We start from the raw sequence: 57,671 nt of genomic DNA, 5'->3' as shown, positions 1-57,671 counted from the left end.
CAGATGTAGATAAGCTCTTTGATTTTATAGAAAAAAATAAGATTCCAAGTGTTATCGACGCTGACGGTTTTTACTATTTAAAAAAACATGGACTTGATACAGACCTTGTCATCACCCCTCATCCCAAGGAAGCCGCATATCTTTTGAATTGTGATATTGATTATGTTATAAACAATAGAAAAGAAGCCGCACTAAAGCTCGCCCAAAAATACAAGGCCGTCTGCCTCTTAAAAGGTAATGGGACCTTGATTGCAGACGAGAAAAATAATATAATAATAAATACAAGCGGATCAAATGCTCTTGCAACTGCGGGCTCAGGTGATGTCCTTACGGGCATTATAGGAGGATTCTTAGCCCAGGGCATGGGCGTATGGAATTCAGCAGTGGCTGGCGCTTACTTCCATGGACTTGCTGCAGATATTTTTTCTGCCAAATATTCCAAACGGTCTATGAAGTCAGGCGATTTATCCGCTATGTTAAAATATGTTTTTAAGGGAGAAGACAATGCTTAAATACAGAAAATATATACTAGCAGCTACCATGACTCTGGCGGCTTATATGTTAGTTTGCGTAATTTTTAAAAAACCAGTAGATTCACTTTTGGCAGGTGGCCTTGCAGCTATGGTTGTCCTTGTATTATCATGGTTGGATTTAAGGACCATCAGAAGAGAATTCGATCTGATGCGCCAAGCAGTTGCAGAATATGTTGCAGACAAGGATGTTGACAAATTTATAAGAACAAATAAAAACTTAATCGAAAACTCAAATGACGATAGTGTAAAGTCCATGGTGAAATTAAATCTTGCCGGCGCCTATGCTGATAAAAAAGATTTTAAACTTGCAAAAGAAACCTTAGATGATATTGATTTAAAAGATTTTGGCAAAAGAAATTATGAAAATGCTGCTCTCAATAAAATTATTATTTATTATATGATTGATGAATTTGAAGCTGGGGACAGACTTTTTGACCAAGCCTTACAAAGCGATAAGGTGAAGAGAGACAATCCTTTATTTAAAATTACAGAAGTTATTAGGAAGCACAGGGGAAGTGAAGAGGGCTTAAGGATGCTCAGCGATTTGAACATGCAAGAGGGCATTGAACCCTATAGAAATATAATCACCACTGCAAAGATGATAGTGAAGAAGGGATAGTTATGTGCGGATTTGTTGGAATTATTAATAATAAAAATTTAGATAATATAGAGGCTATGACCAAGGCTATAGGTCATCGAGGGCCAGATGCTGTAAATTATGATCACGCTATAAATTATGCATTGGGCTTTTGTCGTCTGTCAATAATTGACTTAAATGCACGCAGCAACCAACCCATGATTGATGAAAGCCGAGGCATAAGCCTTGTTTTTAATGGGGAAATTTATAATTATAAAATTTTAAGAGACCAATTAAAAAATAAGGGCCACGAATTTTCAACCGAATCTGACACAGAGGTAGTATTGAGGTCCTATGAAGAGTGGGGAGAGGACTTTGTAAACCACCTGCGCGGCATGTTTGCCATTGCAATAATAGACGGAAACAAGCTGGTACTTGCTCGCGACCATTTTGGTATGAAGCCCTTATATTATGGATACGCCGATGATGGGGCCCTGGTCTTTGGATCAGAGCTCAAAGGTTTAGTCGCTTATAAAAATATGGCTAGAGAAATAAATGCTAGTGAGCTATTTTCTTACTTAGAGCTCCAACACATGGCTGGCGACAATACCATGATAAAAAACATCAAGAGACTACCACATGGGTCCATAGGAATTGTAAATAATTTTAATGAGAGCAAAGAAATAAAAATTAAAAAATATTTTTCCTTTAACTTAACTGACGAGATCAATGAATTAGATGAGGCCGTTGCTTTAATCCAAGAAGCAGTAAGGGAATCTGTGGACCTCCACAAAAACGCCGACGTTCCTCTGGGCACATTTTTATCAGGGGGCATTGACTCCTCATATATAACGGCCCTTACCATGCCTGAGTATACTTTTAGTGTGGGCTTTAAGTCAGCTGACAACAAATTTGACGAGAGCGTCCATGCCAGAGAACTTTCAGAAATTCTTGGCATCAAAAATCGGACGGAGATAATTGATCCATCAGAGGTTTTAAATAAGCTGGACGATATTATTTATTACTTGGACGAGCCTCAGGCAAATTTATCAAGCATTCCACTTTATTTTTTATCCAAGCTTGCTCGTGAAGAAGTAACTGTCGTCTTATCAGGCGAGGGAGCAGACGAGCTCTTTGGCGGTTACGATGGATATAGGACTGCAGATAGTCTAAGCAAATATATGAAGCTGCCAAGGGCCCTCCGTAAGTTTAACGGCGGACTTGCAAATATTATTCCTAACCAAAGCATCAAACACAAATTAAAAAAAGGTGCTATGGATGAAAATGAAATCTTTATTGGTGAAGCCAATATTGCAGATGGGGATCAGGTAAAGGAAATTATTGCAAAGGCATATAAAAATGGATATCCTGCCAGCCAAGAGACCAAAAAATACTTTAATGGGTCCAGCAAAATTAAATCTAAACAGCTGGTTGACCTAAATGTCTTTATGCAAAAGGATATTATTTTAAAAGGCGACAGGATGAGCATGGCCAACAGCCTGGAGGTTCGCATGCCGTTTTTAGATCTAGGAGTTTATGATGTTGCCAGCAAGCTCACAGATGATTTAAAATTGCAAGCAGGCCTGACCAAGTACGCCCTCAGGATGGCGGCCAAGGAAAACCTACCTGAGGAATGGTACAACAGGCCAAAGAAAGGTTTCCCAGTTCCATTTAGGTACTGGCTACAGGAAGACAATTTTTATAATAAATTTAAAGAAGTATTTACCAGCCCAGAGACCGCAGAGTTTTTCAAAAGAGACCAGTTAATGCAACTCCTCGATGATCACAAGGAGGGCAGGGCTCGCAATCACAGAAGGCTCTACTCGGTTTATGTATTTATGGTTTGGTGCGAAAGGATGGGATTATGAAGAGACAAGATGTAAAAAAAGAACTCACTTGGGATTTGACCGACTTGGCCAAAGACTATGCAGAATTTGAAAGTAAAAACAAATCGGCTATAGAACTTTCAAAAAAACTTAAGGACCTAAAAGGCACAATCAAAACTACTAACGACATCAACAAGGTCACAGAAATTTTAAACGAGATGTATGAGTTCTTGAACCATACAAATCACTATGCAAACTTGACTTATTCTGTTGACAGTTCCGATGAGGAAGCCTTTAAGCTAGTTACGGAAATGAACAAGGTTAACAAAGAAGTTAGAGAAAATACAATTTTCTTGGAAGATGAGCTCATGAATTTAGACGAAAAAATTTTATCAGAAGCCATGAACAAATCTCCAGACGCCTTTGTATATTTAAGGGAAGTCATAAAGAAAAAATCAAGAAAACTTCCTTTTGAAGTTGAAAATGCTCTATCAAAATTTTCAGACACCTGGGCGGCTCCATACGAAATTTCTGAAATAACCAAGAACAACGACATCAGGTTCCCTGACTTTGAAGTAAATGGAAAAACTTATCCCATGACCTTTGGTTTTTTTGAAGAAAGATACGAGGCAAATTCAGATACAAATTTAAGAAGAGAGGCTCATAGAGTCTTTTATGAAGAGATGAGAAAATATCAATCAACTTTGGCGACCGTTTACAATTCCCAATTAAAAATGGAAAAGGCTTTCAGTGAAATCAAGGGTTTTGATTCTGTTTTTGATTACCTCTTGGATATGCAAGATATTTCCAGGGAAAGTTATGAACACCACGTCGATACAATTAAAAACGAATTGCCAAAGGTCATGAGAAAGTATGCCAAGAAAATCAAAGAAAAATATAAGTTGGATAAAATGACCTATGCAGATTTAAAAGCTCCACTCATGCCAGAATTTGAAAAACATATTACTATTGAAGCTAGCAAGGACTATTTGAGTGATGGTTTAAAAATCCTTGGCGACGATTATGTAGCTGATACTTTAAAATATATAGACAACAGGTGGATTGACTTTGCAGAAAACGAAGGCAAGACCACAGGAGCCTTCTGCGCATCAGTCCATAATGTTCACTCATACGTTCTCATTAGCTGGACAGGCAAGATGGAAGACGTCTTTGTCCTGGCCCACGAACTTGGCCACGCAGGCCACGGCAGATATACTATGAGAAATAATGCCTATCTAAACACAGAATCATCAATGTATGTGTCCGAGTGTCCATCGACTATGAATGAAATGATTATGAGTAATTACCTAATCAAAAATGCAAATGACGACGAGACCAAGAACTGGGTTCACACACAAATGATCGAAAGAACTTACTATCACAACTTCGTAACGCACGGAATCGAAGCAGTATTTCAAAGAGAAGTCTTGAGACTAATCGATAAGGGTGAATCTGTTAACGACAAAATTTTAAACAGAATTTTTAGAAATGTCCTTGAAGAATTCTGGGGCGATGAAGTTGAAATAATCGATGGCGCTGAACTCACATGGACCAGACAGCCACACTATTATATGGGCCTTTATCCATTCACTTATCAAGCTGGACTTTCAATTGCCACCAATGTTTTCAAAGAGCTCATGGCTGGCAATGAAAATATTTTAAAACCATACAAGGAAGTCTTGGCAAGTGGCGGGCATTATTTACCAAAAGAATGGGCAGGCAAACTTGGCGTAGACATTGAAGGCGACTTTATAAAAACAACAATAGATTTTATTGGAGAAATTGTTGACAAGATTAATTAACACTTGACTTAATTAAAGAGATGTGTTATCTTATAGTTAGAGTTATTTATCTGTTTAAAGTATATTAATTACGGGTAGAAAACTAATGTATGAATTTTAGTTATATAGGAGGTAGAACTTTGAAAACAGACGTACAAATTGCTCAAGAAGCAAAAATGAAAAACATTACAGAAATTGCAAGTGGCTTGGGAATTAGCCAAGAAGATTTGATTCAATACGGCCACTACAAGGCAAAAATTGAACCACAGGTATATGAAAACTTAAAAGATAAAAAAGATGGTAAACTAATCCTAGTTACAGCTATCAACCCAACACCAGCTGGTGAAGGTAAGACAACTGTAAATATCGGTTTATCAATGGGCTTAAACAAGATTGGTAAAAAAGCAATCTCAGCTCTCAGAGAACCATCACTTGGACCTAGCTTTGGTGTTAAGGGCGGTGCAGCTGGCGGCGGATACGCTCAAGTTGTTCCAATGGAAGACATCAACCTCCACTTCACAGGAGACTTCCACGCAATAACATCAGCCAACAACCTAATCGCAGCCCTCTTGGATAACCACATCCACCAAGGCAACGAACAAGAAATCGACGTCAGAAGAATAACATGGAAGAGAGTTGTCGACATGAACGACAGAGCTCTTAGAAATATTGTTGTAGGCCTAGGCGGAGTTTCAAACGGCTACCCAAGACAAGACGGATTTGATATCACAGTTGCCAGTGAAATCATGGCTATCCTATGTCTATCAACAAGCCTTGAAGACTTCAAAGCAAGAGTATCAAAAGTAGTTATCGCTTACAGAAGAGACAAGAGCCCAGTATTTTTAAAAGATATTGGCGGTGAAGGTGCAGTAACCCTTCTAATGAAGGACGCTATTTTACCAAATCTTGTACAAACTCTAGAAAACACACCAGCTATGTTACACGGTGGACCATTTGCAAATATTGCCCACGGATGTAACTCAGTCCTTGCAACCAAATACTCATTAAAACTTGCTGATTACACAGTAACAGAAGCAGGATTCGGTGCAGACCTTGGAGCTGAAAAATTCTTTGACATCAAGTGCGTATACGGTGACTTACACCCAGACGCAGTTGTAATCGTTGCTACAATCCGTGCTCTTAAACACCACGGTGGAGCTACAAAAGAAGAATACGGCCTAGAAAATCTAGAAGCTCTAGAAAAAGGATTTGCTAACCTAGAAAAACACATCGAAAACGTTAAGAAATTCGGTGTACCTTCAGTAGTTGCTATCAACAAATTCCCAACAGACACAGAAGCTGAAATCAAACTCCTCACAGAATTAACTGAAAAAGCTGGCTCAACATGCATCCTAACAGATGTATTTGCTAAGGGCGGCGACGGAGCTATTGATCTAGCAAAAGAAGTTGTCAGAATTTGTGACGAAGAAGAAAGCCACTTCAAACCACTATACAGCTTAGATATGTCAATCAAAGAAAAGATTGAAACAGTTGCCAAAGAAATTTACGGAGCAGAATCAGTCAACTTCACAAAGGCTGCATTAAACTCAATCAAACAAATTGAAGCAAACGGCATGGATAAAGTTCCAGTATGTATGGCAAAGACTCAATATTCCTTGTCTGACGACAAAAATCTATTTGGCAGACCAGAGGGATTTGAAATAACAATTAGAGAAGTCAGAATCTCTAACGGTGCAGGATTCGTTGTAGCCTTAACAGGTGATATCATGACAATGCCTGGACTACCAAAGGTTCCTGCAGCAAACAATATCGACATTTTACCAGACGGACAAATTGTCGGATTATTCTAAGGAGGAAATTATGGATTATAACTCAAGACTAAAAAGCGAACAAACAGATAGCTTTTTCGAAGCAATTTTAAAGCTCGAAACAATTGAAGAATGCTACAGATTTTTTGAAGACATCTGCACAATCAAAGAAATTCAAGCAATTTCACAACGTCTAGAAGTAGCAAAACAACTTCGCGAAAATAAGACCTACAATGAAATTGAAGCTGAAACTGGTGCATCAACAGCAACCATCAGTAGAATTAATCGTGCATTAAACTACGGAGCAGACGGCTATAACTTAATCTTTAAAAAATTAGGATTATTCGAGGACTAAGCTATGGCCAATGAATCCCAGGAGATGTATCTAAAGACCATTCTTTTGCTACATCTAAGAAACAAATCAGCCAGAAGTGTTGATGTTGCGAATGAATTGGGATATTCGAAAGCAAGTGTATCACGAGCAGTTGGTATATTAAAAGACGAAGATTATATCACAATTGAACAAGGAGGCACCCTGACATTTACAGATGAGGGCAGAAAAAAAGCTCTGGAAGTCTACGATAAATATATTTTTATTAAAGATGCTCTGATGATGATCGGTGTTGACGAAGAAACGGCTCATGAAGACGCTTGTAAGCTTGAGCATGTTTTGAGTGATAAATCGATTAAGAAAATAAAAGACTTAGTAATGAACAAAAGACGCTAGCGATAGCGTCTTTTTTCTTGGGCAAATATATTAGAGGAAACGATTGATATCAATATCTTGATGACAATTCCCGACTAATAAATCTTATAAAGATAATTTACTTAGAGCAGAAATTATCAACTAACAATACAAATTATCTCACTCATAAAACTTGAAAAAGAAAAAGTCTTGAGTTATAATATATGTAGACCTACAAGGTGCGTTATGTTTTTTAATTCAACCGACAAATTGTTTTAGGGAAACCTTATGTGTGCGTTTGGACAATATGCCTCTTCGTGTGGACATTGGATATTCGCACCAATTACCCACCTGTTCATGGCGGGTGTGAATTACAAGACGGACGGCCTATGTGGGCCACCCCATTGGGGTGTTTTTTTTATTGGGAATAATTTTTTTCAAGGGCAAAGTAATGTTTTATTTTGTCCTTTTTTTTAAAATAAAAAAACACAATTCCTTGCATACTCAAGTAATTGTAACCAAATTGTATTGTACAAAATCCGAACTATATGATATAATGTAAGAGTTGAAAAGGGATTTTTATAATAATTTATATAATTTTTAATAGGAAGGAGATCTATATGAATAGGAAACAAAATTCACAAAAAGACATAAACGAATACAAAATCGTCGTCCCTATGTCCAATGAGGCAGTAAACAAAATTAAATCAAATATTACTAAGTCAATCTTAGGGATCTCTATAGCTGGGGTTATGATTGCAGGTGGAGCCACACAAGTTAAGGCCGAAACTGTAGAAAATCCAACTGCTATAGTTGAAGAAGCAAAAGACGAAGAAATAGCACAATATGATCAAGCACTTGCAGCTGCTGTGGAAAATATATTGCCACAAAAAGATCAAGCTCTAAATTCAGACAATAAAGAAGAACTAGCTCTAAGTAGTGTCAATGGGACTAGTGAAGATGAAGGTCCTGCTGATGAAAGCCAGTCAGATGACTCAGAAAACAATGTAAATAATTCGTCTGATCCAGAAAATTCAACTGAAGGAAAAGATGGTATTACTCTAGATGAATTTATTAAAGATGACACTTTAGAGAATATTTTTAATCTAGATGCAAACGAAGCAGATGAAGAAGAAAAGCTAGAAACATCAGAAGAAAATCAAGCCCAAGTTCAAAAGGCAGGAGAAGAAGTTACTGAGCCTAATTATTCTGAAGATGAAGCAAAGATTAAAGACTATAATGAATCTGAACGTTATAGGGAAACAGACCTCCAACCGGGAGATACCAACCAAGAATTCTATAAGACTGATGAAAAAGAAGAAAAAGACGGTTTTAAATTTGAACTTAAAAACCCATCCGAAACATCACCAAGTAAGACTGAATATGGTTACCAAATCACCATAGACAAGAAGACTGGACAAAGAACCTATACTAGGATTTATGTTACAGATTCTGGACTTGTTCCAGCAGAATTAGGCGAAAAACCAATGATGGGTCAGGGAGATAAATTAACACCTGAATCCCCTGATGTAACATTTACGCCAGATGAAAAAGGAGAAATGACCGCTGGTGGAAGGCAAAGGAACTTTCACTATGAAGCTAGCGAAGATACCCTAAAGCATATCAATAATAATGAAAACGACTCTACTTCCTTTGGTATGAAGGATAATTACACAAAAGACAACCCAGGAGTGAAGTTTTTTGGAGGCAGCTTCACCTTAGATTACAAGGTAAATCCATGGCCAAATGAAAACGACAAGCTTGAGCTAATGAAACTAAGTGGGCAATACAATGATAAGGTATTTGTTCAAGGCCAAGATATCAACACTGGTGTCAAGGTAGACAATATCGATGACAATGCCAAGGAAAGGCTAGTCGGCCAAGTATACAATCCTATTAATGGCGATATCGTACCAGGGGCAAGTGCCTATATAGGAGATGATGGCAATATCCACGTTAAGTTGCCGGAAGGTGCCCTAAAGAAGGACGAAAATGGAAAAACTGTCATTAATGAAGACTCAATCTTCAATACACCTGATTACAAGGCTCTTCAAAATCTAGATGTTAAATTCTTTGCTCGTCCGAGAACAGCTGAAGAATTTAGAAATATAGCAAAAACACCAGATGAGTTTGGTGAAACAGGAAAATACACTGGCTCAGAAGCTGGTACTGCCGACATCAATCACAAGGGAACTAATGTCACAATCGATAAGCAAGGCATAGACCGTTACGACCACTATAACCTTATAGGTGGATTTAAGCTAAACCTAGATGATACAAGATACTATGACCAATCCTTTAAAGATGGTCACAAAGAGGACACATCTGAGAAGACTTATTCAAAGGTAAAACCAGGGGAAGCTTTCGATGTTGAGATGTACAAGCCGGAAAGTCCAAAACCAAATCAAAAGACTGCTGATGAAATGAACGAAGCAGATAAGAAGGGAGAAGCTTCCGGTAAGCTGATAATGGACTTTATCAACAAGGAAAATGAAGGCAAGGGAGCAGAAGACCAGTGGAAACTAGATGTTGATGAACACGATATTTCTAAGTTCACCATCACTCCACCGAAATCCGCCAAGGCAGGAGACTTTGTAGCCATACCAGTTGAATACACCTATACAAACGGCTCAACAGACACACACTGGTTCCACTTTGTTGTCCAAGAATCAGACTATATCAAGCCGGAATACGATGCCCAAGTTAACTTCCCGGTTAATAAACAAACATCAGAGGCAACAGTTGCACAAGATACTAAGAGAATTAAACCGGACCATTATACGCTTCCGGATACTCTAGAAACAGATGAGGCGGGTAATAAAATGGCTACAGATGATAAGGGTAACAAATGGACTGTAACTCTTGATGGGAAAACAGGTAAAGTAAGTGCTAAACCAGTAAATCCTTTAGACTTTAATGGTGGGGAAAAACTGACAGTCCCAGTAATTTCTCACTATGTAGATGAACAAAAACCAGGGGAAGATATAACTGAAGAAGCCAACGCCTACTTCGTCATTGAAGAAAAATCTAACATGACTCCTCGCTACAACGCCAAGGCTGGCAAGGCAGAAGATAAGCTTGTTTCAGATGTCATTCTTAACACTGAAGATAAATACAATAGAAGACCAGGCAAGTATACGCTTCCAGATACTCTAGATACAGATGAGGCTGGTAATAAATTCATTACAGATGATAAGGGTAATAAATGGCAAGTTACAATAGATGAAAAGACAGGTAAGGTAAGTGCAACAGTTCCAAATCCTAAGGAAGGCCAGTCAATTGACGGTGCACTTTTAAATATACCAGTAACAGCCCACTACTATGAGGAAGACAAAGACCAAAAACTAATTGAAGTTGGTATAAAAAGTACAGAAGTGCAATTTGTGGCTTATGGTACGAATGGAAAGGTTGAAAAGACTGAAGAAATTCCATTTGAAACAAAGGTTGAAAAAGATCCAAATCTTAAAAAGGGCGAAATCAAAGTCATCACCGAAGGTAAAAAAGGCTCTAAGAAAATAACCTATACTATTGAAGATTCAAAAATCGTAAAAGAAGAAGAACAAGAAATAGAAAAACCACAAATTAGAGAAATTCACGTTGGTGAAGGTGTAAATGACGGAACTCACAAGATTGAAGAAAAGGTTGAAGTAGGATTTGAAACTGAAATCCAATTTGATGATAGCCTTGCTCCTGGGGAAACCAAAGAAGTTCAAAAAGGTGAAGCCGGAGAAAAGAAGAGAGATATTACTCTTACAATAGAGGACGGAAATGTAACAAAGACTGAAACAGGTGAGTTTACTGAAACTAAGGCTCCTAAAAAGAGAATTATAAAATTAGGTAGAAACACCGAAGGCAAGGTAGAACACAAAGAGGAACTGCCATTCAAATATAAGGTAGAAGAAGTAGATACACTTAAAAAAGGCGAATACAAGATTGTAAAACCAGGCAAGGTCGGTACAAAAACAACAACCTGGATAATCAAAAATTCTAAAGTCGAAGGCGAGCCAACTGTCACAGAAGTTGCCGCAGAAGATGCTCTTATCCAAGTAGGTAAGGGAACTAACGAAGGTACTCATGAAATAGTTGAAAAGAAGGAACTTCCTTTTGAAACAAGATATGAGTATGATGACTCATTAGAACCAGGTGAAGAAAAAGTCGTCACCCCAGGCTCACCAGGAGAACAAGAAAGAACAAATACTCTTGTAATCAAAGATGGAAAAGTTGTTGAAACTAAAGAAGGCGAATTCAAGACAACTAAAGAGCCTCAAGAAAGATTAATTAAGATTGGTAGAAAATCATCTGAAGGTGAAACTACAAAGACTATTGAAAGAGAAATTCCTTACGAAACTAAGGTAATCTATGATGATACTCTTGAAGCTGGTTTCCAAAAGATTGAAAAAGAAGGAAAAGCAGGCAAGGAAGAAGTTACAATTACTCAAAAGATTAAGGACTCTAAGCCAGTTGGTAATCCGACAGAAACTACAAAAACTATTACAGAAAAAGAAGATAGGGTAGTAAGAATTGGTGTAAAACCAGTAGTTAAAGAAACTGAACTTGGACATGATACTGAGTACAGACATAATCCAGACCTAAAAGAAGGTGAAACAAATACAATCGAAGAAGGTTCTAAGGGATCTGTAAAATACACAACAACTTTCAACAAGGAAACTGGTAAGCTTGAAGTCAAAGAGGAAAGAACTGAGCCAAAGAACAAGGTTGTAGAATACGGTTCTAAGACTGACGGAGAATTCACTTATGAAAGCGAAAAAGCTTACGATATAATCATTAGAGAAAACCCAAATCTGGAATCTGGCAAGACTAATGTAATCCAAGAAGGTGTTGTTGGTAAAACTGAAACTACTGTAAAAATTGAAAACAGCAAGGAAGTATCTAGGGAAACTAAGACAATCACAGAAAAACAAGATAAGATTATTGAAGTCGGAACAAAGAATGTTTGTCCAATTCCTGGAGAAGATTCAAAAGATCCGGAAAAACAAGGCGAAGAAGATTCTCAAACTCCAGGTGGAGGAGATTCAGGAAATACTGACGAAAACCCAGACGAAAAACCAGATACACCAGATACACCTGAAGAGCCAGGCACACAAGATGAAGATAAACCAAACGAACCAGGCACACCAGGCACTGAAGAACCAGGTATAGAAGATCCAGAAAAGCCAGGCGAAGATGTTCCGTCTGAACAAGGTGAAGAAACACCTGAAGAACCAAGCGAAACAGGTGAAAAGAAACCATCCGAACCAGGAACAGAAGAGTCAGTAGAAAATGTTGAAAGCACTGAAGACATTTCTGAAACTGATGGCGAAGACAGTACAGGTAAAAAGAATAATCCTAATGAAATTAATGAAAGTGTTTCATCAGGTGCTAAGACATTGCCAAAGACTGGTGGTAGCCTTAATGCATCCTTGTATGGATATCTAATGGGCGTTTTAGGTTCAGGTTTCTTGGGACTAGGAGCTCTAAAAAAGAAAAAAGAAGATGAAGATGAAGAAAACTAAATTTAAATCGATTTTAAGTTTTATGTTTAACTTTTAATTCAAAGAAAGGGCAGCTGAGATGCTGCTCTTTTTGTATGTAAAATTCTTTTCAAATGCAAGCTATAAGTAAAATAAAAATGCAATATTATTTTCAAATCCCAGCCATCAGGAAAATGAAATTGCAATATTTTTTTCAAATCATGACTCAATTCACTAGCAATAAAAAATCGCAAATCTAAAATGATTTGCGATTAGTCTTAGATAAAATTTTTATTTAAATCGAGCTTATAATTACTTATGAAATAATTTTCCCATCTTCCATTTCTATTATCCTATCGGCTTCCTTGGCCAGGTCCATGTCGTGGGTTACCATTACAATGGTCGTTCCGTTTTTGTGAGCTTGGTGAAGGAGGTCGACGATTTCACGTGAGTTTTTTTGGTCCAGGTTACCTGTGGGTTCGTCTGCCAAAATTACCCGTGGTTCGTTGGCTATGGCTCTGGCAAAGGCGACCCTTTGTTTTTGTCCGCCGGATAATTCTGTGGGCTTTTTCCTCTTTTCCTTTTTGAGGCCAACGATTTCAAGCATGTCCTCGGCAACTACATCTCTTTCTCTCTTGCTAACGCCTCTATAGCCCAGCGGAACGGCAACATTTTCTATTAAATTGATTTCGTTTATTAGGTTAAAGGCTTGGAAGACAAAGCCAATTGTTTTATTTCTAAACTTGGCCAGATCCGCATCCTTTAATTTTCTGACGTCGACATCGTCGAAATAATATTCTCCGCTGGTGGCTTGGTCCATACCGCCCATAATATTTAAGAGGGTGGACTTACCACAGCCGCTCTTGCCAATAATGGCAACGAATTCGCCCTCGTCAATGTCCAGGTCGATTCCCTTTAAGGCCTGGGTTTCAACTATTGAGTCTGTGTATGTTTTGCATAGATTTCTGATTTTAATCATTTGGTCCTCCTATTCATTTTGCAAAATTTCTATTGGATTTAGCTTGCGTGTTGCCCTGATTGAGAGGGCAGATGATATTATTAGAATAATTACTGCTGCTAATATGAGTATTAAAAATGGTTCTACATTTGTATTTATATTTAAGCCCCTGTAGGCTTTGTATTTTTCAAAAAATCTCCTCTCAGCTATATCTCCGTACATATATGCAGCGGCGACTCCAACGACCATGCCATAAAAAATAAGGGCGGAGATCTCCATGAGGAGCTCTTTGATTTGGCCTTTGACGGTGGATCCGCAGGCCAGAGAAATGGCGATTTCTTTTTTGCGGCCTTGGTGGAGGAGCAGGAATATACCCGATGTGATAACCGATACTATGACTAGGAGCAAGATGCTTATAAGCAGGTACTTGGACATGGTTTGCTTTTTATATTCTATCCAAGCTTCATTGCTGGCCTTGGGATCGTCAATAGCAAAGTTGGCATTGGGGTATTTTGATTTTAAATAATCTATTGCCTGCCATACTTCTTCGGGAGCTTTTTCAAAATTTTTAATTGAAATTCTTGGTGCTATATTATTATAGAACTCTGCCATTTTTCTATTTTGCCAAGGCCTGATTATCTTATCTATTTCCTTAGCATATTCGACAGGTACAATAATCATATATTTTCCCTTTGGCTGGTTGGGCAGGAGAGATTCATTTTTGCCATTTTCGATTGTCTGAATGACGGGGCTGGTTATCAGCATTTTTTCTTTTGTAGGTGACGGCATATCTTGAAATTCAAACTCTTGGTCTAAAAACTTAATGGAATTTGCAGTAAAGTCTATATCCATGTCATTTAGTTCCAAGTAATGACCGCCCTTTGCACCAAAGCTAACTATGCCATCATCTATTGTAACTTGAGCTCTGGATTTTTGCAATTTGCTTAAAATCTCAACGACTTTTTTGGCTTCTTCACCTATATAAGCCGTTCCTGCTTGGGGACTGATACCAAAAGTCTCTTTCATCTCGTCATGGCTCATAAAGACCAAGGCGATTTTACCAGTTCTGCTATAGTCAAAATTCAAAGTAGCATTTACTGTGTAGTGGGATTTTGTGTTTTTAAATATATTTTCATTGATGTAAGTATAGTCGTCATAAGTTAAATACTCAACTGTATTTGGCCTAGCCATAATAGAAGTAGTTGAATCTTCGATGTATTTCATAGTAGAGTCTAATTCTTTTTTGTCTACTATATACTGTGAATATGAATAGAATAAGAGGGCAGAGCCCAGGGCTATTTCCAATACTAAAAATATATAGAGGGCTATCCTATGATACAATCTTAAATTTACACGATGTTTGGAATATTTCATTTTATCCTCCTATCATTTCGTTAATTGGCTCTGAGGTAATTTTTCTGGCTGCTAGGGCCCCGATTGCAAGAGCTAACAATATGTTTATAGCTAGCACAAAAATGTAAAGCCATTTATTTATGAAAATTGATGTCATGTAGGATAATTGATTGTAAAATATATTGATAGCTATAAAACTAATCAGGGTAGAGACAAGCATATATCCAAGGATTTCCAAAGTTGAATCCAGCCTTATATCTCTTGGACTGGCGCCCAGACTTAAGTGGATGCCGATATTTCGCTTCCGCCACTTAATAAGGCCAAAGTATAAGACTACAAGAGAAATTATAGACAGGATAAAGATTATAATTATTGGAATAATATCTTTTGAAACAGCATTCTCTACATAGTAATCCAAAAGTTCATTTCTATCCTTGTATTCTTCAACTCTTATATTACTTAGATTTGGAGCCTTGAAAATACGGTCTAGCTTGTGGGTTAGAGAGCTGATATCTCCCTGTGACAAATTTTTTATATACAAATGCAGAGCCATGCTAACATTTGCAAATAGGTCTTCGTAATTTTCTATTGACATAAATATGTAGTCAAAGCACTTGTATTCATCTACGATGGCACAAAGCTCAAAGTCTTTACCATTTATATTTACCATGTCCCCAACAAAGAGATTTAGCTTGTTAGCTAGAGATTCTATAAGGGCGATTGCATCCTCACTATAAATTTTATTGATGTCACCATCCAAGACTACAAAAGTATCATCAATAAAGTTATCTCCAAGCCCTGCTATTTGTAAATTCATTATATGCCCATTAATGGCAATGTTGGTCCCAGTTGACATAGCAAAATTGTAGTCATTGTCAAACTCATATGCCATAGCTTTTTGGACAAAGTCAGCAGTCAGTTTATTTTCAGTAGAATAGTTTCTGGAATAGGACAATCTGGCATAGACTTCGTCAGGATTATAAGAGACTTGATTTAAGTATGACCGATAGTTGATAGTGGCTAGAATCGTTGAGCTGGCCCAAGTTAAAATAAAAACAGATATAAGGATGGCACAAAAGATTGTCAGAGAAATCTGCTGGCTAGACCTTATATTTGTTTTTATTCGATTAAAATTAAATTCAAAATTTTTCATTGCAACTCCTTTTGTTTAATAAAAAAGAAGACTCCAAGCAAGTTCTATTTGATGATTAATTTAATATGTTCCGTGACACTCCATCCTATAGCTTTTAGCGTTATCTAACTTGCTATGTCCACAATTAGAGCACTTATAGTAATAATTTGCATCTGTACTATAATAATAGTCATAGCCATGTGGATAATGAGCACATTTACTATCGTAAGCAAATCTTTCAGTTTCACAAATGGTGTCGACAAGATCAAGCGCTCCATTACCACAAGCTTGGCATTGCCTAAATACACCACGAGAAATAATGGTTGGCTCATGACTGATAACATCAGTCGTTAACTGCATACTTTTTGCCATAGTAGGTGTTACTAAAAAAGAAACAACTGCTAATGTAATTAACAAAATTGATGTAAATTTCTTCATAATACCCCTCCTTTATATTATAGTATAGAACTTGCTTATGTCTTCTTAGTTCCATGTTACCCAAGTAAAATTATAAATAAACGAATATATATATTTGATAATTATATAAAGTTTTCTTATTCGTTTTGCAAAATTTCAATTGGATTTAGTTTTTTAATAGCTTTGATTATTAAAATGGAGCTGGTTAGCAAGATTATTAGTCCAGTTATCAGCAAGACTATAAAGGGTTCTATATTGGTAACAATGGTAGTGCCTGTCATATAATTGGTCTTGGCTATACTAATTTGTTCCACTATATCTCCGTACATATAGGCAAGGGCAACTCCCACAATCATTCCATATAATATCAATAGACCTATTTCCAAGATTAGCTCTTTGATTTGAGTTTTAATGGTCGATCCACAAGCTAGGGATATGGCAATTTCTTTTTTACGACTTTGAAGTAGGAGCAAAAATATACCTGATGTTATTAAGGATACAGTTGATAACAATAGGATACTTGTAAGCATATATTTGTACATGCTTTGCCTTTTTTCTTTTATCCATTTTTTATTTAAGGCTCTGGGGTCATCCAGATTGAAATTAGCCTCGGGATGTTTAGATTTTAAGTAATCTATGGCCTGCCAGATTTCTTCTGGACTTTCTTTAAAGTCTTTAACGACTATTCTTGGATCGATAGTTGTATATATTAAAGCTAGAGTTGGATGTTTCCAAGGCCTAATAATTTTATCTATATCTCTGGCATATTCAGCGGGTACGATAATCATAAAGCGACCTTCTGGCTGTATACTTTTACACATATCCTTGTGTACTTGATCTGATTTTAATTGTATGACGTCGCCAGTTGCTATGGCATTGTTTTTTGTATCTTCTGGCATATCTACAAATTCTAATTCTGTATCTAAATTTGGAAATTTAATAGAAGACTTTGTAAATTCTATATCCATATCATTTAATTCGTAGTAGTAACCCTTATCTGGGAAATAACCAACACTGTTACTATCAACTTCAAAATGTGGCCTTTTCTTTTTTAAACCAAGAATTTTCTGCAGCTCTTTTTTGGCCATTTCACCTATGTAGGCCTTGCCAGGTTCTTGATCAATGCCAAAAGTTTCCTTAAGCTCATCTGGGTCCATGAAAACCAGGGCAATATTAAAGCTATCATAACCAATTCCAAAATTCAGATTTGTATTGACAGTATATGAAGCTTGGGTGTTTTTAAAGATATTTTCTTTTAAATATAAGTAATCATCATAGGTTATATTTTTTGTTAAATTTGGGTTAGCCAAAATTGCAGATGTTGAGGCTTCGATATATCTATTAGTTTTATCATACTCTTTTTTATCAGCTATGAAGTGAGAATATGAATAAAACAAAAGGGCAGACCCTATTGCAATTTCAAGAATTAAAAATAGATATAGGACAATCCTATGGTATATTCTTAAATTCACTCGGTGTAATGAATATTTCATATTAACCTCCTATAATTTCAGTAATTGGCTTGGATGATATCTTTTTGGCTGAGAATATGCCTATGACTATTGATGTCAGTGCAGAAATAACTAGGACTAAGAGATAAAGGAGGGGTCCTTTATAGATACTAGAAATATAAGCCAAGTATTTATAAAAGATATTTATAATCAAAAAGCTTATAAGAGTTGAGGTAAACATATAGATAAAGACCTCTAGACTAGCATCCATAATAATATCTTTTTTCCTTGCGCCCAAGCTCATGTGTATGCCTATGTTTCTTTTTCTCCACCTGATTAATCCAAAATACAAGATAAATATGGCTATTATTGCCAAAACAAATACCATTATAATTGGGATGATTTCATCACTTATGGCTTTACTTATATAGTCATCAAGGACTTCGTACCTTTTATTTACATTTTCTACTTTAATATCCCAGAGATTTGGGTTTTTGAAAAGTCTATTAAGTTTGTGGACCAAAGAACTTCGCTCAAGTCCAGATAAATTATCTATGTATAAGTCCAGAATATTGTTTTGATTGTAAAATAATTTATCGTAATTTTCTAGACTCATAAAAATAGGGGTGAAACACTTGTACTCATCAACAATTGCTGCTAAAGTAAAATCACTCCCATTAATATTAACCTTATCGCCCAGAGATAATTTTAATTCTTCAGTCATAGATTTTTTAATAGCTATGGCATTTTCTGTATATATTTTATTCGGATCGCCAGAAAAAATTACAAAGCTATCGTCAATAAAGTTTTCGCTTATGCCAGTTATCTCACAAGCAATAATATCTCCGTTAATGGTGGCAGTTGGACCAGTGGAAATAGAAAAATTGTAGGGAGAATTGAAATTCTCATCCATAGTTTTCCTTATGTAAGAAATATCCATGGGATTATCATTAAAATTAAAAGAACCACTGAACATTAGTCTTGCACGGGTTTCGCTGTCCTTATAAGTTATTTTGTCAAGGTAGGTCCTGTGATTTACAGTTGCCAGTATTATTGAGCTGGCCCAGGTTAAAATAAAAACAGATATAAGGATGGCGCAGAAAATTGTCAGAGAAATCTGCCGGCTGGACCTTATATTTGTTCTTATTCGATTAAAATTAAATTCAAAATTGTTCATCATAACTCCTTTGCTTTATCAAAATAATTGCCCTCTTATTATGGCCTTACCCCATTCTATATATGAATAAACTTATATTTATATAAAAGGTAAAATTTTAATTGAGATTGACTCCATAGAGGGTGGCAATGGCGACTAATTGCAGGGCTGTCAATATGGGGATTAATAATAAAAATAAAGGCTTTTGAGTTTTGTGGCGAAAGATTTTCATTGATAATGTGGCGCCAACTCCTCCAAACAATAGGGCGAGTATAAATAAATTTTTCTCGCTTATCCTCCAACGGTTATTTATGGCTGCAAATTTATCATAGGCATAGACCGCAAAGCTAATAATATTCATTGTTATAATTAAATAAAATAAAGATTCCATATCTACCTCCAAATTAATTATACTTAAATGGTTTTGTTATTTCAAGATTTATGTTATAATTAAAACATTAGGAGGTAGATATGACAGTTTTTCCAGTAAGTAAGATTAAAAAGATTAATGAAGATGCTTATAAAAATGCGACTTTTAAAAAAGTGGAAAAAGACGGCTGCATGCCTGTTGGCGCTTATTTGACCAAACCTTATGTGGAATACATAAAGGTTGATGGAGAATTTAAGCTACCGACAAACCATTTTTTAAGGGGAGTTGTGGTTAATGATGGAGAATTAAAATGTGTTCAACCTAGGGACTTAAAGGTTGGGGACATGGTTTTGATTGGCGATTGCCCATGTGAAAAGTGCGGAATTTATAGGGCGGATGCCTTTAGTGATGATTTAGACGGCGGAAAAATGCCAATGTTTAAGGGTTCATCTGACGCTTATGAAAAACTTCTTGCTATGATGAAAGAAGTTAAGGCAAGGGGAGGCAAGATTGCCTGGGTACTTGGCCCTGCAGTTGTTTTTGACTACGATACTAGAAATGCACTTGCAAACTTGGTTGATGCAGGTTATGTTCAAGTTTTACTTGCAGGTAATGCCATGGCTACTCATGACCTTGAAGGGGGCTTTTTAAACACAGCTCTTGGACAAAATATTTATACTCAAGAGTCAGTTCCAAACGGCCACTACAATCACTTGGACTTGTTAAATGAAGCCAGACACTATGATTCTTTGAAGGCTTTTATTGATTCAGGCAAGGTTAAGGATGGTTTTATTAAAAAGTTAGTTGAAAAAGAAATGCCAATTGTTCTTTGCGGATCAATCAGAGATGACGGACCTCTACCAGAAGTTCGCCACAATGTTACTTGCGGACTAAATGCTATGCACGATGCCGTCAAGGATGCAGATATTATTATCACCCTGGCAACCCTCTTGCACTCAGTAAGTGCTACAGAAGTTGCTCCTTTGTATAGGGTTAAGGGTGATGAGATCTACGGAACTTATATTTGTTCTATTGACATCAGTGACTATGCAACAAATTCTGTGGTAAATGAAAGAGAAGGACAACTTGTAGATAGTATTGTTACTAACGTACAAGATTTTTGTGTAAATGTTAGAAATGCTTTAGTGGAGGAATAAATGGCTTATAATTTTCAAAAATATCAAGAACCAGATTGGAATCAAGAATTTTTAGTAAACGCCCCTAATTGCAAATATGTGGAAGCTCCTATGGACGGGGTTGCTCCAGATAACTATCATGCGCTTTCAATTTATCCTGAATACTTTAAGATAGATGGCAATTGGGTTTTGGCAGTTGAAAGTAGGATGGATACTTGTCCTATTATCACCAGCCCAACCAGCGTTGAAATCATTGAATTTAGAAATCTAAAAAAAGGCGACAAGGTTATTGTTGGTAGGACAGAAGATGCCAGCGAAGGAATTTATATGTACACCAAGGGCTTTGCCACAGGTGGAGAATGCGGAGATACTTTTGCCTTTAGAACTGGCAGAAGCCGTGAGACTGCTTACTCAAAAGACTATGATGAGCTCTATGAAATCATGAAATATGTTAAATCATTTAATGAGCCAATTACTTGGGTTATTGGACCATCACTTGTAAATGATAAACGCGCTTCAAAGGCTTTTGAAAGCCTGATCAAAAAGGGTTATGTAGATGCAATTTTAACAGGGGATACTTTTGCGACTGTTGATATTACAAAAAATCTTTTTGAAAACTCAGACAGAGATTTTGATTCACTAAAATATGATGCAGTAAGCACCATTAGACAAGCTGGATCAATCAAGGATGCAGTTGACCAAGGTGTTTTAAAGAGTGGTATCATGTACACAATGGTTAAGGAAAACAAGGACTTTGTACTTGCAGCAAGCATCAGAGACCCATACACAATGCCAGAGACCATCGACAATGTATATGAAGCTCAAAACAAAATGCGCACACACACCAGAAAAACTGGCATGCTCATTTGTCTATCAACAGTACTTCATACAATTGCATCAGGAAATATGACCCCATCCTACAATGAATTTGATGGAGAAATCAGACCTGTATTTATTTACTCAATCGACTTGCAAGAGTTCTCTGTAAATAAATTATCAGACCGTGGTACCCTAGAAGTAAAGACTATGGTTACAAATATCCACGACTTTGTTTGTCATATCGACCGCAATCTGTAAATATAGATTTATTTTAGCCAGGGCTTTTGCCTTGGCTTTTTTTACATAAATTTATAATAATCTTTGCTTTAAAATACAAATCTATGGTATAATGAACTTGTGTTAGGAGGTAATATGGAATTAAAATTAATTGATATAGATAAATCCTATGGCAAAAACCATGTATTAAAGGGAATTAGTTTTAATGTTGAGAGCGGCCGGCCGCTTGCCTTTTTAGGTAGGAACGGTGCTGGCAAGTCCACAACAATTAAAATACTTATGGGAGTTATTTCCAAAGATGGAGGCAAAATTACTCTAAACGGGGAAGATTTTTCAGCTAAGAATTTTAAGATTGGTTATCTGCCAGAGGAAAGAGGCATGTACCAAAAGGTTAAAATTTTAGAGCAGCTGGTTTATTTTGCAAAGTTAAAGGGCTATGATCCTCATGCAGCAAAAAAATCTGCCCTTGAACTTTTGGACCGCGTTGGCCTGGAAGAATATGCCAACAAAAAATTGGAAGTTTTAAGTAAGGGTAACCAACAAAAAGTTCAAATCGCCCAATCGCTGATCGGTGATCCAGAGATTATTATTATGGACGAACCTTTTTCTGGCCTTGACCCTATTAATTCAAACTTGCTTCGCGATTTGATTTTAGAAAGGGCAGGCAAGGATAAGCTCATGTTTTTTTCTTCTCATCAAATGGGTTATGTAGATGAAATTTGCGATGACCTAGCTATATTAAACGGCGGTAGGGTTGTGGTTAATGGATCAATTGATGGACTCAAAAGGAAGATAGCCGGCAATAATGTCTACATTGATCTATTAAATGTGGACAATGTTGGTGTGGCCAGAGACTTGAATGAAAAAGGTTTTGTTACATCTATCAAAGACGAAAAGATAATTGTAGACCTGACAGACAAGAATCAGGCAGAACTTTTGAATGCTATAAATGAAATGGGTCTAAAGATTGATAACTACGGAATCTTTAAGCCGACATTATCGGATATATTTGTAGAGTATGCGAGGTAAACAAAGATGTTAACAGTATTTAATTTTGAATTTTTAAACGCAGTGAGAAAAAAAGCCTTTATAATTTCTATGGCTATTATGTTTTTGTTTACAATTTTGTTTTCTTTTGTGCCAAAGCTAGTGGCCAAATTTTCTTCAGGGGACAATAAGCCAATAGGAGTTTATTCTGATTTAGACTATATTGACGAGGATGCCTTGGCAGGTGCTTACGAGTCTGAATTTGTAAAGTACGATGACCCAGATAAGATGGAGGGGGACTTAAAGAAAAATGATTTGGATGCTGCAATTTTAATCAAAGGTGACCAAAGAAAATTAATTATGAAATCGTCCTCAATGGGGTCTATGAATAAATATGAAAACTTGGCGGAGATTGCTACAAATATTGAAAAGCAAAAAGAGTTAAGCGACATGGGAGTTGATTCAGCTATTACAGAAAAGTTCTTGGAATCCAATTACTATGAGCCAGTTAGTTTGGAAACTGACGGAGCTAAAAACTTTTGGCTGGTCTACATCGCTTTATTTGTATTGTATTTCCTTATAATGATGTTTTCAAATCAAGTTGCAATGAGTATAGCTCGGGAAAAATCAGATAGAACTATGGAGCTTTTGATAACAGCTGCCAAGCCATCTGATTTAATTTGTGGTAAGGTCGCTGCCTATGGATTGGTGGGAGTGATTTCACTATTAGTACTTTATGGTGGCATGATTATCGGCACAAAATTTGGCGGAGAAACTGCCATGGAAATTGTTGAGTCCTTAAACTTGACTCAGCTAATTAAGGTGGATCAGATTATAGTTACCTTTGTATTTTTTATCCTGGGTTATGTTTTATATCTCTTTATGATGGCAGCTGCTGCTAGCTTGGTCAGCAAGATCGAAGATGTCAACACAGCTATCCAACCACTTACAATGGTATTTGTAATTTCATTTTTCGTTTCATATTTTGGAATGATGAATCCAGGGATTGTTTTAAAAGTTGCAAGCTTCGTTCCATTTTCATCACCATTCGCTATGATTGCCAGGTATGGGGTGGAAACTGTTCCTGTAATCGAAGTTATTATTTCTGCAGCAATTCTATTTGTAAGTACAGTTTTGATTGCGAAGTTCTCAATCAAAGTCTACAAGCTGGGAAGTTTTAACTATGGAACCAAGGTCAATTTCTTTAAAAGTTTATTTAAAGCTATTAAAGATTGATAGAAATTAAAATTTTAAGCAAGGAAGAGCCTTCGGGCTCTTTTTTTATTTGATAAAAACTGCTATAATATGTATAGGAGTAAATATGAAAAAAATTTGTATATATTTAAATGAATACCCAGCGAGTATAGAAGTTGCAAAAGAACTTGAAGAAAGATTTCATGCACTCGGCATTGAGACAGTGAGGCATGACATAAATTCGAATGCTATATTCGAGGGTCAAGTTGATTTTAATATTGTAGTCGGTGGCGACGGAACTTTTTTAAAGGCGGTCACCCTATCAAATTATTCTAAGAAGCCTTTTATTGGTATCAATACAGGCGGTCTTGGATTTTTTCAAGAGGTTAAGAGGCACGAGCTGGCGAGCTTGGTCCACCATATAACTGTTGGCAAGTACACCACAAATCCAACTCGGCTTTTAAAGTGTACAGCTTACAGGACTGACGGGTCCAGCGAAGAATACTTGTGCGTCAATGAAGTTTTGGTCAAGGGACTTAATTCAAAAGTTCTCCACATGGATGTAATGATTGGGGATAATTTCCTGGAAAGATTTTCCGGCGACGGCTTAATTATTTCTACATCAATTGGGAGCACGGCCTACAATTTCTCGGTTGGTGGAGCTGTTGTTTATCCGGCTTTTGAAATTATGCAGCTAAGTCCACTGGCGCCAATATCAAGTGCCAGCTACAGGTCGCTTTTAAACTCGGTTATAATGCCGGGGCGTTTTGAAGTTATTTTATCGCCTGAAACCAAGTATGAAAAAGGCATAATGATCGTCCAAGACGGGACTGAACACTTGATTGAAAATATAGATAGGATAGTAACGACTATGTCAGATGTATTTATAAATCGCTTGCACATAGACGAAGACAGTTACTGGAGCAATTTGAGAGATAAATTTATTTAAGATTTTATAGATAAGAGAGTTTTTAGGAGGGAATATGAGTAAATATTATTTAACAACACCAATTTATTATCCCAATGGCAACTTGCACATTGGTCATACTTATACAACTATTGTTGCAGATGTAATCAAAAGATACAGACAGCTCAAGGGCGATGAAGTATTTTTTGTAACTGGCACAGACGAGCACGGGGAAAAGATTGCAACAACTGCTGAGAAGGCAGGCGTGACTCCAAAGGAATTTACAGACGGCATTGTAGCTTCAGCCAAGAAACTATGGTCCGATTTGGGAATCAATTACGACTGCTTCAGAAGGACAACTGATGAAGAACATATAAAGGCTGTCCAAGAAATTTGGCAAAAACTCGTGGATAACGACGATATTTATAAGGCTAAGTACAAGGGATTATATTGCGTGCCTTGTGAATCATTCTTCACTGAAGCACAAACCAACGATGGCAAGTGTCCAGACTGTGGACGTGAATTGCAAGAACGCGAAGAAGAAAGCTATTTCTTTAGATTAAGTAAATATAAGGACAAGATTCTCGAATGGTACAAGACCGCTGACATTGAACCAAAGAGTGCCATGAACGAAATGGCCAACAACTTTGTAAATGATTTGGAGGACTTGTCTGTTAGTCGGTCATCAATCTCATGGGGCGTACCAGTTCCAGGCGATGAAAAGCACGTTATATATGTATGGATTGACGCTCTTAGCTGTTATCTAACAGGTATTGGCTATGGATTTGATGAAGAGCTCTTCAATAAATTTTATCCGGCCGACCTTCATTTGGTTGGCAAGGAAATTTTGCGTTTCCACATTGTAATTTGGCCAGCACTCTTGATGGCTCTTGGTCTGGAATTACCTAAAAAGGTTATAGCCCACGGATGGATTTTATTCGACGGAGACAAGATGAGCAAGTCAAAGGGCAATGTATATTATCCAGAGCCAATTATCCAAGCCCTTGGCAGGGATGTATTAAAATACTTTATCCTTAGAGAATTTTCCTTTGGTAGCGACGGCAACTTTAGCATTGACAAGCTAGTTCAAAGATACAATTCAGACTTGGTAAATGACTTGGGCAACCTGGTAAGTAGGACCCTGTCAATGATTGAAAAATACTTCGATGGAATTATACCTGAGCCAAATGAATACAATGACTTGGATAAGGAAGTTCTAGAGCAAATTAAAATTTCATCCGATAAATTCTACAAGCAAATGGATGATTTTAAATTTAATTTTGCCCTTGAAGATGTATTTGTACTAATCAGAAGGGCTAACAAATATATTGATGAAACCGAACCATGGAAGCTGGCCAAGGAAGACAAAGAAAGGCTAAAGACAGTCCTATATGTCCTCTGCGAATGTATAGTCGCAGCTGCAGAACTCTTGAGCCCAGTTCTTGAAGACACTTCCAAGGAAATTTATAAAAAATTCAGTTTAACTGATAAAATTAAGGTAAAACCGGGCCTAAAAGTTGCCAAGGGCAAGAACTTATTTGACCGTGCTGATGACGATAAAATTGATGAAATTATTAATTTAAATAATGAACTCGCTGAATCCAGAAAAATAAAATCAGCGGCTGATACAAAGGTTGAAACAAAACCACAAATCGAATTTTCTGATTTTGAGAAATGCGATTTCAGGGTTGGACAAGTAAAATCAGTTGAAAACCATCCAAATGCAGACAAGCTTTATGTATTAAAGGTCGACATTGGCGGGGAAGAAAGGACGATTGTAAGCGGACTTAAAGACCATTATAAGCCAGAGGAAATCATTGGCAAGAAGCTGGCAATGATTGTAAACTTAAAGCCAGTAAACCTACGCGGAGTTGAAAGCAACGGTATGATCTTGGCTGCAGAAAGCGGAGATGCACTCTCACTCTTGAGGGCAGATAGGGATATTGATCCAGGTGCAAAGATAAGATGAGTTTGTTTATAGATAGCCACACCCACTTGGACGACCCAGCTTTTGACGAGGACAGGGACCAGATAATTAAAAATTTTAAAGACGATGGCGTTTTGTTCGCAGTTAATGCGTCAAGTGATTTGAAATCTTCTTATAGCTCTGTAGAGCTTACAAAGTACGAAAATATTTACGCTGTTGTGGGCGTCCATCCACATGAGGCCAAGGATTTTAAAGAGGAAGATATAATAGAATACAAAAAGATGCTCGAAAATCCAAAGGTAGTAGCCATTGGTGAATGCGGACTTGATTATCATTATGATTTGTCCGATAGGGAAACCCAGAAAAAAGTTTTTGAACGCTTTATAGATTTTGCAAATGAAGTTAATTATCCGCTTGTAATCCACACTAGGGAGGCGACCAAGGACACGATAGATATGCTAAAGGCCATGCGCAAGGGCAAGACCCTGATCCACTGTTTTACTGCCCCCGTTGAAGTGGCTAGGGAATATTTGGACATGGGTTACTATTTATCAATAGGTGGGGCCGTGACTTTTAAGAATGCTAAGCATGTTGTGGACTCAGTAAAGTACGCGCCGCTCGATAGACTCCTTTTGGAAACGGATGCTCCTTATATGACGCCAGTGCCATTTAGGGGAAAGCGCAATGAGCCTAAATATATTTCTTATGTAGTAAAGAGAATTGCAGAATTAAAATGCATCTCACCTGAGGAAGTCATAGAGCAAACCACAAAAAATGCTAGGGAATTTTATAATATATGATCAAGGAAATTATAATAGTTGAAGGCAAGGACGATATAACCAAAGTTAAACAGGCTGTAGATGCAGATGTAATAGCAACAGGTGGTATTCATATTTCCAAATCTAAAATGAATGAAATTGTTGAGATTACAAAAAATCGAGGAGCCATTATCTTAACAGATCCCGACTCTCCAGGCGAAACTATCAGAAGAAAGCTCAAAGAGAATTTAAAGTGTCCGATAAAAGACGCTTATATAAGTCAGAGGGATGGGGTAAAAAATGGCGATGTTGGCATTGAAAATGCCAGCGCAGATGTTATAAGAAAGGCAATTGAGTCAGCCAATCCTATAGTCCAAACACAAGAAAAGATTTATGATAGTAAATTTTTGTTTGAACATGGATTTACAGGTTTGGATAATTCCAAATATTTAAGAGAAAAGGTTAGTGAAAAGCTCGGCATAGGCAAGCCCAATGCCAAGGAATTTATCAACAGATTAAATTCATTTGCCATTGACGAAGAAAAAGTTTTACAGGCCATTAGAGAAGTTAAAGACGAAGGGAGAAAATAATTTGACTAGAATTTATCATTTGAATAGGACCAGAGAAATTATTGACTCCTACGGTTTGGATTTTAAAAAGAGCTTGGGTCAAAACTTTTTGATAGACGGCAATGTTTTGAAAAAGATTGCAGAAACTGCGGGCGTAAATGAAGAGTCAAAAATTCTTGAGGTTGGACCGGGTATAGGGTCTCTCACAGAAGAGCTTTTGATTAGAGGGGCGGAAGTCCACTCGATTGAGATAGACCAAAGATTTTTTCCAATCTTGGAAGAAAACCTAGAAGCCTATCCCAAATTTAAATTGTATCAGGGCGATGCGACCAATGAAGAGCTTTTCTCTAAGGCAGCCCAAGGGATGACAGACTTTGTTGCAAACCTGCCTTATGTAGTAACCACGCCTATACTTGAAAATATTTTTACCCTGGGAGAATTTAATTCGGCGACAGTTATGGTCCAAAGGGAAGTTGCTGCCAGGATGACTGCAGAAGTTGGAAGCAAAGATTACTCTGCCTTGTCAGTCTTTGTAAAATATTTTTCGGATGCTAGGGAGGCCTTTGTAGTAAAACCGGGTGGCTTTATACCTAGACCAAAAGTGGACAGCGCAGTTGTCTATATGAAGCTCAAAGATAACAAGGACCACAAGTCTTTTATGAGGTTAGTTCATGCAGCTTTTGGCATGAGAAGGAAGACAATTTTAAATTCAATAAGCATGGGCTTAGATGTTAACAAGAAACTAATAGAAAATGCCTTGGTAGATATTGATATTGATCCAGGGAAAAGAGCTGAGAACTTAGGCTTGGAAGATTATATCAAGCTAGAAGATAAGTTGAGAGACATATTATAAGTGGAGGTAAAAATGGAAGAAAATTATATTTTTAATGAAGATACTGTATACGATTTTGTAGAGATGTTAAAGGCACTTGCTGATTCAAGCAGGCTAAAGATTATTCATGCACTTATGGATGGGACCTTGTGCGTGTCAGATATTTCTGAAAAGACAGGTCTTGGCCAGTCTCTAGTAAGTCATCATCTGAGCATTTTAAGAGCTGTAAGAGCTGTTAAGCCGAGAAGAGAAGGAAAAAATATTTTTTATACAATCGACGATGATCACGTAAAAGATATCTTTGTAAAGGGAATGAACCATGTTTCCCATAAATAAATAGTTTTTATAAATGGAGGCAAGGGAATATGGCCTTCATTTTTTTATTGAGAATTTTGTTTATTTTATATTAATTAGGGTATAAAAAGAATATGGAAAACTAGGAGGTATATGTAATATGAAAAAAATAGTAATTTATACAAGTGATAATTGTCAATTCTGCCACATGGCAAAAGATTGGCTAAAAGAAAACAACTTCGAATTTGAAGAAAAGAATATCAGCGAAGACAAGGAAGCTATGCTTGACCTAAGAAAACAAGGTTTTGCTGGCGTTCCAGTAATTTTTGTTGATGATGAAGTTATTTTAGGATTCAACCAAGAAAAACTTGAAAAGGCACTAGGACTATAATGAGCGAATTCAAAGTTACCAAAGACACTTATCTAAGCGAGCTTTTAGAGAAAAAACCTGAAGCTGCTTACATCTTGATGAGCTATGGAATGGCTTGCGTAGGATGCCCTGCAAGCTTGATGGAAACAGTCGAAGAGGCTAGTATGGTCCACGGTCTTAACCTTGATAGGTTAATGGCTGACTTAGAAAGATTATAAAATAAAAGCCTACGCATTTGATTTTTGCGTGGGCTTTTTAATTTTACATATTTATTAATTTTAAAATTTCCTTGGCGCACTGGGCGTCATTTTTATTTTCAATTACTATTGTATTTGCATCTGGTTTAAATTTGTAATTGTGGTCGTAGTATTTTTCACAGAGAATTTTTGCTGCCAGCTTGTATTCTTTTGATTTAATACTACTTACAACAGCCTCATAGTTTTCTTTTGAAATATATTTTTCAATATTGGATAGGGCTGCCAAGAGCTCGGAATCCGCAGATTGATTTACATATTCAGAGATAAGCCTATCTACTCTATATTCAATAGGAGATTTGATATAAATCTTCTTGGCTACTAGCATCTTGTCCCACAAGTCTTGGGGAAGGACGATATTTCCGATGCGTTTACTTTCGCCTTCAATTAAAAAGTTTTTATCAGTTGAATGTTTTAATTGTTCAAAGAGCAGGGCTTCAAAGGTTTTTTGTGAATGAGCCCTGCCCATACCAATTGAACCCAAGACAGAGCCCTTGTGATTTGCAAGTGCCTCTAAATCAATAACTGGATAATCTTTTTTTAAAATATTTAAAATATTTGATTTTCCTGAACCAGTTGGCCCATAAAGGGCGATTAGATTTATTTCTTTAATCAAATTAGGCAAATTAGCATTGACGATTTGCCGGTAGTGTTTTATGCCACCTTTTAGTTGGCAGACATTGTAGCCCAGGCTAAAGAATAGGGCAGCCACAGTCTTTGACCTAAATCCACCTCTGGAACAATAAAAGACAATTTTTTTATCCTTGTTGTCGACAAGTAAGTCTAAAAACTCTTTTAACTTTACTGATCCAAATTCCAGGGCCCTTACTTTAGCTATGTCTTTTTCGCCATTGTCATAAAGGGTTCCCACAATTTTTCTCTCTTCGAAATTTAAGATGGGCATTGATAGAGCCCCTGGTATGTGGAAGTCTTCGTATTCTTCCTGTGTTCTCACATCTATTAATATTGAATTTTCATTTATTTCATCATAATCTATAATATCGTACATAAAACCTCTAGGGGAATATTATAACAAGAGATAAATTAAAAATCAAATTAATTTTATGAAAAAACTTTACTTCAAAGTAAGAACTGCTTCTTTTATTCTGCAAAGTTTCATGGGAACGCCTTCGACTTGGTAGGGTTCTAGAATTCCTTCAACTAAAACTTCAGTTCCATCCTCAGGAATTTGGTCAGGCTTATTTTTAAAAGCAATTTCTAAGCCTTGGGCGCAGCACTGGAGGGCGTCCTTGATTATGCAGTACTGGCTCTCTCCATTACCGTCTGCGCTAGGGTAGGTGTAGAGGAGGCCATTTACCCGAATGGATTTACCTGCGGCTGCGTCAGGATCGGTGACAATCATATAGACAGTAGCAAATATCATATCAGCACCCATGTCTGTCAGGTCAAAATTGTAGCCGCTGTCATTTTTATTTTGCTCTTCGAGTTCGTCAAGCAGGTCTTTTGTATTGGCCATTTCAATATTGTCTAAATTTGCATTATCTGTGTTTGTTTTGTCCTGATTTTTATTTGCATCGAATAAAATTTCGCTTTTTTTATTTTTTTCCTTTAAATTTTGCTGGCCCATTTGCTTTCTGATGTCATTTTTTACATTCTGGCTATTTATATTATTATCAAGCAAGTCAATAGGATTTTTATTTTCTTTTTGGCAGGATAAAAAAACTATTAAGATTAATATAATTATAGAAAATTTGATTAAAGTCTTTTTCATATTTAAGTCCTTTTTCCGATGATACTAGCAATCATAAATACGAGCGCATTTATAAATACAATTGTTGGACCAACTGGCAGGCCAAAAACTATGGATACGCAGATGCCAAAAACAGCCATTAGAATAGAGGATATGGCTACAAAAATGCTAATCATTTTAAAGGATTTGCAGATTTTTACGGCTGCCATAGTGGGGAATACCATAAGAGCACAGACCAATAATGATCCTACTAGTCGCAAGGATATTGAAATTGTAAGAGCGATTATAATAGCGAGTATGAGATTTAGTTTTTCTAAATTTAGGCCGCTTGCCTTGGCATAGGATTCATCAAAAGTCAGCAAGAAAATTTTATTGTAATAGAAAATAAAAAATAAAATTATAATACTTGCAAGTACCAAACATATTAGGACATCAGCCTTTGTAAGGGTGAGAATCGAGAGAGATCCAAACAAAGTCGTGCATACATCCACGGCAACATTTGGCCCGCTTTTAAAAACATTCATAAGCATATAGCCGAGAGCTAGGAAAAATACGCTTATCATAGCAAGTGAAGCGTCGGACCTAAAGCGAGACTTATTTTTCTTTAGTAGGACCACTGATGAAGCGACACTTACAGGGAGTATTAGATATATTTCTTTTGTAAGGCCGATTAAAGAGGCCATGGACATGGATCCGAAGGCAACATTTGATAAGCTGCTACCAATATGACTGTATCTTTTTAAAACCAAAACTAGCCCTAAGAGAGCTGAAGATACAGCTATTAAGATTCCGCTGATAAATGCATATTTAACAAAGGGAAACTGCCAATATTCAATTATCTTATCAATAAAATTAATCATAAATCACCTTTGATAAAATTATTGAAATTATTCCAGGCCTTGAACAATTGATTTTAAATTGTCTCTCATATAGTCGATGTAGGTTGATTCTTGGGCCAGGTCTTTGTTTATGCTTTCCATCGAATTTAATTTTAAAATTTTAATGTCCTTTTTGGAATTTTCTATTATAGTTCTTGCAATTTTACCATCTGAGTCAGTGAGGGTAAATACATAATTTATATTTAGCTCGTCGAGTTTTTTTACTAAAAATACAATTGTGTCAAAGCTGGCTTCAGCATCAGCAGAGCAACCAGTAAAGGCTGCGTAATAATCCAAATCATAATCTTCAGTTAAATATCTAAAAGGAAAATGGTCAGCAAAAATTAAGGTTTTTTCTTTTGAAGAATTAATTCCTTTTATATATTCATTGTCGAGCTCAGTCAATTTTTGTAAATAATTATTTAGATTTTTTGCGTAGAGATCTTTATTTTTACTATCAATATCAGATAATTTTTCTTCGATAGCTTTGCAAATTTCTTGGGCGTTTTTAATGGACAACCATACGTGTTCGTCTTCATGGTGGTGTTCATGGTCGTGATCGTGGTCGTGTTCATCATTATGATCATTGTGATCGTGGTCATCATGTTCGTGGTCGTGGTCATGGTGGTCTTCCATACCTTCTTTTATTTCTTCGTCCAGAATATTATCTTTAAGAACATCCATTAGCTTTATTACTTTTAGATCAGGATTTTCTGCTAAAATCTTTTCTGCCCACTTGTCTGAATGCGACCCAAGATATACAAATAAATCGCTATCTTTAATTTTTTTAATATCTTCTGCTGATGGTTCATAATTGTGAAGGCTAACGCCAGTGTCTGTAAGGTAAGAAATATCTACATCTCCGCCCTTGGTAATTTCTCTAGCCCAATCATAAGTTGGGAAAATATTTGTAACTATATTTAATTTTGCTTGTGTCTCAACAAGAGAATCCTTGTTGGTACAAGCGTTTGTTAAAAATAGTAGGCCAATAATTAATACATATAAAATAATTTTTTTATTTTTCATTTTTTTCCTCCTAATGAAATCAATAATCATTATCAATTTATATTACTATTAAATTTTAAATTTGTCAAGACGAGTTTTTCTTTTTAAAAATAAAAAAAGACTTGCAATTTGTTAAAATAAATAGTATAATAACATCATTGTTTTTGAATACGGGCCGGAGTGGCGGAATTGGCAGACGCAGTGGATTCAAAATCCACCGGTGATGAGCCGTGCGAGTTCGAGTCTCGCCTTCGGCACCATTAAAGAGGAAGTTCAATAGGACTTTCTTTTTTATTTTTTTCTGGCAAACGTTAGAATTCTAACATTTGCCCTTGTATTATAAAATCTTTTATGTTAGAATATATATAGATGAGAAAGAGTGGCCAGAACCACTCTTTTATTTGTGAGTTGGGAGGTTTAGATGAATAGGGAATTTATAGAAGCTTTAGATGAAATTGAAGCAGAGCGTGGTGTTCCTAAGGACGTTATAATCGAATCGATTTGCTCAGCCTTGGTTTCAAGCTACAAGAAAAACTACAATACTGCAAGCAATGTCGAAATAGACATTAGTATCTCAGAAGAAGATGGATCTGTTCATGTTTTTAATCTGAAAAATGTGGTGGAGGAAGTTGAAGACGAAGCTACAGAAATTAGCTTAGAAAATGCTCAAAAGTATATTGCAAACCCAAGCCTTGGTGATGTGGTTAAAGTTGAAATTACTCCAAAAGATTTTGGTAGAATTGCTGCACAAACTGCCAAGCAAGTTGTAATTCAAAAGCTAAAGGACGCTGAAAGAGAAGTAATTTATAATGAATACATCGACAGAGAAAATGAAATTATAACAGGTCAAATCAATCGCATAAGAGCTAATAGCTGCTATGTCGATTTGGGCAGACTTGAAGGCGTCCTTCCATCTGTTGAACAAAGTATGAATGAGACATATACTGTTGGCGATAAACTAAAGATGCTTATTACAGAAGTTAAGAAAACAGGTAAGGGCGCTCAAATAGTTTTAAGCAGGAGCCATCCAAACCTGGTTAGAAAACTTTTTGAATTGGAAGTGCCTGAAATTTCTGAGGGTACTGTGGAAATTTTCCATGTAGCCAGGGAAGCTGGCAGCAGATCTAAGATTGCAATCTTTAGCCGTGATCCAGATGTAGATCCGCTAGGAGCTTGTGTTGGTTTCCAAGGAACCAGGGTTAGAAATGTTGTAAATGAATTAAACGGTGAAAAAATCGACATCATAATCTGGAGCAATGACATGTCCGTATTTATTAAAAATGCCCTTGCACCAGCTACTGTCACAGAAGTATTTATAGATGAAGAAGAGCATTCATCAGTTGTATTTGTTCCTGAAGATCAGCTCTCGCTTGCCATCGGTAAGGAAGGTCAAAACGCAAGGCTTGCTGCCAAACTTACCAATTGGAAGATCGATATAAAGAGCGACAAGTATTTGGATGAATACAGGAAAGAATATGAGTCAATGATGGCTAATAAATCTGCTGAAAAAGAAAATCACGAAGATGATTATGATGACATCTACGATGATTATGAATCTGACTATGAATTTACTGACACAAACTATGACGATGAAGAAGACGCAGATTATAGCAAAATGAAAAATTATTATTCAAACGATTACTATGATGACGAAGATGAAGTCACTGATTATGACTTATATAAAGACGAATTAGACAAGTTTGAAGATGTAGATGACGAAGACTTAGATATGGATTTAGACGAAGAAGATTTATATGACCAAGACTAAAAAAGAGGTTTTAAGAACTTGTATTGTTTGTAGGAAACAATTCTTAAAGGAAGACCTTATTAGAGTTGTTAGAACTGCGGACAGTTTAGTCGTGGTTGACAATACAGGGAAAATAAATGGTAGAGGTGCCTATATCTCAAAAAACGAGGATGTCATTAATGACAAGAATTTGAGATTTAGGATTCAAAACGCTTTAAAGGTCAAGTTTTCAGATGAAGAATTTGAAAAGCTTTTAAGCGATATAAAGGAAGGAGCTATGCTTGAGTAAAGTTAGAATATACGAATTAGCCAAGGAATTAAATATATCTAGTAAGGATATGCTTAATATGCTTTCTGCTCTTAATATTGATGCAAGTTCACATATGGCAAGCATTGATAAAGAATTGGCAGATAAAGTTATTGATCAAGTTACGCTGGCAAGAAAAAAAGTTGAAGCAAGACTTATTGAACAACAAAATAAAGATAAAAAAGACAGGCAACAAAAAGATTTTAAAAATAAGAATCGCGGTGAAAATCGCGGTGATAGAAGAAGAGATGGACGCGATAACAGAGATAATAGAGACAACCGCAACAAGGATAATAGAAATAAAAAGCCATTTAATAAAAATAATGATTTTAGGAAAGAAGATTTTAAAAAAGATGATGGCAGAGATTTCCATAAGAAGCCAATTAAGAGGCAACAAGATAAAGAGGAAAGCCTCGATACTTTTGTAGTTGAAAAACCTAAAATCAATATGAACAATAAAAAGAAATCCAACAACCGCAAATACGAAGAAAAAAGATTCGAGGATGAAAACAAGGATTTCTTTGAAAAGACCAGACAAAAAGAACGCAAGAAAAAGAAAAAGAAAGAGGATACTCCTAAACAACCTGTGGAAGATTTGGTAGTACAAGTTCCAGAGTCCATCACTGTTGGAGACTTTGCAGAACTAATTGGTGCTTCTTTGAGTCTTGTAATGGGCAAGTTAATCCAATTGGGCATGATGGTTACCCAAAATGAATCTATAGATTACGACACTGCAGAGATCCTTGCAGAAGAGTTCGAAGTTACAGTTGAACCTCAACTTTCTAATGAAGAAATCATTTTGGATGAATTTGATTTAGACTTTGAGGATAAAAAAGAAGACTTAAAGCCACGTCCACCTGTAGTTACTGTCATGGGTCACGTTGACCACGGTAAGACAAGCTTGCTAGATGCTATTAGAAATGCTCGAGTAAGAACTGGCGAAGCAGGAGGAATTACTCAACACATCGGTGCTTACACTGTAAATATTGATGGGAAAAAGATTACCTTCTTGGATACTCCAGGCCACGAAGCTTTTACTTCTATGAGGGCTAGGGGTGCTGAGATTACAGATATATCGATTCTTGTTGTAGCTGCTGATGACGGAGTTATGCCACAAACAATTGAGGCTATAAACCACTCAAAGGCTGCAGGCGTTCCAATTATTGTTGCTATCAACAAAATGGATAAGCCAACAGCAAATCCAGATAGAATTAAGCAAGAACTTTTGGAACAAGGTCTAACACCAGAAGATTGGGGCGGCACAACTATTTGTGTTCCTGTTTCTGCTAAGGAAGAGCAAGGCATTGATGACCTTCTAGAAATGATTTTACTTGTAAGTGAAGTTTCAGAACTAAAGGCAAATCCAGATAGACTTGCAGTAGGTACCATTGTAGAAGCACAATTAGACAAGGGCAGAGGCCCTGTTGCAACAGTCCTTGTTCAAAAGGGAACTCTAAGAGTTGGAGATGACATTGTTTCAGGTATTGCATCTGGTAGAGTAAGGGCGATGTTTGACGACAAGAATAAGCCAATTAAAAAAGCCGGTCCATCTACACCAGTACAAATTCTTGGCTTATCTGATGTACCAGAAGCTGGCGACTTACTCTACGCTTGTGAAGATGACAAGACAGCTAGAAATATTGCAGACCGTAAACGTGAAATGTTAAGAGAACAAGAACTTCGCGACAAGACCAAGGTAAGTCTTGACTACCTATATGATCAAATCAAAGCTGGCGAACTTAAAGACTTAAATATTATTATCAAGGGTGATGTTAGGGGTTCAATTGAAGCACTCAGCAATTCACTACTCAAGGTTTCAAACGATGAAGTTAAAATCAATATCATTCACACTGGAGTAGGTGGCGTTAGCGAAAGTGACGTTATGCTTGCTGAAGCATCAAATGCTGTTATCATTGGCTTCAACGTAAGACCAAGCTTGCCTGCAATTGATATGGCTGAAGAAAAAGATGTTGACATCAGAACATATAAGGTCATTTATGAAGCTATAGAAGACGTTGAAAATGCTGTAAAGGGTATGTTAAAACCTGTTATTAAAGAACAAGTAATCGGCAGGGCAGAAGTTAGAGATACATTTAAACTTCCAAACGGCACTATCGTTGCTGGTATTTATGTACTAAGCGGAAAGATTACAAGAAATGCAAAGGTTAGAATCCTAAGAGATGACGTTATGATTTTTGATGGAGATGTTTCATCACTCAGACGCTTTAAGGATGACGTAAGAGAAGTTCAATCAGGCTATGAAGCAGGTATGAGCATTGATAAATTCAACGACGTTAAAGTTGGAGATGCCTTTGAAGCTTATGAAATGGTAGAGGTAGCTAATGAATAACAGAAGACAGGAAAGACTAAATTCAGAAATCATTAAGGTGGTTTCAACTGCTCTTAGGGAAATTCGCGACCCAAATGTTTCAGATATGACAACACTTACTGAAGCTTCAATTACAAATGACTTTAGCTTCTGTGATCTAAAGTTTTCTGTAATGGGAACTGAGAGAGAAAAAGAAAAAACTATTGAGGCTTTACAAAATGCAGAAGGTTTTTTCAAAAGCCATATTGCAAAAAATATTAGGATGAGAAAAATTCCTGAGCTGAGAATTAAACTTGATGAATCAATTGAGTATTCAAGCAGGATTAACAAAATTTTAAAAGGACTTGATCTAGAAGATGAAGATTAAAGATAAGGCTATAAAATTTATGGAAGCCGTGAATAAGGCTGAAACAATTTTTATATCTAGTCATATTGGGGTGGATTGCGACAATATTGGGTCTGTAACCGCCCTATTTGGCGTTTTAAAGGGTATGAATAAGGACGTTTATATGCTGGAGTCCGACACGATGCCAGACGCCTATAAATTTTTGCCAAACATAAATGAGTTAAGGAATCCGGAGTCAATTGATTTTGCTCCAGATTTATATGTATCTTTGGACTCAGGCGATTTAAATCGCCTTGGTCCCAATGTGGAAACTTTTAAAAATGCAAAGTATAAAGTTGTAATCGATCACCATGGTACAAATCCTGGCTATGGAGACTTAAATATAATTGATCCAGAGATGAGTAGCACTTGTCAACTTTTGTATGAAATTTTCGAGGCTCTTGAGCTTGAAATATCGAGCAATGTTGCAACTTCATTATTTTCAGGAATTTCTACAGATACTGGTAGATTTTTGTATGATAATGTCAGCCCAAGGACTTTTGAAATAGCAGGTAAATTAATAGAGCTTGGCGCTGATAGGAGCCTTGCCAATTTCAATTTATTTATGAATAGGCCTCTTAGAAAGCTTGAGATCTTAAAAGTTGGTTTGGACAAGTCTGAGTTTTTACTTGACGGCTATTTGGCTATAACTGACATTAGTCAAAAAGATTTAGAGGATACAGGTGCAAGTGTTGATGACTTGGACGAGATTGTAGCCTTTATTAGAGATACAGAGGGCGTCGAAGTTTCTGCTATTATAAAAGAATACGGAGATAATTTTTACAAGGTCTCCTTGAGAAGCAAAACCTGTGTGAATGTTGGCAAACTTGCTCAGGACTTAGGCGGTGGCGGCCATATTAGGGCTGCAGGTGCTAGTGTTTACGGAAATATTGAAGAAATAAAAGAAAAGATAATTGCCTATGTTAGAGAAAACAAGTGTTGATGGCCTGATTTTAATAGACAAGGCCGAGGGAATTACAAGCTATGATGTAATTCGGAAAATAAAAAAAATACTCAAAGACTTAAATATTAAAACTAAAATTGGTCATGCAGGGACCTTAGATCCCTTTGCAACTGGGCTTTTAGTCGTGCTTTTGGGCAGGTATACAAGATTATCTGATTATATTATGGATGCCTCTAAAGTTTATTCTGGTATAGTTGATATAGGAAATGCAACAGACACTGGCGACTTAACTGGAAATGTTATTGAATCAAAAGATGTATCTGTAGAAGACGTAGACAATCTTATAATTAATTCCAAAGATTATATTGGAGATTTTATGCAAACTCCTCCTCAGTACAGTGCGCTCAAACATAAGGGCAAACCCTTATATGAGTACGCTAGAAAAGGCGAGTTTGTCCACAAAGACCCCAGGCCAATTAAAGTGACTAGTTTTGAGATGAAAAAAGAAGATGATCAAGTGACTTTTAAGACTGAGGTTTCAAAGGGCACATATGTCAGGACTCTTGTCGAAGATTATTGTAAAGAATATGGAATTCCTGCAAATTTAAAGAGCCTAAGGAGAGAAAGCTCGGGTTCATTGAATTTGGAAAAGGCTATAGGTATCGATGAATTGAATGCGGATAATTTTTACCAATCAATCCTCAAAATAGATGACATTAAGACTTCATATGAAAAAATAGATTTGGATAGAGATAGTGTTGATAAACTATATAACGGGATAAGGATTGAAAGCTCTTTAGAAGATCAAGGACCTCTTCTTTTATCAAATGAAGGAAAAGTTTTTGCCCTTGGTGAGATTAGGGAAGGTCTTATTAGGACGATTTGTTTTTTAGGTGACAAATGAAATATATAATTACAATTGGAAATTTTGACGGCCTACACAAGGGCCATCAAGAAATCATTAATAAAACAAAAAATATGGCTGATGATTTAAATGTAAAATCTAGACTTATTACTTTTAAATCTCATACCAGGAGCTTGGATTCTTTAATTCTATCTCCAGAGGACAAGCTTTCTATGATAAAAGACATGGGCATAGATGAAGTTGTGGAATTGGATTTTAGCGAAGTCAAGTCCATGAGCCCAAAAGAATTTTTAGATGCATACTTTGAAGACGCCAGGGGAATTATCGTTGGTGAAGACTTTAGGTTTGGTCAAAATCGAGCAGGATCTAGTAAGGACCTGATCGAATATGGATTAAGTAAAGATATTGAAGTTAAAATCATCAAAGACTTGTATTCTGATGATGAAAAAATATCCTCTACCCACATAAGAGACCTATTAGAAGAGGGCCAGGTCCATAAGGCTAGCGAACTTTTGACTTATGATTTCTTTGTTAAATCAAAGGTAGAACACGGCTATAGGCGTGGGGAAACTCTTGGTTTTAAAACGGCAAATATAAATTGGCCAGACCATATAGTAAAGGTCAAGTATGGGGTTTACTATACAAACTTTGAGGTTTATGGACAGATTTATGACGCCATGACCATGGTCGGCGTTGCCAAAACTTTCAACAAGGACTTTTCCTGCGAGTCTTATATTTTCGATTTTGACAAGGATATTTACGACAAGGAAGTTAAATTATATTTTAAAGATTTTATGAGAGAGAATAAAAAATTCGGTTCCAAAGAAGATCTTATCTTGCAACTCAAAAAAGATAAAATAAAAACCTTAGAACTTGCAAGTTTATATGATAAATAGCTTTACAATTTAATGTTTTTATGTTAATATATAGGCGTACCTTGACAAGGGTCTGGGCTTACCTCAGCCTGATGCTTTGTTTAGGTGGATTTTATTAGGAGGTAAATTATGATTAAAGGTGAAAAGAAACAAGAAATTATTGAAAAATTTCAAAAACACGCTAATGACACAGGTTCAACAGAAGTTCAAATTGCTATCTTAACAGAACGCATGAACGAACTAAACGAACACTTGAAAGCCAATCCAAAGGACAACCACTCAAGACGTGGCCTATTAAAGATGGTTGGTAAGAGAAGAAATCTTTTAAGATACTTAAAAGATACAAACCTAGATTCATATCGTGAATTAATCCAAGAATTAAACATCAGAGGATAATTTTTAACCGGCTTTGGCCGGTTTTTCATTTGCATTAAATTTTTAAAAATACAATTTCCAAGAAAAAAATCGCCCGAAATAAATCGAGCGATTGTTTTTTTATTTGAAATGTTTTATCTTAGGCGTCTGATCTTGAAAAGCCGTTTTTCATTAAGCAGCTTGCAGTGTAGAGGACTTTGTCAAGAAGGTCGTCTGTTTGAACTCTTAACTCGTCGGCAATCTTTTGGTTGGCTTGTCTTAAGAATTCTTTTGCGTCTGTAGGATTACTATCAACAAATTCCTTGTCAGTTTCTTTAATTATTCTAGATAAAGTTGCTTGACATTCTTGTTGGTATCTTTCTATATGATTTGAAGTTTCACTGAAGTGGGCGTCAGCTAGGGCTCCTATAATTCTATTGGTCCAATAGAAATCATCGGTTGTTACTTTGCCAGTAGTATTCTTCAAATAATCAGGTGTGTCCATAACATTTGGATAGAAAGGAACGATAGCATTAAATACATTTGATCCTAGGCTTAGCCATTCGATACTCTTGATTTCGTCTGGGCAATAAGGTCTGATTTGAACAAGGCCCATAAAGTTGTTGCGGTTGATACCAATTGGTCTGAATTTTCCTTTTGCAAGGCCGTCAGTGTGTTTTGCATAGCAGTCGTATTCAGTGCCTTGGAAGTGGTGGGATAGGGCGTATTTAATATCTTCAACAGTGATTTTTCTTTCAGGTATTTGCATCCATGGAATATCATCTGAATCAGGTCTAAAGTCAGCATCAATACCATCCCAATAATAAGTGCTTGGATTAAAGAATCTTTGCAAAATCCATGCGCGTGGTGTGTTATAAGTGTGGTCTGAATCGCTGTGGCTACCAAAAGCGTCGCGTGGATTTAGACTTTCATCAAAGGATAGATCTAAATGATTTTCTTCGATAAATTCCCTTAAATCTTTTGAGCACATAAATTCTTTTTGATCAGCAAAAGCATCTTCTAAATCAAAGTGATCAAGGCCCAATTGATTAGGCATAATTACATAGCATTCATCAGGGACTCTTCTAGCAATCCAGTGATGGCCACCAACTGTTTCTAGCCACCAAATTTCATCTACATCTTGGAAGGCGATTCCGTTCATTTCGTATGTTCCATATTTTTCAAGTAGTTCACCAAGGCGAACAACGCCTTCACGAGCAGATTTTATATAAGGGAGGACAAGGGTAACCATATCTTCTTCACCAATGCCGCCAAATTTTTCTGACTTGGAATCCTTTGCTGGAATATATTTTACAAGTGGGTCAGCTGCAAGGACTCTTTCGTTAGTTGTAAGAGTTTCAGTTGCAGTCATAGAAACATTTGCTTCATTAACTCCACAAGCTCCCCAAATGCCTTCATCTTCAATAGCGTTTGGCATACAGGTATACCTAATTGGATTATCTGGCAACTCAATTTCAACCTTTGAAATTACTGATTTATATTTTCTTACTTGGTCTTCAGCTTTAACCACTATAAATTTTTTTGGATTAAAAACTCCAGAAGGTGAGTCTTCGTTTCTTGCTACAAGGGTTGATCCATCATAGCTAGCTTTTTTACCTACTAATATTGTTGTACATGCCATTTTAAAATCTCCTTAATTTATATTTAAGTTTTTAAGGCAACCTAGGAAACCTAATGATAAGACTTATCATTTATTTAATTATACTCCTATAAGTTTTGTTTTGCAAATAAAAAAGCCCCAATCAGCGAAAAATATAATCGCTAAGCAGAGCTATAATTTTATTTATCAACTGTATTTGCTTCAATGTCAACTACTTTTACACCAAAGTCTTTGTCAACACCTTTTACATCTACTTCTATAGTACAGTTAGGATAAGAAATTACTTGCGTAACCATGGCGTCAGTTGGTGGACTTATTACAAGTGGTCTAATAACTACATCCTTACCATCGTATACAACGCGTTCACATCTCAACTGATATCCACCAGTGTTAAATTGTTTTGAGAAGGTGATTGTTAGCTTGCCGTCTTTTACCTTGTAAACATAGCCTTCTTTGTTTAGTGGTTCTTTGGTTTCTATAGTTTTGTAGTTGAGTGATGTTCCAGCCTCGACCTTTTCAACTGACATATCCTTAGCCTCCATATAAACAGTCCTTTCTGAAATATCGTAAGTGATTTCAATATTGAAGACTTCAGCTAAATCCCTTAGCCTAAAGTAATTGTGTCCGGCAATTAATATTGCACTTAAATCTTGATTTATATTATCAATATCAAAGCGGGCATCACTTATAGTTGCTGATTTTACCTTATCTAATTTTTGTAATTCATCGCCGATTGGCTCATAAGGATAGGCAGTAATTGCAGATATTTGTTTATTTTTATTGTTGTAAAGAAGCTTGAAATCTTTGTTTATATTTGTTAAAAGTATTGAAAAATCTCTGAGCTTAACATAGTTTTCATTGTTATAAACAATTGAGGGCAGGTCAACGCTTGCCTGGCCTATACTTACTTTCTGTACAAAGTCACTTACCTCTATCTCTTCGTTATCAGCTTTTATATTGAGAGTTAGTAAGAGGGACAGGCAAATAAATATTAAAACAATTTTTTTGTGCATAATTCCTCCTTAGTCTAAAATGCTTTTGAAACCTAAGCCTAAAACTTCGCTGGAGTTTTTAATCCATACAAAAGCATTTGGGTCGTTTTCTTTCAAGAAATTTTTTAATAGGACTAGTGATCTTCTATCTATAATGGTGACAATAACTTTGATATCTTGTTTTGAATATGCTCCTTCTGCATGATATAAAGTACAAGTGTGGACCAAATCATTGTGGATAAAGTTAACGATTGGCTCGATATTTTGACTAACAATAGTAACTTCTTTAGATAGGTTCATACCATCGATGGTAAAGTCAATAATAATTCCATTAATAATTACAGCAAATAATGAATAAAGACCAATCTTGCTGCCATAGGCTATACCTGCAACGAGTGTAATGGCTAAGTCAGCGTATAAAACAGCACGACCAAGGTCGATGCCGGTAAATTTATTTATTATCTTGCCCAGAATATCTGTACCTCCTGTTGAAGCACCTTGGTTAAATACAATGCCTATACCAACAGCAGAAATAATTACACCACAGAATAGGTCAAGCATTATATCTCCAGAGAGGGAAGCTTGATTGGGGTACATCCATTCGAGAACTTTAACAATACCAGATGTTCCAAGACTTGCTACAATGGTTTTTGCTCCAAAGGCGGGACCTATAAGTAAAAAAGCAATAGCAAATAAGAATATATTCACAATTATCATTATTGTACCAACTTCTAAGTTTATAAAAGAGGATAAGACAACCGCGAGACCATAAGCTCCACCAGCTGCAATATCATTTGGCATAAGGAAAAAATATACGCCAACACCTACAAGTAAAATACCAATAAAAATTAATAAGTAAGATTTAAATCTTTTTGCATTTTGATTATTTTTCATAAAAGCCTCCTTAGCGTAAGTCCATTGTAGCAGAAAAAATAAAAAAATAAAAGTGAAGATTTCACAAATGTTGAAAAAATATTAAAGTGGGTATATGATAAAAGGAGATGAAAATGGATGTATATGCAAGTTTTTACTAATTATAAGTATTTTAAAAAAGTGATTTCAATATGATTGATGAGATATATTTTTTTGGAGACAAGATTTTATCCGACGATTTTTTTAAAGTTATAGGAGAGTCTTCAATTTTACTTACACCGGAAAAATCTAATATGCTAAATTTATCAGCCGATTCCATACAAATTGGAGAAGAGCTGATGACTTTATTTGAAAAGTATGATAATATATACTTTGATCTCAGGAACCTTGAGGTTAATGATTTGGGCATGGGTATTTTGTCAGTTTTAGGTTGTACTTTTTATGATGAAGCTGATAAAAAAGTATTACCGAAAGGGACTAACCTTTATTACATCTATAGAATTGAATTTAATAGGGTATTGCCAGATAATAAAAAGCTCAGATTGATATTGTCAAAGCCACGTGAAAACTGCTCTAATATCATTTGTGGTAGGCATTGTAAGACAAGTCCTTTTGAAGGCGAGTTACTTATAAGATCTCTTCATAATGTTTTGATAAGGTTGGAGGATTCTGGTTACAATACCGCAGCTGATTTAAAAACTTTTGATTCAGGTGGGATCAGCACATTTCTCGCTTCAGTTTTAAATGAAGAGGGAGTTAAATATATTTTTGATAGGGACATCAACCCCTTAGAATTTGGGGATGATATATATTATGAAATTTTTGGAGGTAAAAATGGAAAATCAAGATTATAAAGCTAAGGCTTTAAAATTGCACGAAGATTATCAAGGAAAGATTGCAGTTTATTCAAAGTATGAACTAAAAGAAAAGGATGACTTGGCATTACTTTACACACCTGGTGTTGCAGAACCATGTAAAAAAATTGCTGAAAATAAAGAAGATGTCTATAAGTACACAGCTAAAGGCAACTTGGTTGCTGTTGTTACAGATGGGTCAGCTGTTTTGGGACTAGGTAATATCGGTGCAGAAGCAGGTATGCCTGTTATGGAAGGAAAGGCAATTTTATTTAAACATTTTGGCAATGTAGATGCTTTCCCAATTTTAGTTGATACAAATGATGTGGATACAATTGTTGAAACTGTTAAACATATTGCTCCAACTTTTGGCGGGATTAACCTTGAAGATATTGGTGCACCTAGATGTTTTGAAATTGAAAGACGACTAAAAGAAGAACTTGATATACCGGTTTTCCATGACGACCAACACGGAACTGCAATTGTAGTTACAGCAGGAATTATTAATGCTCTAAAGATTGTTGATAAAAAACCTGAAGATGTAAAAGCTGTTATCAACGGATGTGGTGCAGCAGGTGTAGCAATTCTAAAAATGCTTAGAGCCCTAGGGATTAAAAACAATATCATCCTAGACTCTAAGGGAATCGTTTACAGAGGAAATCCAAATAACAACTGGCTAAAGGATGAAATTGCAGAAATTTCAAATAAAGATAACGAACAAGGTAAGCTCGCAGATGCTATCAAGGGAGCTGATATATTTATCGGCGTAAGTGTTGCAGGAGCTTTGACTCAAGAAATGGTTAAAACAATGAATGAAAAGGCTATAATTTTTGCTATGGCTAATCCAATTCCAGAAATTTTCCCAGACGAAGCCAAAGAAGCTGGGGCTTATGTAGTTGGAACTGGCAGAAGTGATTTTCCTAACCAAATTAACAACCTTCTATGCTTCCCAGGTTTATTTAGAGGAGCCCTTGATGCAAGAGCTCAAATAACTGAAGAGATGATGATGGCAGCTGCACATGCAATTGCAGATCAAGTAGGAGATAAGTTATCAGCAGATTTTGTTATTCCAGAACCAATGGATATGGAAGTACCAAAGGCAGTGGCTGAAGCTGTTAAAAAAGCTGCGAAATAAATATAAAAATAAATTTAAAAATCTGGCTGGTCTTAGCCAGATTTTTTTATAAAAAAAGTGCTCGATTTTTATCGGGCACTTTTAAAATAATATAATCTATAAAATTTACAATTTATAAGAGTTCATTGATCCTTCCAATTAGCTTATCGATGTTTTCTTCTTTAGTCGCCCAAGAAGTGCAAATTCTATAGCATGTATGATCTTGGTCAATTTTCTTTTCAAATTCAAAGGCAAATTCGTCTTTGAGTTTTTCTACAAAAGAATTTGGAAGGATAGGGAATTGTTGGTTGGTATTTGAGTGTACTTCAAACTCAATACCCTTTGCTTCTAGTGCATCTCTGACTTTAATAGCAAGTCTATTGGCATTTTTGCATATATCAAAGTATAGATTGTTGGTAAAGAGTGCTTCGAATTGCGAACCTAGCAAGCGACCTTTTGCAAGTAATTGGCCAGCTTGTTTTACACTATTTAAAAAATTGACTTCAAAATCATCTCTTAAAAGGACGATAGCTTCACCACATAGGGCGCCGCATTTGGTTCCTCCAATATAAAAAGCATCGCAATTATTTGCTATAGTTTCTAGGTCGAGGTCGCAGCCTTCTGATGTGAGGCCGTAGCCAAGTCTAGCCCCGTCAACATATAAGTATAAATTGAGCTCTTGACATTTTTTATATATGTCTTCTAATTCTGATTTTGTATACATAGTTCCTATCTCAGTAGGAATTGTAATGTATACCATTTTTGGAATTACTAAATGGCAAGTTGGCTCACTATAAACAGCATCGATAAAATTCTGAATATCATCAGGTTTTAGTTTTCCGTCGTCTTTTGATATAGTAGTTACTTTATGGCCTCTTGCCTCAACAGATCCTGATTCGTGAACATTAATATGTCCTACTTGAGCACAAAGGACAGTTTCGTATGGCCTAAGAATATGACTTATAAAGGCAACATTTGTAGGCGTTCCGCTAACCATAAAATGTATATTAGCATCTGGACGATTAATAGCCTTCTTTATTAATTCTTTTGCATGAGCAGAATAAGAGTCATTACCGTAACCAAATTCTTGGGTGTTATTAGACTCAACTATACGTTCAAGTACTTTTGGATGAGCACCTTCGTTGTAATCGCAATTTAAATAAATCATAATACTCCTTATATATGTACCAAGAGTTTAAATTAAGCAGATATTTTTCAACAATGCTTTCCCTGGTTACTAAAAAGTATACTCTATTAGAGAACTGTTGTCAATAAAACTAATTCTAATATAATTAATAATATTACATTGAAAACTATACTTATATCTGTTAAAATGATGGGTGGAGGTAGGCATGGATTTATTTGAATATAACAGGCAAAATCAAAGAGAAAAATTTGCTCCCTTAGCCGAAAAGCTAAGGCCAAAAACTTTGAATGATGTCCTAGGACAAGATGAAATAACAAAAGATGGCGGTATGATTAAAAATGCTATGAAGACAAATAACCTGCCATCTATTTTATTATACGGGCCACCGGGAACGGGCAAGACTACAATTGCAGAGATAATTGCCAAGGAAATGAATATGAATTTCTTTAAGGTTAGTGCAGTTAGCTCTGGTATCAAAGAGCTTCGCGAGGTGGTTGAAAAATCAGCAGAAAACTTGCGGATGAATATGGGTAGAAGTATTTTATTTGTAGACGAGATCCACAGGTTTTCTACTTCTCAACAAGATTTTTTGCTTCCCTATGTTGAGGCGGGCGACCTTGTACTAATTGGAGCTACTACAGAAAATCCATTTTTTGCAGTTAACAAGGCTTTGATATCTAGGTTGATTTTAATTGAATTAAAATCTTTGGATACAGATGCGCTTGAAGAGCTTTTAGGCCGGGCCCTAAATCTATATTCTAAAGAAAATAATTTAACTATAGAGATAAGTCCAGAGGCCAAAGAGTTTTTGGTTAAGCGTGCTGATGGCGATGCCAGGAGGCTTATAAATAGCTTTGAAGTTTCAGTTTTAAACGGAAGGCATGAAAACAATAATCTTTACATTGATGAGCACACTGTCAGGGATAATTTTATGAATGCGACCCTCAAATATGATTCAACTGATGAGCATTACGATACGATTTCTGCTTTTATAAAATCTATGAGGGGCAGCGATCCGGACGCAGCTATATTTTATTTGGCCAAGATGCTTTTATCAGGAGAAGATCCTAGGTTTATAGCCAGACGCATGGTGATATTTGCAAGTGAAGATGTTTCAAATGCTGACCCCATGGCTTTAAGTGTAGCAACAAATGCCTTTTATGCAACTACGGTTATAGGCATGCCTGAAGTTAGAATTAATTTGGTCCAAGCTGCAGTTTATTTAGCTTGCGCTCCAAAAAATAACAGTTCATATTTGGCCATTAATGAGGCCATGAGTTTCATTAGAAAAAATGGTTCATATAAAGTTCCAAACCATTTGAGAGACGCCCACTATCAAGGGTCTGAAAAATTGGGCGTTGGCGGATATATATATCCCCATAGTTTTAAAAATGGATATGTAGACCAGTCTTATTTGCCTGATGAAATCAAAAACATAAAATTTTATGAGCCTAAAGATATAGGATATGAAAAAGAAATGACAGAATACCTAAGGAGGATAAAAGGGGAAGATGAGTAAATTTTTAAAGAAAAAAGGCGTTAATATTTCAGCTAAAATATATTTTATAGATACTTTAAGTGCCATGGCTATGGGTTTATTTTGTTCGCTTTTGGTTGGGACAATTTTAAATACCATAGGCACGCAATTTAATATTGAGATCCTATCAACGACTATATGGGATGCGGCGAAATTAATGACAGGGCCTGCCATTGCAGTAGCAGTTGCTCACGCCTTGAAGGCGCCTGCCCTGGTAATTTATTCATCCATAATAACTGGCTATATAGGCAATGAAATGGGTGGTGCAGTTGGCGCATGGTTTGCGGGAATAATTGCTGTTGAAGTTGGTAAACTTGTGGCAGGTGAAACAAAAGTTGATATTTTGGTTACGCCAATTTGCACAATACTTATGGGAACACTTGCTGCAATTACAATTGGACCTGTACTTTCAAAGGTCATGATCAAATTGGGCGAACTTGTAATGCTCGCCACAGAAATGAGACCGTTTTTTATGGGTATAGTCGTATCAGTAATTGTTGGCATGGTATTAACACTTCCTATAAGCTCAGCTGCCTTATGCATGATGATTGGATTATCCGGTCTAGCAGGAGGCGCTGCAACAGCTGGTTGCTCAGCACAGATGATCGGCTTTGCAGTTATGAGCTACAAAGAAAATGGAATCGGCGGTTTAATTAGCCAAGGACTTGGGACTTCTATGCTTCAAATACCAAACATTATTAAGAACTGGAAGATATGGATTCCACCTACAGTTGCCGCTGCTGTTACTGGACCAATCTCTTCTGTAGTTTTTAAAATGACCAACATACCAATCGGATCGGGTATGGGAACATCAGGTTTAGTTGGACAAATTGGAACTATTACATCTATGACTGCTGATGGAGTGGTGGCAAGTAAAATTTATTTGTCAATTGCCCTTGTCCATATTATTTTACCAGCTATAATATCGCTTTTACTTTGCAATTTGCTTAAGAGTATTGGCTGGATAAAAGAAGGCGATTTAAAATTATAAATTTAATATAAAAAATATTAAAAACAATTGAATTTCAAAGACTTTTTATGTTATTATATATCTTGTGTAAAGGATGTGAAATATGATTTATTTTGACAACGCTGCAACCACAAAGCCATCGAAAAATGCTGTGGATGCATTTTTAAAATCTTGTGATGTATACTGGGCAAACCCTTCGGCCTTGCATAGCTTTGGCGAAGAGGTTTTCTTTGAGTTAAAAAAATCCAGAGACAATATTAAAAACTTACTTAATATTAAAAAAGGTGAAATATATTTTACATCATCAGCCACTGAGTCCATCAATTTATTTTTCAAGGGGCTTTTGAAAAAAGAAGACCATTTAATTATTTCCGAATATGAACACTCAGCTGTATATGAGTCAGCCAAGCTTTTTGAAAATGAAGGTGGAGAAGTTACTTATTTAAAAGCAAAAAATGGTATTATAGATCCAGAAGATGTCAGGTCAGCTATTAAAGATAATACAAAACTAGTTGCAATTATGTTTATAAATAACGAAATTGGAGCCATTAATCCTGTTCAGGAAATTTCCAGGCTAATTAAAAATACAAATCCTAATATAAAATTTTTCGTTGATGGAGTCCAAGCTGTTGGCAAGACTCCTGTAGATTTAAATGAATTAAATTGTGATGGCTTTACCCTAAGTGCCCATAAATTCCACGGCTTAAAGGGGACTGGGCTCTTGTATGTGAAGGACACCCATATTCATCCGCAAATTTTGGGCGGCGGTCAAGAATCTTCTATGAGGTCGGGAACAGAAAATGTTGGAGGCATATTTGCACTTAATGCAGCCCTTGCTGACGCTGTGAATAATTTAGAAAAAAACATCGACTACGTAGGATCTATAAAGCAAAGATTTATAGATAATTTAAAAGATTTTCCAGGAGTAAGGATTAATTCACCGGAAAATTCTGTTCCTAATATTTTAAATATCAGCTTCAAGGGCATAAAGGCCGAAGTCTTGGTCCACATGCTTGAAGAATCTGAAATATATGTAAATACAAGTTCTGCTTGCAGCAAGAATGGTCATAAAAAATCCAGGACTCTGCTAGCTCTCGGTCTTTCGGATGAAGATATCAGGGGAGCACTTAGGTTTTCATTTTCAGATTACAATACTCTTGAAGAAGTGGATTTTGCATGTGAAAAAATAAAAGAAGCTGTTGAAAGGATGAGATTAATATTATGAGAAAATGCATATCTTTAAGTTATGGTGAGATTGCTCTAAAAAAAGAAAACAGGCCATACTTTGAAAATATCCTAATAAAAAACATCAAAACAGCTTTAAAAGATTTGGATATTTCACTCAAAAAAGACCAATCTAAGATTTATATATACACAGAAGAATATGAAAAAGCCATTGAACTTTTAAAACCAATCTTTGGAATTTCCTATATTTCTTTGCAGTTTGAAACTGACCAAGATATGGATTCTATTTATGAAACTGCTATTGCAGCTATGGATTACGAAAGGGATAACTCAGTTGTCAAAACTTTTAAAGTTGAGACCAAAAGGGCAGATAAAAAATTCCCCCTAAAGAGTCCTGAAATTTCAAGACTGGTTGGAGGTCATATCCTAAAACATTATAAGGATTTAAAAGTAGATGTAAACAATCAAGATATAATTATAAGGGTTGATATTAGAAAAAACGCCTTTGTATCTGGCAATCGTATAAAAGCCATGGGCGGTATGCCCGTTGGATCAAATGGAAGAGCCTTGTCGCTTTTGTCTGGTGGTATAGATTCTCCAGTTGCGTCAATACTTGCGATGAAGCGTGGCTTATCTTGTGACTTTATACACTTTCACTCTTATCCATTCACAAGCGCTAAATCTTTTGACAAGACAAAAGATCTAGCGATTTTATCTTCAAAATATCAGCCACATGCCATGTTGTTTTCCTTTAATCTAGTTAAGATTCAAGAGGAGATAACTAAGAATTGCGATATAAGATTTACTACGATTTTGCAACGCAGGTCTATGATTAGGCTTGCTACAAGACTTTGCAAGGACCTCGATAGGTCTGCACTTGTAACGGGAGAAAATCTAGGTCAAGTTGCCAGTCAAACTCTCTCTGGCATGAGCGTTGTTGATCCTGTTACAGATTTAATGATACTAAGACCGCTTATATGCTTTGACAAAAACGAAATAGTGGAATTAGCAAGACAATACGGGACCTATGAAACTTCAATTCTTCCCTACGAGGATTGTTGTACAGTTTTTGTTGCCAAGCATCCAAAGACAAATCCAACTTTGGACCAAGTTTTGGCAGAGGAAGCGAAAATTGATTTTGCAAGCCTTGAAGATGAAATTTATAAGAGCAGGGAAGAACACTTAATTAAATAAAATTTATTGCTTGCAGAAAATAGGATTATCTGCAATAAAAAAGACCCTTTCGGGTCTATGGATTTAATTTTTGGCTAATTCGTCGGCAATAAAATTTTCGAGTTCAACTTGGTCAAAGATAAGCCTTTCATTATCACCGATAACCAAGCAGGGTATGCCGATTTTGCCAGATTCAATTATAGGATTAAATTCCTTGCAATTTTCTCTTACAGCCAAAAACTTTTTTAAATACCCTAGTGACGATGTGATATCCATGTATAAAAATCTGATGCCAGATTCTTCAAGTTTTTCTTTGAAAGGGGCACAATCAGGACACATGGAAGATCCAAAAACAACTTTCTTTTGTATTTTTGCCATCAATATCTACCTCCTAGGGTTTATTATACCAAATATCTTTATAATTAAAACTTTAATGATAATTTTTATAAAAAAGGAAGTGATGAAATGTCTGAAAAATTTTTAAGTTTACAAAATATTCATAAGGAATACGATGGACAAATCGTACTCGATGATTTAAATTTGGACATCAGAGAAGGGGAGTTTATTACACTCTTGGGACCATCAGGTTGCGGTAAAACCACAACTTTACGCATGATTGGTGGTTTTATTCAACCAGACTCTGGTCAAATCCTCTTTGAAGGTAGAGACATAACTCAGTTAAAACCTAATGAAAGAAAAGTAAATACTGTTTTCCAAAAGTATGCACTATTTCCACACTTAGACGTTTTTGAAAATATAGCCTTTGGTTTGAGACTTAAAAAAGTTGATGAGGCAACTATCAAGAAAAAAGTTTCAAGAATGCTTGACTTAGTAAACTTATCTGGTTACGAGAAGAGGGCAGTTACATCACTTTCAGGAGGTCAACAACAAAGAATTGCTATAGCCAGAGCTCTGGTTAATGAACCAAAAATCTTACTTTTAGACGAACCTCTGGGTGCCCTTGATAATAAATTGAGAAAAGGCATGCAGACTGAACTTATTAATATGCAATGGGAACTTGGCATCACCTTTGTTTTCGTTACCCATGACCAAGAAGAAGCCCTATCTATGAGCGATCGTATTGTAGTTATGAACGATGGAAAAATCGAACAACTTGGCAAGCCTATAGACATTTATAATGAGCCTGCCAATGCTTTTGTTGCAGACTTTATTGGCGAAAGCAATATCTTAGAGGCAACTTATAATGGCGACTACAGCGTTACTTTTGCAGGCCATACTTTTAAATGTGTAGACAAGGGCTTTACACCAGGAGAAAAAGTTGATGTTGTCCTGCGTCCAGAAGATATTATTATTTCAAAAACCGATAATGGCAAAATAAAAGGCGTCGTTGAAAATGAAATCTTCAAGGGCGTCCACTATGAAATACTCGTAAATGTTGATGGTGAAATATGGAAGGTTAAGTCAACCCTATCGAGCAGTGAAGATTCTACAGTTTCGCTAGATGTTGAACCAGAAAATATCCATGTTATGAGGAAGTAGCCATGAGAAGACTAAACGTAAATAAAATTATTTATACATTTTGGTCAATGCTCTTTATAGTAATCCCTGTAATTTTGATTTTATATCTGGGCTTTACAGTTACAGACAATGGAGTGACAAGTTTTTCACTCTCTAACTTCAAGAGATTTTTTGAGCCAATTTATTTAAATATCCTTTGGCGGAGTTTGAAACTTGCTTTTTATTCAACTCTAATATGCTTGATAATTGGCTATCCATTTTCATATTTTATTGCTGAGTCTCCAAACAAGGAAAATTATATTTTATTTGTAATGATCCCAATGTGGATGAACTTTTTGCTAAGGACCTATGCTTGGATAACCCTTTTGGGAAGAAATGGAATTATAAATAAATTTTTGGAAAGCCTTGGCCTTGCAAAGATGGAGCTAATGTATAATGACTTTGCAATTATGATTGGTATGATATATAACTTTTTACCTTTTATGATTCTGCCTATTTTTACTGCTATTACCAAACTAGACCCTTCCTTAATAGAAGCGGGCTATGACCTGGGTGCAAGCAAGGGACAGGTCTTTAGAAAGGTTATTTTTCCATTGACCAAAAGTGGAGTCTTAACAGGTATAACCATGACTTTTATACCTGCAGTTTCAACATTTGTTATATCCCAATTGTTAGGTGGAAACAACTTTAACTTGATTGGTAATATAATCGAACAACAATTCAGATTTACTGGAGATTGGAATTTTGGTTCGGCCATAAGCATTGTTCTTATGATTATTATTTGGATCTTAATCAAGCTATCGGATAATAAGAAAACTGAAAATAAGCTTGAAGGAGGTATAATCTAATGAAAAACTTTTTAAAGAAATTTTATACCTACCTAATCTATTTCTTTTTCTATATGCCAATTATTGTCCTTATTGTATACTCGTTTAATGCCACCAAATCTCGCGTTGTCTGGGGTGGATTTAGCCTTAGATGGTACAAGGAACTATTCCAAAACAGGCAAGTGCTGATGAGTTTTTACAATACATTTTTTATTGGCATAGTTTCCACTGCAATATCTACTGTAATTGGTACTGTTGGTGCAATAGGTTTATATAGCTCAAAGGGAAAATTTAAGAGCATAATGCTAGATATAAACTATTTGCCAATATTAAATCCAGATATAGTTATTGCAGTTAGTTTAGTTGCCCTTTACAATTTCTTAAGGATTAGATTTGGATATGTAACTATTATTCTTAGCCATGTTGCCTTTCTAACCCCTTATGTACTATTTAATGTAATGCCAAGGCTTTACAGCATGGACCCAAATTTATACGAGGCTGCTCTTGACTTGGGCGCCAATAGGAGACAGGCTTTCTTTAAAGTGCTTTTGCCGGAAATTAAACCTGGCATTTTGAGTGGGGCTTTGATGGCATTTACACTTTCAATTGACGATTTCGTTGTAAGTTTTTTCACTACAGGCAACGGAATCCAAAACATTTCTATAACCGTATGGTCAATGGCTAGACGCGGAATTAATCCAGTTATTAATGCCTTGTCAGCCCTTATGTTTGTCATTATGGTTTCACTTGTAGTGGTTATAAATTTAAGAAATAAAAAGGAGAAAGAAAACCAACTTGGAAAAGCTAAGAAAAATTAATATTATTTTAATGATTATAGTTATAATTACTTCTTCATTTTTACTGGCTTGCCAAGAGCAAGACCAAGGTCAAGATGAAAAAGAATTGGTAATTTATAACTGGGGGGACTATATGGATCCCGCACTTATAGAAAAATTTGAAGACCAAGAAGGCATAAGAGTTATTTATAATGAATATGTTACAAATGAAGACTTGTTTGTAAAGTTAAAAAATTCCAATGAGCAAATTGATCTTATAATTCCATCTGATTATATGCTTGAACGACTAATAAAAGAGGATTTAATACAAAAGATAAATAAAAACAATATTAAGAATCTAAAGACTGTAAATCCAACCTTTATAAAGCAAGAGTGCAATCCAAATGGGGACTATGGTGTACCGTATCTGTGGCAAACAGTAGGTATTATATATAATTCAGAAAAATATCCGGAGGGCCTGCATGCATGGGCAGACTTGTGGAATGAAAAATATGATAAGGATATGGTTTTATACAATGCTCAAAGGGATGTCTTGACAATCGCCTTAAAAAAGCTGGGCTATTCTATTAACACTGATAATATTTCAGAGCTAAAAGAAGCAGAGGAAGAGCTCTTGAAGCAAAAAGAAATCAACTATGCCTATTTAGGTGATGAAATCAAGGACGTTCTTGTAAACGAGGATGCTGGTATAGGCGTTGTTTATTCTGGTGATGCTGGGATAATTATGAGTCAGAATAACAAATTTAAATTTGTTATTCCAAAGGAAGGCTCTAATATGGCAATTGACTTTATGGCAATACCTAAAAATGCTGAGCACAAGGAAACAGCAGAAAAATTTATTGACTTTATGCTTGAGGAAGAAAACGCACTTCAAAATACAGAATACCTTATGTACAACACACCTATTGACAGTGTCAAGAACAAGCTACCAAAAGAGATTTTAGCTTATGACTTATATCCATCAGAAGAGGAGCTAAAGAGGCTCACTGTTTACAAGGATATGAGTAAATTTAACAAGATATACGACCAAATATGGACAGAAATAACTTCTGGCTTATAAAGAGTCATATATAAAAAAGGGGGGTAAATTGAAAAGAACATTAAGAGTAATTTTAATTGCATTATTAACTTTATTTGTCTTAAGCGGATGCTCGTCTTCTAAAGAAAAACTATATGTTTTTAATGTTGGAGATTATATGGATATGGATGTTATAAAAGACTTTGAGGAAGAGTTTGATTGCAAGGTTATTTATGAAGAATACGCTTCAAATGAGGACCTTTTTGTAAAGATAAAAACATCAAAGCAGGCTTATGATGTAATTTTTCCATCAGACTATATGCTTGAGCGCCTTGTAAGTCATGACCTGGTTCAAAAACTTGATAAGGAAAAAATTGAAAATTACAAGTATATTGATGAATACTATTTGAATAGAGATTTTGATCCAAATAACGACTTTTCACTTCCATATATGGCAGGAACTGTTGGCATTGTCTATAACGCTGAAAAATATCCTGAAGGGATTGACGAATGGGCTGACCTATGGGACGAAAAATATGAAAGAGATGTTGTCCTTTATTATTCTCAAAGAGATGTTTTAATGGTTGCCTTAAAAAAACTCGGCTATAGTATGAACACCCAAAACCCCGATGAACTTGAAGCAGCAAAAGCAGAGCTTATCAAGCAAAAGCCATTAATATATGGATACCTAGGCGATGAAATAAAAGATATATTAGTTGCAGAAGATGCCAATATTGGCGTTGTATACTCAGGCGATGCTGGAATTATAACATCACTCAATGATGATTTTAAATACGCTCTACCAAAAGAGGGGACTAATCTATGGATAGACTTGATGGCAATTCCAAAGAGTTCTCAAAATCCAGAGCTTGCTCACGAGTTTATAAACTTTTTATTAAGACCGGATATTCAAGCTAGAAATGCAGAGTATCTTCAATATTCAACAATTTCATCAGAAGCA

At 36.0% G+C, this 57,671-nt stretch carries 55 protein-coding genes and 1 tRNA gene (2 of these 56 only partly in view); 40 read left to right on the top strand and 16 right to left on the bottom strand.

Annotation, left to right across the window (positions count from 1 at the left end):
* The 8 genes from CUU59_RS04610 to CUU59_RS04570 form a co-directional block, all read left to right on the top strand.
* A protein-coding gene (locus CUU59_RS04610) for an NAD(P)H-hydrate dehydratase (protein ID WP_099950820.1) crosses the window boundary here: on the top strand, window positions 1-512 show its end. Its footprint begins 607 nt before the window's first position; 512 of the gene's 1,119 nt are visible here — the last part of the coding sequence; the start codon falls outside the window, past its left edge; the stop codon is at window positions 510-512.
* Complete coding sequence (locus tag CUU59_RS04605) at window positions 505-1,152, top strand: YfgM family protein (protein WP_099950819.1); 648 nt, start codon at window positions 505-507, stop codon at window positions 1,150-1,152. The genes CUU59_RS04610 and CUU59_RS04605 overlap by 8 nt, the downstream gene beginning before the upstream one ends.
* Window positions 1,153-1,154: 2 nt before the next feature.
* The gene (gene asnB, locus CUU59_RS04600) at window positions 1,155-2,978 is read left to right on the top strand and encodes an asparagine synthase (glutamine-hydrolyzing) (protein WP_099950818.1); all 1,824 of its coding nucleotides are present in this window, start codon (window positions 1,155-1,157) and stop codon (window positions 2,976-2,978) included.
* Complete coding sequence (locus CUU59_RS04595; RefSeq protein ID WP_099950817.1) at window positions 2,975-4,738, top strand: M3 family metallopeptidase; 1,764 nt, start codon at window positions 2,975-2,977, stop codon at window positions 4,736-4,738. Before asnB ends, CUU59_RS04595 begins: the two co-directional genes overlap by 4 nt.
* Window positions 4,739-4,857: 119 nt before the next feature.
* Window positions 4,858-6,528, top strand: coding sequence for a formate--tetrahydrofolate ligase (locus tag CUU59_RS04590; protein WP_099950816.1), 1,671 nt, complete (start codon window positions 4,858-4,860; stop codon window positions 6,526-6,528).
* Window positions 6,529-6,538: 10 nt separating this feature from the next.
* Window positions 6,539-6,841: a YerC/YecD family TrpR-related protein gene (locus CUU59_RS04585; protein WP_075573467.1), complete on the top strand. Its 303-nt coding sequence runs from the start codon at window positions 6,539-6,541 to the stop codon at window positions 6,839-6,841.
* A gap of 3 nt (window positions 6,842-6,844) precedes the next feature.
* Window positions 6,845-7,213 carry a metal-dependent transcriptional regulator gene (locus CUU59_RS04580; RefSeq protein WP_099950815.1) on the top strand — a complete coding sequence of 123 codons (369 nt, stop codon included), beginning with the start codon at window positions 6,845-6,847 and terminating at the stop codon, window positions 7,211-7,213.
* Window positions 7,214-7,791: 578 nt separating this feature from the next.
* Window positions 7,792-12,684 (top strand): G5 domain-containing protein, encoded by a 4,893-nt coding sequence (locus CUU59_RS04570; protein ID WP_245870552.1) that lies wholly within the window; start codon window positions 7,792-7,794, stop codon window positions 12,682-12,684.
* Window positions 12,685-12,958: 274 nt separating this feature from the next.
* On the opposite strand, the gene CUU59_RS04565 is transcribed toward CUU59_RS04570, so the two are convergent.
* The 7 genes from CUU59_RS04565 to CUU59_RS04535 form a co-directional block, all read right to left on the bottom strand.
* On the bottom strand, window positions 12,959-13,621 hold the full coding sequence (locus tag CUU59_RS04565) for an ABC transporter ATP-binding protein (protein ID WP_099950814.1): 663 nt from the start codon (window positions 13,619-13,621) through the stop codon (window positions 12,959-12,961).
* Between the two features lie 9 nt (window positions 13,622-13,630).
* Window positions 13,631-14,974, bottom strand: a complete 1,344-nt coding sequence (locus CUU59_RS04560) for an FtsX-like permease family protein (RefSeq protein ID WP_099950813.1) — start codon at window positions 14,972-14,974, stop codon at window positions 13,631-13,633.
* Between the two features lies 1 nt (window position 14,975).
* Window positions 14,976-16,106, bottom strand: coding sequence for an FtsX-like permease family protein (locus CUU59_RS04555; protein ID WP_099950812.1), 1,131 nt, complete (start codon window positions 16,104-16,106; stop codon window positions 14,976-14,978).
* A 60-nt stretch (window positions 16,107-16,166) separates the two neighbouring features.
* Complete coding sequence (locus tag CUU59_RS04550) at window positions 16,167-16,523, bottom strand: hypothetical protein (RefSeq protein WP_099950811.1); 357 nt, start codon at window positions 16,521-16,523, stop codon at window positions 16,167-16,169.
* Between the two features lie 116 nt (window positions 16,524-16,639).
* Entirely contained in the window at window positions 16,640-17,995 is a 1,356-nt protein-coding gene (locus CUU59_RS04545; protein WP_099950810.1) for an FtsX-like permease family protein, read from the bottom strand.
* Between the two features lies 1 nt (window position 17,996).
* On the bottom strand, window positions 17,997-19,130 hold the full coding sequence (locus CUU59_RS04540; RefSeq protein ID WP_169922857.1) for an ABC transporter permease: 1,134 nt from the start codon (window positions 19,128-19,130) through the stop codon (window positions 17,997-17,999).
* Window positions 19,131-19,227: 97 nt separating this feature from the next.
* Window positions 19,228-19,500, bottom strand: a complete 273-nt coding sequence (locus tag CUU59_RS04535) for a DUF1294 domain-containing protein (protein ID WP_099950808.1) — start codon at window positions 19,498-19,500, stop codon at window positions 19,228-19,230.
* Window positions 19,501-19,580: 80 nt separating this feature from the next.
* On the opposite strand from CUU59_RS04535, the gene CUU59_RS04530 reads away from it, so the two are divergent.
* The 12 genes from CUU59_RS04530 to CUU59_RS04475 all read left to right on the top strand — a co-directional run bounded on the left by CUU59_RS04530 (window position 19,581) and on the right by CUU59_RS04475 (window position 29,727).
* The gene (locus tag CUU59_RS04530) at window positions 19,581-20,636 is read left to right on the top strand and encodes an ornithine cyclodeaminase family domain (RefSeq protein ID WP_099950807.1); all 1,056 of its coding nucleotides are present in this window, start codon (window positions 19,581-19,583) and stop codon (window positions 20,634-20,636) included.
* Window positions 20,637-21,692, top strand: a complete 1,056-nt coding sequence (locus CUU59_RS04525; protein WP_099950806.1) for an ornithine cyclodeaminase family domain — start codon at window positions 20,637-20,639, stop codon at window positions 21,690-21,692.
* Between the two features lie 114 nt (window positions 21,693-21,806).
* Window positions 21,807-22,700: an ABC transporter ATP-binding protein gene (locus CUU59_RS04520; protein WP_099950805.1), complete on the top strand. Its 894-nt coding sequence runs from the start codon at window positions 21,807-21,809 to the stop codon at window positions 22,698-22,700.
* Window positions 22,701-22,706: 6 nt separating this feature from the next.
* Window positions 22,707-23,894: an ABC transporter permease gene (locus CUU59_RS04515; RefSeq protein ID WP_099950804.1), complete on the top strand. Its 1,188-nt coding sequence runs from the start codon at window positions 22,707-22,709 to the stop codon at window positions 23,892-23,894.
* A gap of 85 nt (window positions 23,895-23,979) precedes the next feature.
* Window positions 23,980-24,801, top strand: a complete 822-nt coding sequence (locus tag CUU59_RS04510; protein ID WP_099950803.1) for an NAD(+)/NADH kinase — start codon at window positions 23,980-23,982, stop codon at window positions 24,799-24,801.
* A 34-nt stretch (window positions 24,802-24,835) separates the two neighbouring features.
* Entirely contained in the window at window positions 24,836-26,728 is a 1,893-nt protein-coding gene (gene metG / locus CUU59_RS04505) for a methionine--tRNA ligase (protein WP_099950802.1), read from the top strand.
* Window positions 26,725-27,486 (top strand): TatD family hydrolase, encoded by a 762-nt coding sequence (locus tag CUU59_RS04500; protein ID WP_099950801.1) that lies wholly within the window; start codon window positions 26,725-26,727, stop codon window positions 27,484-27,486. The genes metG and CUU59_RS04500 overlap by 4 nt, the downstream gene beginning before the upstream one ends.
* Entirely contained in the window at window positions 27,483-28,034 is a 552-nt protein-coding gene (rnmV, locus tag CUU59_RS04495) for a ribonuclease M5 (RefSeq protein ID WP_099950800.1), read from the top strand. The genes CUU59_RS04500 and rnmV overlap by 4 nt, the downstream gene beginning before the upstream one ends.
* Window position 28,035: 1 nt before the next feature.
* Window positions 28,036-28,866 (top strand): 16S rRNA (adenine(1518)-N(6)/adenine(1519)-N(6))-dimethyltransferase RsmA, encoded by an 831-nt coding sequence (gene rsmA, locus CUU59_RS04490; RefSeq protein ID WP_169922856.1) that lies wholly within the window; start codon window positions 28,036-28,038, stop codon window positions 28,864-28,866.
* A 12-nt stretch (window positions 28,867-28,878) separates the two neighbouring features.
* The gene (locus tag CUU59_RS04485; RefSeq protein WP_099950798.1) at window positions 28,879-29,181 is read left to right on the top strand and encodes an ArsR/SmtB family transcription factor; all 303 of its coding nucleotides are present in this window, start codon (window positions 28,879-28,881) and stop codon (window positions 29,179-29,181) included.
* 118 nt (window positions 29,182-29,299) lie between these two features.
* Window positions 29,300-29,530: a glutaredoxin family protein gene (locus tag CUU59_RS04480; protein ID WP_075573487.1), complete on the top strand. Its 231-nt coding sequence runs from the start codon at window positions 29,300-29,302 to the stop codon at window positions 29,528-29,530.
* On the top strand, window positions 29,530-29,727 hold the full coding sequence (locus tag CUU59_RS04475) for a DUF1858 domain-containing protein (RefSeq protein WP_099950797.1): 198 nt from the start codon (window positions 29,530-29,532) through the stop codon (window positions 29,725-29,727). Before CUU59_RS04480 ends, CUU59_RS04475 begins: the two co-directional genes overlap by 1 nt.
* Window positions 29,728-29,770: 43 nt before the next feature.
* Here the strand turns inward: CUU59_RS04475 and mnmH are convergent, their stop codons facing one another.
* From mnmH to CUU59_RS04455, 4 genes are all read right to left on the bottom strand, one after another.
* Window positions 29,771-30,772, bottom strand: a complete 1,002-nt coding sequence (gene mnmH / locus CUU59_RS04470) for a tRNA 2-selenouridine(34) synthase MnmH (protein WP_099950796.1) — start codon at window positions 30,770-30,772, stop codon at window positions 29,771-29,773.
* A gap of 66 nt (window positions 30,773-30,838) precedes the next feature.
* Window positions 30,839-31,495 carry a hypothetical protein gene (locus CUU59_RS04465; protein ID WP_099950795.1) on the bottom strand — a complete coding sequence of 219 codons (657 nt, stop codon included), beginning with the start codon at window positions 31,493-31,495 and terminating at the stop codon, window positions 30,839-30,841.
* A gap of 2 nt (window positions 31,496-31,497) precedes the next feature.
* Window positions 31,498-32,334, bottom strand: a complete 837-nt coding sequence (locus CUU59_RS04460) for a metal ABC transporter permease (protein ID WP_099950794.1) — start codon at window positions 32,332-32,334, stop codon at window positions 31,498-31,500.
* A 27-nt stretch (window positions 32,335-32,361) separates the two neighbouring features.
* A complete protein-coding gene (locus CUU59_RS04455) occupies window positions 32,362-33,378 on the bottom strand; it encodes a metal ABC transporter substrate-binding protein (RefSeq protein WP_169922855.1) in 1,017 nt (338 codons plus the stop codon).
* A 153-nt stretch (window positions 33,379-33,531) separates the two neighbouring features.
* On the opposite strand from CUU59_RS04455, the gene CUU59_RS04450 reads away from it, so the two are divergent.
* The 9 genes from CUU59_RS04450 (at window position 33,532) to rpsO (ending at window position 41,165) form a co-directional block, all read left to right on the top strand.
* A tRNA-Leu gene (locus tag CUU59_RS04450) sits at window positions 33,532-33,617 on the top strand.
* A 161-nt stretch (window positions 33,618-33,778) separates the two neighbouring features.
* Window positions 33,779-35,125: a transcription termination factor NusA gene (gene nusA / locus CUU59_RS04445; RefSeq protein WP_099950792.1), complete on the top strand. Its 1,347-nt coding sequence runs from the start codon at window positions 33,779-33,781 to the stop codon at window positions 35,123-35,125.
* Entirely contained in the window at window positions 35,112-35,393 is a 282-nt protein-coding gene (rnpM, locus tag CUU59_RS04440) for an RNase P modulator RnpM (protein WP_099950791.1), read from the top strand. Before nusA ends, rnpM begins: the two co-directional genes overlap by 14 nt.
* The gene (gene infB, locus CUU59_RS04435; RefSeq protein ID WP_099950790.1) at window positions 35,386-37,761 is read left to right on the top strand and encodes a translation initiation factor IF-2; all 2,376 of its coding nucleotides are present in this window, start codon (window positions 35,386-35,388) and stop codon (window positions 37,759-37,761) included. Before rnpM ends, infB begins: the two co-directional genes overlap by 8 nt.
* Entirely contained in the window at window positions 37,754-38,107 is a 354-nt protein-coding gene (gene rbfA, locus CUU59_RS04430; RefSeq protein WP_099950789.1) for a 30S ribosome-binding factor RbfA, read from the top strand. Before infB ends, rbfA begins: the two co-directional genes overlap by 8 nt.
* The gene (locus CUU59_RS04425) at window positions 38,097-39,068 is read left to right on the top strand and encodes a DHH family phosphoesterase (RefSeq protein ID WP_099950788.1); all 972 of its coding nucleotides are present in this window, start codon (window positions 38,097-38,099) and stop codon (window positions 39,066-39,068) included. Before rbfA ends, CUU59_RS04425 begins: the two co-directional genes overlap by 11 nt.
* Window positions 39,046-39,933, top strand: coding sequence for a tRNA pseudouridine(55) synthase TruB (gene truB, locus CUU59_RS04420; RefSeq protein WP_099950787.1), 888 nt, complete (start codon window positions 39,046-39,048; stop codon window positions 39,931-39,933). The genes CUU59_RS04425 and truB overlap by 23 nt, the downstream gene beginning before the upstream one ends.
* Complete coding sequence (gene ribF / locus CUU59_RS04415; protein WP_099950786.1) at window positions 39,930-40,790, top strand: riboflavin biosynthesis protein RibF; 861 nt, start codon at window positions 39,930-39,932, stop codon at window positions 40,788-40,790. The genes truB and ribF overlap by 4 nt, the downstream gene beginning before the upstream one ends.
* 108 nt (window positions 40,791-40,898) lie before the next feature.
* Complete coding sequence (gene rpsO, locus CUU59_RS04410; RefSeq protein ID WP_075573499.1) at window positions 40,899-41,165, top strand: 30S ribosomal protein S15; 267 nt, start codon at window positions 40,899-40,901, stop codon at window positions 41,163-41,165.
* Between the two features lie 118 nt (window positions 41,166-41,283).
* Here the strand turns inward: rpsO and CUU59_RS04405 are convergent, their stop codons facing one another.
* From CUU59_RS04405 to CUU59_RS04395, 3 genes are all read right to left on the bottom strand, one after another.
* Window positions 41,284-42,765, bottom strand: coding sequence for a C69 family dipeptidase (locus tag CUU59_RS04405; RefSeq protein ID WP_099950785.1), 1,482 nt, complete (start codon window positions 42,763-42,765; stop codon window positions 41,284-41,286).
* A 158-nt stretch (window positions 42,766-42,923) separates the two neighbouring features.
* Complete coding sequence (locus CUU59_RS04400; RefSeq protein ID WP_099950784.1) at window positions 42,924-43,757, bottom strand: protease complex subunit PrcB family protein; 834 nt, start codon at window positions 43,755-43,757, stop codon at window positions 42,924-42,926.
* A gap of 9 nt (window positions 43,758-43,766) precedes the next feature.
* Complete coding sequence (locus CUU59_RS04395) at window positions 43,767-44,630, bottom strand: YitT family protein (RefSeq protein WP_099950783.1); 864 nt, start codon at window positions 44,628-44,630, stop codon at window positions 43,767-43,769.
* Between the two features lie 170 nt (window positions 44,631-44,800).
* Here CUU59_RS04395 and CUU59_RS04390 point away from each other — a divergent pair, with 170 nt between their 5' ends.
* Window positions 44,801-45,463: a glycerate kinase gene (locus tag CUU59_RS04390; RefSeq protein ID WP_099950782.1), complete on the top strand. Its 663-nt coding sequence runs from the start codon at window positions 44,801-44,803 to the stop codon at window positions 45,461-45,463.
* Window positions 45,444-46,598 carry an NAD(P)-dependent malic enzyme gene (locus CUU59_RS04385; RefSeq protein WP_099950781.1) on the top strand — a complete coding sequence of 385 codons (1,155 nt, stop codon included), beginning with the start codon at window positions 45,444-45,446 and terminating at the stop codon, window positions 46,596-46,598. The genes CUU59_RS04390 and CUU59_RS04385 overlap by 20 nt, the downstream gene beginning before the upstream one ends.
* A gap of 112 nt (window positions 46,599-46,710) precedes the next feature.
* Here the strand turns inward: CUU59_RS04385 and CUU59_RS04380 are convergent, their stop codons facing one another.
* Window positions 46,711-47,745 (bottom strand): threonine aldolase family protein, encoded by a 1,035-nt coding sequence (locus CUU59_RS04380; protein ID WP_099950780.1) that lies wholly within the window; start codon window positions 47,743-47,745, stop codon window positions 46,711-46,713.
* A 184-nt stretch (window positions 47,746-47,929) separates the two neighbouring features.
* On the opposite strand from CUU59_RS04380, the gene CUU59_RS04375 reads away from it, so the two are divergent.
* The 4 genes from CUU59_RS04375 to thiI all read left to right on the top strand — a co-directional run bounded on the left by CUU59_RS04375 (window position 47,930) and on the right by thiI (window position 52,610).
* Window positions 47,930-49,243 (top strand): replication-associated recombination protein A, encoded by a 1,314-nt coding sequence (locus tag CUU59_RS04375; RefSeq protein ID WP_099950779.1) that lies wholly within the window; start codon window positions 47,930-47,932, stop codon window positions 49,241-49,243.
* On the top strand, window positions 49,236-50,252 hold the full coding sequence (locus CUU59_RS04370) for a PTS sugar transporter subunit IIC (protein WP_099950778.1): 1,017 nt from the start codon (window positions 49,236-49,238) through the stop codon (window positions 50,250-50,252). Before CUU59_RS04375 ends, CUU59_RS04370 begins: the two co-directional genes overlap by 8 nt.
* An 82-nt stretch (window positions 50,253-50,334) precedes the next feature.
* On the top strand, window positions 50,335-51,456 hold the full coding sequence (locus CUU59_RS04365) for a cysteine desulfurase family protein (protein ID WP_099950777.1): 1,122 nt from the start codon (window positions 50,335-50,337) through the stop codon (window positions 51,454-51,456).
* Window positions 51,453-52,610, top strand: coding sequence for a tRNA uracil 4-sulfurtransferase ThiI (thiI, locus tag CUU59_RS04360; protein ID WP_099950776.1), 1,158 nt, complete (start codon window positions 51,453-51,455; stop codon window positions 52,608-52,610). The genes CUU59_RS04365 and thiI overlap by 4 nt, the downstream gene beginning before the upstream one ends.
* Window positions 52,611-52,673: 63 nt before the next feature.
* On the opposite strand, the gene CUU59_RS04355 is transcribed toward thiI, so the two are convergent.
* Window positions 52,674-52,967 (bottom strand): glutaredoxin domain-containing protein, encoded by a 294-nt coding sequence (locus CUU59_RS04355; protein WP_099950775.1) that lies wholly within the window; start codon window positions 52,965-52,967, stop codon window positions 52,674-52,676.
* A gap of 87 nt (window positions 52,968-53,054) precedes the next feature.
* Here CUU59_RS04355 and potA point away from each other — a divergent pair, with 87 nt between their 5' ends.
* The 5 genes in view from potA to CUU59_RS04330 are tightly spaced (at most 28 nt apart) and all read left to right on the top strand, a layout consistent with a single transcriptional unit that may run on beyond the window.
* A complete protein-coding gene (gene potA / locus CUU59_RS04350) occupies window positions 53,055-54,089 on the top strand; it encodes a spermidine/putrescine ABC transporter ATP-binding protein (protein ID WP_099950774.1) in 1,035 nt (344 codons plus the stop codon).
* A 2-nt stretch (window positions 54,090-54,091) separates the two neighbouring features.
* Window positions 54,092-54,916 (top strand): ABC transporter permease, encoded by an 825-nt coding sequence (locus tag CUU59_RS04345; RefSeq protein WP_099950773.1) that lies wholly within the window; start codon window positions 54,092-54,094, stop codon window positions 54,914-54,916.
* Window positions 54,916-55,713, top strand: a complete 798-nt coding sequence (locus CUU59_RS04340; RefSeq protein WP_099950772.1) for an ABC transporter permease — start codon at window positions 54,916-54,918, stop codon at window positions 55,711-55,713. The genes CUU59_RS04345 and CUU59_RS04340 overlap by 1 nt, the downstream gene beginning before the upstream one ends.
* Window positions 55,691-56,752 (top strand): ABC transporter substrate-binding protein, encoded by a 1,062-nt coding sequence (locus CUU59_RS04335; RefSeq protein WP_099950771.1) that lies wholly within the window; start codon window positions 55,691-55,693, stop codon window positions 56,750-56,752. Before CUU59_RS04340 ends, CUU59_RS04335 begins: the two co-directional genes overlap by 23 nt.
* A 28-nt stretch (window positions 56,753-56,780) precedes the next feature.
* Window positions 56,781-57,671, top strand: partial view of an ABC transporter substrate-binding protein gene (locus CUU59_RS04330; protein WP_099950770.1) — the 5' portion only. The gene runs 147 nt beyond the window's last position; the window shows 891 of its 1,038 coding nt (coding positions 1-891); its start codon is at window positions 56,781-56,783; its stop codon lies off the right edge, out of view.

This window comes from Ezakiella peruensis, assembly GCF_900215725.1.
GTDB lineage: Bacteria > Bacillota > Clostridia > Tissierellales > Peptoniphilaceae > Ezakiella > Ezakiella peruensis.
This window is presented reverse-complemented; position numbering and strand designations above follow the sequence as displayed.

Bases quoted from the DNA above. Each gene is read 5' to 3' on its own strand.
- CUU59_RS04425 (WP_099950788.1), top strand. From the start codon at position 38,097: ATGAAGATTAAAGATAAGGCTATAAAATTTATGGAAGCCGTGAATAAG.
- rnpM (WP_099950791.1), top strand. From the start codon at position 35,112: ATGACCAAGACTAAAAAAGAGGTTTTAAGAACTTGTATTGTTTGTAGG.
- CUU59_RS04465 (WP_099950795.1), bottom strand. From the start codon at position 31,495: ATGAAAAAGACTTTAATCAAATTTTCTATAATTATATTAATCTTAATA.
- CUU59_RS04595 (WP_099950817.1), top strand. From the start codon at position 2,975: ATGAAGAGACAAGATGTAAAAAAAGAACTCACTTGGGATTTGACCGAC.
- CUU59_RS04585 (WP_075573467.1), top strand. From the start codon at position 6,539: ATGGATTATAACTCAAGACTAAAAAGCGAACAAACAGATAGCTTTTTC.
- CUU59_RS04380 (WP_099950780.1), bottom strand. From the start codon at position 47,745: ATGATTTATTTAAATTGCGATTACAACGAAGGTGCTCATCCAAAAGTA.
- CUU59_RS04405 (WP_099950785.1), bottom strand. From the start codon at position 42,765: ATGGCATGTACAACAATATTAGTAGGTAAAAAAGCTAGCTATGATGGA.
- CUU59_RS04365 (WP_099950777.1), top strand. From the start codon at position 50,335: ATGATTTATTTTGACAACGCTGCAACCACAAAGCCATCGAAAAATGCT.
- CUU59_RS04370 (WP_099950778.1), top strand. From the start codon at position 49,236: ATGAGTAAATTTTTAAAGAAAAAAGGCGTTAATATTTCAGCTAAAATA.
- CUU59_RS04480 (WP_075573487.1), top strand. From the start codon at position 29,300: ATGAAAAAAATAGTAATTTATACAAGTGATAATTGTCAATTCTGCCAC.
- CUU59_RS04510 (WP_099950803.1), top strand. From the start codon at position 23,980: ATGAAAAAAATTTGTATATATTTAAATGAATACCCAGCGAGTATAGAA.
- CUU59_RS04460 (WP_099950794.1), bottom strand. From the start codon at position 32,334: ATGATTAATTTTATTGATAAGATAATTGAATATTGGCAGTTTCCCTTT.
- CUU59_RS04455 (WP_169922855.1), bottom strand. From the start codon at position 33,378: ATGAAAAATAAAAAAATTATTTTATATGTATTAATTATTGGCCTACTA.
- rnmV (WP_099950800.1), top strand. From the start codon at position 27,483: ATGATCAAGGAAATTATAATAGTTGAAGGCAAGGACGATATAACCAAA.
- CUU59_RS04390 (WP_099950782.1), top strand. From the start codon at position 44,801: ATGATTGATGAGATATATTTTTTTGGAGACAAGATTTTATCCGACGAT.
- CUU59_RS04530 (WP_099950807.1), top strand. From the start codon at position 19,581: ATGACAGTTTTTCCAGTAAGTAAGATTAAAAAGATTAATGAAGATGCT.
- CUU59_RS04400 (WP_099950784.1), bottom strand. From the start codon at position 43,757: ATGCACAAAAAAATTGTTTTAATATTTATTTGCCTGTCCCTCTTACTA.
- thiI (WP_099950776.1), top strand. From the start codon at position 51,453: ATGAGAAAATGCATATCTTTAAGTTATGGTGAGATTGCTCTAAAAAAA.
- CUU59_RS04540 (WP_169922857.1), bottom strand. From the start codon at position 19,130: ATGAACAATTTTGAATTTAATTTTAATCGAATAAGAACAAATATAAGG.
- CUU59_RS04515 (WP_099950804.1), top strand. From the start codon at position 22,707: ATGTTAACAGTATTTAATTTTGAATTTTTAAACGCAGTGAGAAAAAAA.
- CUU59_RS04580 (WP_099950815.1), top strand. From the start codon at position 6,845: ATGGCCAATGAATCCCAGGAGATGTATCTAAAGACCATTCTTTTGCTA.
- CUU59_RS04545 (WP_099950810.1), bottom strand. From the start codon at position 17,995: ATGAAATATTCATTACACCGAGTGAATTTAAGAATATACCATAGGATT.
- rpsO (WP_075573499.1), top strand. From the start codon at position 40,899: ATGATTAAAGGTGAAAAGAAACAAGAAATTATTGAAAAATTTCAAAAA.
- metG (WP_099950802.1), top strand. From the start codon at position 24,836: ATGAGTAAATATTATTTAACAACACCAATTTATTATCCCAATGGCAAC.
- CUU59_RS04570 (WP_245870552.1), top strand. From the start codon at position 7,792: ATGAATAGGAAACAAAATTCACAAAAAGACATAAACGAATACAAAATC.
- CUU59_RS04395 (WP_099950783.1), bottom strand. From the start codon at position 44,630: ATGAAAAATAATCAAAATGCAAAAAGATTTAAATCTTACTTATTAATT.
- nusA (WP_099950792.1), top strand. From the start codon at position 33,779: ATGAATAGGGAATTTATAGAAGCTTTAGATGAAATTGAAGCAGAGCGT.
- CUU59_RS04355 (WP_099950775.1), bottom strand. From the start codon at position 52,967: ATGGCAAAAATACAAAAGAAAGTTGTTTTTGGATCTTCCATGTGTCCT.
- CUU59_RS04385 (WP_099950781.1), top strand. From the start codon at position 45,444: ATGGAAAATCAAGATTATAAAGCTAAGGCTTTAAAATTGCACGAAGAT.
- CUU59_RS04535 (WP_099950808.1), bottom strand. From the start codon at position 19,500: ATGGAATCTTTATTTTATTTAATTATAACAATGAATATTATTAGCTTT.
- CUU59_RS04345 (WP_099950773.1), top strand. From the start codon at position 54,092: ATGAGAAGACTAAACGTAAATAAAATTATTTATACATTTTGGTCAATG.
- CUU59_RS04605 (WP_099950819.1), top strand. From the start codon at position 505: ATGCTTAAATACAGAAAATATATACTAGCAGCTACCATGACTCTGGCG.
- CUU59_RS04375 (WP_099950779.1), top strand. From the start codon at position 47,930: ATGGATTTATTTGAATATAACAGGCAAAATCAAAGAGAAAAATTTGCT.
- mnmH (WP_099950796.1), bottom strand. From the start codon at position 30,772: ATGTACGATATTATAGATTATGATGAAATAAATGAAAATTCAATATTA.
- CUU59_RS04340 (WP_099950772.1), top strand. From the start codon at position 54,916: ATGAAAAACTTTTTAAAGAAATTTTATACCTACCTAATCTATTTCTTT.
- potA (WP_099950774.1), top strand. From the start codon at position 53,055: ATGTCTGAAAAATTTTTAAGTTTACAAAATATTCATAAGGAATACGAT.
- CUU59_RS04475 (WP_099950797.1), top strand. From the start codon at position 29,530: ATGAGCGAATTCAAAGTTACCAAAGACACTTATCTAAGCGAGCTTTTA.
- truB (WP_099950787.1), top strand. From the start codon at position 39,046: ATGTTAGAGAAAACAAGTGTTGATGGCCTGATTTTAATAGACAAGGCC.
- CUU59_RS04520 (WP_099950805.1), top strand. From the start codon at position 21,807: ATGGAATTAAAATTAATTGATATAGATAAATCCTATGGCAAAAACCAT.
- CUU59_RS04555 (WP_099950812.1), bottom strand. From the start codon at position 16,106: ATGAAAAATTTTGAATTTAATTTTAATCGAATAAAAACAAATATAAGG.
- CUU59_RS04500 (WP_099950801.1), top strand. From the start codon at position 26,725: ATGAGTTTGTTTATAGATAGCCACACCCACTTGGACGACCCAGCTTTT.
- CUU59_RS04565 (WP_099950814.1), bottom strand. From the start codon at position 13,621: ATGATTAAAATCAGAAATCTATGCAAAACATACACAGACTCAATAGTT.
- CUU59_RS04560 (WP_099950813.1), bottom strand. From the start codon at position 14,974: ATGAAATATTCCAAACATCGTGTAAATTTAAGATTGTATCATAGGATA.
- CUU59_RS04550 (WP_099950811.1), bottom strand. From the start codon at position 16,523: ATGAAGAAATTTACATCAATTTTGTTAATTACATTAGCAGTTGTTTCT.
- rbfA (WP_099950789.1), top strand. From the start codon at position 37,754: ATGAATAACAGAAGACAGGAAAGACTAAATTCAGAAATCATTAAGGTG.
- asnB (WP_099950818.1), top strand. From the start codon at position 1,155: ATGTGCGGATTTGTTGGAATTATTAATAATAAAAATTTAGATAATATA.
- ribF (WP_099950786.1), top strand. From the start codon at position 39,930: ATGAAATATATAATTACAATTGGAAATTTTGACGGCCTACACAAGGGC.
- CUU59_RS04485 (WP_099950798.1), top strand. From the start codon at position 28,879: ATGGAAGAAAATTATATTTTTAATGAAGATACTGTATACGATTTTGTA.
- CUU59_RS04525 (WP_099950806.1), top strand. From the start codon at position 20,637: ATGGCTTATAATTTTCAAAAATATCAAGAACCAGATTGGAATCAAGAA.